The 48,476-nt window shown below is 37.9% G+C and carries 41 protein-coding genes and 1 pseudogene; 8 read left to right on the forward strand and 34 right to left on the reverse strand.

The window, feature by feature from the left end:
- Nucleotides 1-116 precede the first annotated feature (116 nt).
- Both CHI06_RS15065 and CHI06_RS15070 read right to left on the reverse strand, forming a co-directional pair.
- Nucleotides 117-479, reverse strand: coding sequence for a hypothetical protein (locus CHI06_RS15065; RefSeq protein WP_095249430.1), 363 nt, complete (start codon nucleotides 477-479; stop codon nucleotides 117-119).
- A 268-nt stretch (nucleotides 480-747) separates the two neighbouring features.
- Nucleotides 748-1,191 (reverse strand): carboxymuconolactone decarboxylase family protein, encoded by a 444-nt coding sequence (locus tag CHI06_RS15070; RefSeq protein WP_095249431.1) that lies wholly within the window; start codon nucleotides 1,189-1,191, stop codon nucleotides 748-750.
- Between the two features lie 216 nt (nucleotides 1,192-1,407).
- On the opposite strand from CHI06_RS15070, the gene CHI06_RS15075 reads away from it, so the two are divergent.
- Both CHI06_RS15075 and CHI06_RS15080 read left to right on the forward strand, forming a co-directional pair.
- A complete protein-coding gene (locus tag CHI06_RS15075; RefSeq protein ID WP_095249433.1) occupies nucleotides 1,408-1,899 on the forward strand; it encodes an RrF2 family transcriptional regulator in 492 nt (163 codons plus the stop codon).
- Between the two features lie 204 nt (nucleotides 1,900-2,103).
- Nucleotides 2,104-2,358 (forward strand): hypothetical protein, encoded by a 255-nt coding sequence (locus CHI06_RS15080; protein ID WP_095249434.1) that lies wholly within the window; start codon nucleotides 2,104-2,106, stop codon nucleotides 2,356-2,358.
- Nucleotides 2,359-2,708: 350 nt separating this feature from the next.
- Here the strand turns inward: CHI06_RS15080 and CHI06_RS15090 are convergent, their stop codons facing one another.
- Both CHI06_RS15090 and CHI06_RS31095 read right to left on the reverse strand, forming a co-directional pair.
- The gene (locus CHI06_RS15090; protein WP_179292631.1) at nucleotides 2,709-4,013 is read right to left on the reverse strand and encodes a polysaccharide deacetylase family protein; all 1,305 of its coding nucleotides are present in this window, start codon (nucleotides 4,011-4,013) and stop codon (nucleotides 2,709-2,711) included.
- A 94-nt stretch (nucleotides 4,014-4,107) separates the two neighbouring features.
- Nucleotides 4,108-4,455 (reverse strand): MarR family winged helix-turn-helix transcriptional regulator, encoded by a 348-nt coding sequence (locus tag CHI06_RS31095; RefSeq protein ID WP_095249439.1) that lies wholly within the window; start codon nucleotides 4,453-4,455, stop codon nucleotides 4,108-4,110.
- Nucleotides 4,456-5,090: 635 nt separating this feature from the next.
- Here CHI06_RS31095 and CHI06_RS15100 point away from each other — a divergent pair.
- Nucleotides 5,091-5,711, forward strand: a complete 621-nt coding sequence (locus CHI06_RS15100; protein WP_095249490.1) for an NAD(P)-dependent oxidoreductase — start codon at nucleotides 5,091-5,093, stop codon at nucleotides 5,709-5,711.
- Between the two features lie 538 nt (nucleotides 5,712-6,249).
- On the opposite strand, the gene CHI06_RS15105 is transcribed toward CHI06_RS15100, so the two are convergent.
- From CHI06_RS15105 to CHI06_RS15120, 4 genes are all read right to left on the reverse strand, one after another.
- Complete coding sequence (locus CHI06_RS15105; protein WP_095249441.1) at nucleotides 6,250-9,717, reverse strand: S8 family serine peptidase; 3,468 nt, start codon at nucleotides 9,715-9,717, stop codon at nucleotides 6,250-6,252.
- Nucleotides 9,718-10,211: 494 nt separating this feature from the next.
- A complete protein-coding gene (locus tag CHI06_RS15110) occupies nucleotides 10,212-10,871 on the reverse strand; it encodes a LysR family transcriptional regulator substrate-binding protein (protein WP_142300964.1) in 660 nt (219 codons plus the stop codon).
- 95 nt (nucleotides 10,872-10,966) lie between these two features.
- Entirely contained in the window at nucleotides 10,967-11,131 is a 165-nt protein-coding gene (locus CHI06_RS15115) for a LysR family transcriptional regulator (protein WP_179292633.1), read from the reverse strand.
- Between the two features lie 243 nt (nucleotides 11,132-11,374).
- Nucleotides 11,375-14,830 (reverse strand): S8 family serine peptidase, encoded by a 3,456-nt coding sequence (locus CHI06_RS15120; protein WP_095249448.1) that lies wholly within the window; start codon nucleotides 14,828-14,830, stop codon nucleotides 11,375-11,377.
- 350 nt (nucleotides 14,831-15,180) lie between these two features.
- Here CHI06_RS15120 and CHI06_RS15125 point away from each other — a divergent pair, with 350 nt between their 5' ends.
- Complete coding sequence (locus CHI06_RS15125; protein ID WP_257009317.1) at nucleotides 15,181-15,960, forward strand: spore germination protein; 780 nt, start codon at nucleotides 15,181-15,183, stop codon at nucleotides 15,958-15,960.
- Between the two features lie 129 nt (nucleotides 15,961-16,089).
- On the opposite strand, the gene CHI06_RS15130 is transcribed toward CHI06_RS15125, so the two are convergent.
- The 5 genes from CHI06_RS15130 to CHI06_RS15150 form a co-directional block, all read right to left on the reverse strand.
- The gene (locus tag CHI06_RS15130; protein ID WP_095249451.1) at nucleotides 16,090-16,995 is read right to left on the reverse strand and encodes a LysR family transcriptional regulator; all 906 of its coding nucleotides are present in this window, start codon (nucleotides 16,993-16,995) and stop codon (nucleotides 16,090-16,092) included.
- A gap of 61 nt (nucleotides 16,996-17,056) precedes the next feature.
- Entirely contained in the window at nucleotides 17,057-18,259 is a 1,203-nt protein-coding gene (locus tag CHI06_RS15135) for an MFS transporter (RefSeq protein WP_095249453.1), read from the reverse strand.
- A gap of 233 nt (nucleotides 18,260-18,492) precedes the next feature.
- Nucleotides 18,493-19,593, reverse strand: a complete 1,101-nt coding sequence (locus tag CHI06_RS15140; RefSeq protein WP_095249455.1) for a Ger(x)C family spore germination protein — start codon at nucleotides 19,591-19,593, stop codon at nucleotides 18,493-18,495.
- Complete coding sequence (locus CHI06_RS15145) at nucleotides 19,583-20,710, reverse strand: GerAB/ArcD/ProY family transporter (protein ID WP_095249457.1); 1,128 nt, start codon at nucleotides 20,708-20,710, stop codon at nucleotides 19,583-19,585. Before CHI06_RS15145 ends, CHI06_RS15140 begins: the two co-directional genes overlap by 11 nt.
- Nucleotides 20,688-22,211 (reverse strand): spore germination protein, encoded by a 1,524-nt coding sequence (locus CHI06_RS15150; RefSeq protein WP_257009314.1) that lies wholly within the window; start codon nucleotides 22,209-22,211, stop codon nucleotides 20,688-20,690. The genes CHI06_RS15145 and CHI06_RS15150 overlap by 23 nt, the downstream gene beginning before the upstream one ends.
- A 269-nt stretch (nucleotides 22,212-22,480) precedes the next feature.
- Between CHI06_RS15150 and CHI06_RS15155 the strand changes: the two genes are divergently transcribed.
- Entirely contained in the window at nucleotides 22,481-22,759 is a 279-nt protein-coding gene (locus CHI06_RS15155) for a hypothetical protein (RefSeq protein ID WP_095249458.1), read from the forward strand.
- Between the two features lie 351 nt (nucleotides 22,760-23,110).
- Here the strand turns inward: CHI06_RS15155 and CHI06_RS15160 are convergent, their stop codons facing one another.
- Nucleotides 23,111-24,334, reverse strand: a complete 1,224-nt coding sequence (locus CHI06_RS15160) for an epoxide hydrolase family protein (RefSeq protein ID WP_095249460.1) — start codon at nucleotides 24,332-24,334, stop codon at nucleotides 23,111-23,113.
- 305 nt (nucleotides 24,335-24,639) lie between these two features.
- On the reverse strand, nucleotides 24,640-25,215 hold the full coding sequence (locus CHI06_RS15165) for a TetR/AcrR family transcriptional regulator (RefSeq protein ID WP_095249462.1): 576 nt from the start codon (nucleotides 25,213-25,215) through the stop codon (nucleotides 24,640-24,642).
- A gap of 332 nt (nucleotides 25,216-25,547) precedes the next feature.
- Here CHI06_RS15165 and CHI06_RS15170 point away from each other — a divergent pair, with 332 nt between their 5' ends.
- The gene (locus tag CHI06_RS15170; protein WP_179292634.1) at nucleotides 25,548-26,570 is read left to right on the forward strand and encodes a phosphotransferase; all 1,023 of its coding nucleotides are present in this window, start codon (nucleotides 25,548-25,550) and stop codon (nucleotides 26,568-26,570) included.
- Nucleotides 26,571-26,649: 79 nt separating this feature from the next.
- Here CHI06_RS15170 and CHI06_RS15175 read toward each other — a convergent pair whose 3' ends face one another.
- From CHI06_RS15175 to CHI06_RS15205, 7 genes are all read right to left on the reverse strand, one after another.
- Nucleotides 26,650-27,609 carry an SGNH/GDSL hydrolase family protein gene (locus CHI06_RS15175; protein ID WP_257009315.1) on the reverse strand — a complete coding sequence of 320 codons (960 nt, stop codon included), beginning with the start codon at nucleotides 27,607-27,609 and terminating at the stop codon, nucleotides 26,650-26,652.
- A gap of 275 nt (nucleotides 27,610-27,884) precedes the next feature.
- Nucleotides 27,885-28,061, reverse strand: a complete 177-nt coding sequence (locus tag CHI06_RS29780; RefSeq protein ID WP_179292635.1) for a hypothetical protein — start codon at nucleotides 28,059-28,061, stop codon at nucleotides 27,885-27,887.
- 216 nt (nucleotides 28,062-28,277) lie between these two features.
- Nucleotides 28,278-29,327, reverse strand: coding sequence for an ABC transporter ATP-binding protein (locus CHI06_RS15185; RefSeq protein WP_095249468.1), 1,050 nt, complete (start codon nucleotides 29,325-29,327; stop codon nucleotides 28,278-28,280).
- On the reverse strand, nucleotides 29,305-31,065 hold the full coding sequence (locus tag CHI06_RS15190; RefSeq protein ID WP_095249469.1) for an ABC transporter permease: 1,761 nt from the start codon (nucleotides 31,063-31,065) through the stop codon (nucleotides 29,305-29,307). Before CHI06_RS15190 ends, CHI06_RS15185 begins: the two co-directional genes overlap by 23 nt.
- Nucleotides 31,066-31,106: 41 nt before the next feature.
- The gene (locus CHI06_RS15195) at nucleotides 31,107-32,168 is read right to left on the reverse strand and encodes an ABC transporter substrate-binding protein (protein ID WP_095249470.1); all 1,062 of its coding nucleotides are present in this window, start codon (nucleotides 32,166-32,168) and stop codon (nucleotides 31,107-31,109) included.
- Nucleotides 32,169-32,472: 304 nt separating this feature from the next.
- Complete coding sequence (locus CHI06_RS15200) at nucleotides 32,473-33,231, reverse strand: ABC transporter ATP-binding protein (RefSeq protein ID WP_095249471.1); 759 nt, start codon at nucleotides 33,229-33,231, stop codon at nucleotides 32,473-32,475.
- Between the two features lie 4 nt (nucleotides 33,232-33,235).
- Nucleotides 33,236-35,542, reverse strand: coding sequence for an ABC transporter permease (locus tag CHI06_RS15205; protein WP_095249473.1), 2,307 nt, complete (start codon nucleotides 35,540-35,542; stop codon nucleotides 33,236-33,238).
- A 377-nt stretch (nucleotides 35,543-35,919) separates the two neighbouring features.
- On the opposite strand from CHI06_RS15205, the gene CHI06_RS15210 reads away from it, so the two are divergent.
- A complete protein-coding gene (locus CHI06_RS15210; protein WP_179292636.1) occupies nucleotides 35,920-36,855 on the forward strand; it encodes an FkbM family methyltransferase in 936 nt (311 codons plus the stop codon).
- A gap of 252 nt (nucleotides 36,856-37,107) precedes the next feature.
- Here CHI06_RS15210 and CHI06_RS15215 read toward each other — a convergent pair whose 3' ends face one another.
- The 10 genes and pseudogenes from CHI06_RS15215 to CHI06_RS15260 all read right to left on the reverse strand — a co-directional run bounded on the left by CHI06_RS15215 (nucleotide 37,108) and on the right by CHI06_RS15260 (nucleotide 44,953).
- Nucleotides 37,108-37,449 (reverse strand): IDEAL domain-containing protein, encoded by a 342-nt coding sequence (locus tag CHI06_RS15215; protein ID WP_095249477.1) that lies wholly within the window; start codon nucleotides 37,447-37,449, stop codon nucleotides 37,108-37,110.
- A 136-nt stretch (nucleotides 37,450-37,585) separates the two neighbouring features.
- Nucleotides 37,586-37,999, reverse strand: coding sequence for an RrF2 family transcriptional regulator (locus CHI06_RS15220; RefSeq protein WP_095249479.1), 414 nt, complete (start codon nucleotides 37,997-37,999; stop codon nucleotides 37,586-37,588).
- Between the two features lie 256 nt (nucleotides 38,000-38,255).
- The gene (gene spxA / locus CHI06_RS15225; protein ID WP_095249480.1) at nucleotides 38,256-38,651 is read right to left on the reverse strand and encodes a transcriptional regulator SpxA; all 396 of its coding nucleotides are present in this window, start codon (nucleotides 38,649-38,651) and stop codon (nucleotides 38,256-38,258) included.
- A 293-nt stretch (nucleotides 38,652-38,944) separates the two neighbouring features.
- Complete coding sequence (locus CHI06_RS15230; RefSeq protein WP_095249481.1) at nucleotides 38,945-39,607, reverse strand: HAD family hydrolase; 663 nt, start codon at nucleotides 39,605-39,607, stop codon at nucleotides 38,945-38,947.
- Nucleotides 39,608-39,889: 282 nt separating this feature from the next.
- Complete coding sequence (locus CHI06_RS15235) at nucleotides 39,890-39,973, reverse strand: YjcZ family sporulation protein (protein ID WP_095249482.1); 84 nt, start codon at nucleotides 39,971-39,973, stop codon at nucleotides 39,890-39,892.
- Nucleotides 39,974-40,269: 296 nt separating this feature from the next.
- A pseudogene (locus CHI06_RS15240) lies at nucleotides 40,270-40,932 on the reverse strand (nitroreductase family protein).
- A 343-nt stretch (nucleotides 40,933-41,275) separates the two neighbouring features.
- A complete protein-coding gene (locus CHI06_RS15245) occupies nucleotides 41,276-42,250 on the reverse strand; it encodes an NAD(P)H-dependent flavin oxidoreductase (protein ID WP_095249483.1) in 975 nt (324 codons plus the stop codon).
- Between the two features lie 193 nt (nucleotides 42,251-42,443).
- The gene (nadR, locus tag CHI06_RS15250) at nucleotides 42,444-43,463 is read right to left on the reverse strand and encodes a multifunctional transcriptional regulator/nicotinamide-nucleotide adenylyltransferase/ribosylnicotinamide kinase NadR (protein ID WP_095249484.1); all 1,020 of its coding nucleotides are present in this window, start codon (nucleotides 43,461-43,463) and stop codon (nucleotides 42,444-42,446) included.
- Nucleotides 43,464-44,159 carry a nicotinamide riboside transporter PnuC gene (gene pnuC, locus CHI06_RS15255; protein WP_095249485.1) on the reverse strand — a complete coding sequence of 232 codons (696 nt, stop codon included), beginning with the start codon at nucleotides 44,157-44,159 and terminating at the stop codon, nucleotides 43,464-43,466.
- A gap of 29 nt (nucleotides 44,160-44,188) precedes the next feature.
- On the reverse strand, nucleotides 44,189-44,953 hold the full coding sequence (locus tag CHI06_RS15260) for an NUDIX domain-containing protein (protein WP_095249486.1): 765 nt from the start codon (nucleotides 44,951-44,953) through the stop codon (nucleotides 44,189-44,191).
- A 181-nt stretch (nucleotides 44,954-45,134) separates the two neighbouring features.
- Here CHI06_RS15260 and CHI06_RS15265 point away from each other — a divergent pair, with 181 nt between their 5' ends.
- Entirely contained in the window at nucleotides 45,135-45,266 is a 132-nt protein-coding gene (locus tag CHI06_RS15265) for a YjcZ family sporulation protein (RefSeq protein ID WP_095249487.1), read from the forward strand.
- 140 nt (nucleotides 45,267-45,406) lie between these two features.
- Here the strand turns inward: CHI06_RS15265 and CHI06_RS15270 are convergent, their stop codons facing one another.
- Together CHI06_RS15270 and CHI06_RS15275 are read right to left on the reverse strand one after the other, a co-directional pair.
- Nucleotides 45,407-47,407, reverse strand: coding sequence for an acetoacetate--CoA ligase (locus CHI06_RS15270; RefSeq protein WP_257009316.1), 2,001 nt, complete (start codon nucleotides 47,405-47,407; stop codon nucleotides 45,407-45,409).
- Nucleotides 47,408-47,506: 99 nt separating this feature from the next.
- Complete coding sequence (locus CHI06_RS15275) at nucleotides 47,507-48,310, reverse strand: enoyl-CoA hydratase/isomerase family protein (protein ID WP_095249489.1); 804 nt, start codon at nucleotides 48,308-48,310, stop codon at nucleotides 47,507-47,509.
- Between the last annotated feature and the right edge of the window lie 166 nt (nucleotides 48,311-48,476).

Consider the following 48,476-nt stretch of genomic DNA (forward strand, 5'->3'; position numbering starts at 1 on the left):
TACCCATATCCCATACTTGAGGGGCTCCGACTTTTTCAACTCCCCATTCAACCGTTGATGAATTTAGATTGGCCGTTTTTACTTTAGGTTGGGTTGGTGAGATTAGTTGCCGCGTTTCATTTTTCCACCGCAGTATTTCGTAATGTCGAAACAACAGCCGAACGAACCTGTAGTTTTGCACTAACTTCTGTGAGTTTCTGTTTTTTTGCTTTTTCTGCTGCTTCCAATGCTACTTTCGTTGTATCAACCTGATCTTCAAACTTTAATAGGAATGTGATCTGATCCTGATCCTTAAATTGTTTAATAAGCTTAGAATCTATCTTATCTTCAACCGAAGTATTCTTACTAGCTGAGATGGGCTTACTCTCTACTGAATTACCTTGTGCGATAGTAGTATTGGGAAGGACAATACTGATTAAGAGAATAAAAGATACTAGTAAACTTAATGAAAGACGGAACATACTTATACTATTTCTCAAAATGGTGGTACTCCTCTCAAATTTTATTAAATATCCCATATCCTCTAAGTTGCATGGTAATCAACAACTTACATCTAGACCTCCTTTTCTATTAATAAAAGACTAGATAATAGTATAAGTATTCTGAAATATTAACAATACAACTTTTTAGATTGTACCCATCAAGAAATTAGATGGATAAAATTATATATATATCAAAGTAAATACAAAAAAGTGAGTGGTCCTAAAGACCACCCACTTGTACATCGGACTATTCGTTGAGAGTAAATTATTTTTCAGTAGCTGTATTCCCCATTGCAATAGAAATTCTATTCCAACTGTTGATTTGATTAATGATTAGAACAAGATCAACATACTGTTTCTCGTCATAGTGTTTACGTACTCGTTGATAAAGTTCTTCTGGAACACGTTTTGTTGGAATTAATGTAACGTACTCTGTTAACTCTAAAGCTACTTTTTCTGCATCGGAATAGAATTCACACTCTTCCCAAGCACTAACACAATATATTCTTTGTTCAGTTTCACCCATTTTTCGAGCATCTGCTGTGTGTATATTCAAACAATAAGCACAGCCGTTAATTTGAGAGGCCCGAATTTTTATAAGTTCACGAAGTTTGCGGTCTATACCTGTAGTTTTCGTATATTTCTCCATTTCCATCATTATTTTAAGTGCTGCTGGTGCTACATTATAGTACTCGATTCGTTGTTTCAATTTAATTACCTCCTTAAAATAGTTCACTCAATAAATATATAAAATTAAATAACAATTACAGACAGTGTTAATCGTCGATTAACTATATCTATAATAGATTGTTTATTATATTATGTCAATCCTCCATTAAATCAAATTTGTATGTTTGACAAAGAATTAAATCATTTCTAAGATTAAGTAAAATAATTACTTTTTTTTATGAGAAAGGTGTTTTTTATGCAATATAGTATTGGAGTTGAGTATGCACTTCACTGTCTTGTTTATTTAATTGATATCCCTGAGGGTTCTCCCACTGGAATAAAGGAACTTTCCTTTTATCAAGGTATTTCAGATACTTATCTCTCAAAAATTTTTACTAAATTATCCAAGGCTGGTATAGTAAGTTCAGTTCCTGGGGTTAAGGGAGGTTATAAACTCGCAAAATCTCCAGAAGAAATTTCTTTTTGGGATGTAATCGAAGCCGTTGAAGGGCCTAAGCCGATTTTCCAGTGTAAAAATATTAAAGATAATGGTTATTTGTATAGAGAAAAAATCTGCTCCCCAAGTGCCTCTTGTACTATCAATTTAGTTATGCTCTCTGCAGAGGAAAAAATGCGTGATTTTTTGCGAAGTAGAACACTTGCGTGGTTAAATGATGAGCTTGATGGTGTCTTACCTAAACAAATACGTGAAGATACTCGGAAATATTTTTCGAAGAGCAACATATAAAAAAACCTCTGTGAAATTCCTAAATTAAGGGAATTTATAGAGGTTTTTTCTTTGCCGGATTCTATTGTCTTACTTTAGATAACTGTCTTTCTTTATAGCTCTCCTCTAATGCCTTAATCTCATTTATAAAGTTCATTAATATTTTGATAAAACCTTTTGCAGCTGTTCCAATATATTTTTGTTAATGGTGGACAATGAACTTCCTTGATGAAAGCTGGATTTGTTAATTTGATAGTCTTTAAACCCCCACTAAATGAGAGTCCACTTTACTTGATGAATTTAATCGAAATCATTAAAAACGAAGGTATTCCTGAATCTAACATTCATACCAATTATGATCAATATTTTGGAAATGGGATCGATATGTCTTTTCCACTTCTAAAAGTAGACGCCAGCGGAAAAGTTATAGTTGATGGAATGGGAAATTTTAAAGTGGATAAATTCATCAACTCTTTATAATGCAGTAGATACACAGCAGTCCGATTTCGTACGTTCCACCTGAGCGGGATGCCACTGTAAGTTATTCCCTAACGTATTTGCTTGAATTAAAATAGGTTGGTTGTATTTATTTTTAAAAACAAAATCAGGTCCATTCCAGATGTAATTTCCTTTAACCCTAAAAATGTTCCATACCTGCCTTATCAGCATATTCTCCTACCCAAGTGAGTTTATTACTTGTGTCTTCCCTCGTTTTTTGTCTATTATCTATATCGGTTCTATCCTCTGACTACAAAGGGACCGGAGGTTTTTCCACCGGTCTATCCTATTACTAGTTTCAAACAAAAATACGCGGTTTTAATCAGTCTTTTTTATCTATAAGCCGCTTCATTAATTAAAATGTCTAGAGTAACAATTTGAAAACCCTTATTTATAAGTCCTTCTATGATTAAAGGCAATGCCTTTTCAGTTTCAGTCTTATCTCCATCAGAGTGCATTAAAATAATATCTCCATTACGGACATTATTAAGAACATTTTCTTTAATATGAACACTTTCCTTTTGAGACCAATCAAGAGTGTCAATCGACCATAAAACGATTTTTAAATTATTTTCTTGTGCAGAAGAAAGGACAAAGTTATTTGTTGCACCATATGGCGGTCTAAATAATGCTGGTCTTTTCCCAATAACATCTTGAATAGCATCGTTTGTCATTACAAGATCTCTTGTTATATTATCCTTACCACGCTTACTAAGGTCATTATGATAATAACTGTGGCTTAATATTAAATTGCCATCGTCGAATGCCGTTTTAACGATTTCTGGATAAAGACGAACTTTCTCACCAACAAAAAAGAAATTACCCTTTACGTTATATCGAGCTAATATATCTATTATTTCAGGTGTTATCGTTTTATCTGGTCCATCATCAAATGTAAGGGCAACTTTTTTTTGGTTAGATCCATTTAAAAATATATTCTTAGGGAAGCTTTTAGCCAAAGCAAGCATTTCTGCACGTGACTTCAACATATTCGTCCATGCTTTTTCTGACAAATTATTGGATGTTCCTTTGATTTCTAAAATATTGTCCTTATTAATGTTTGATGTATCGTCAGTTTTTTTAGTAAGGAATACCGATGTATGATCTACTGTGCCTGATTTATTAGGAATAATAAATTTTAGCTCAATTTCTTCATTCAGTTTATACACATAAATAGATTCGTCATTTACTCTCCTTGTATCAGTCGGTTCCCCAAGTGCTGACATAATTTCATCATAGGTTAATGATTGTAGTTTGTCATCGTATGATCGAATATCAAAGATTTCCCCGTTTTCATAAAAACCAAATGTAATTCCCCTTTGTTCATACCTTACATAAAAACACTCGTTATACTTATCTGTATAATCAGGATCGCCCCAATTTTCATAAACATTTTGGATGTTAGTTTTCAATGTAAATTCAGAATTTAAACCTTTTCCATTTAAAGCTAAATCTCTTATTTGTTTTGGAAAAGTTTCTGATGGTTTACTTTCTTCCTTTATTGGAGGGTCAGATTTTTTATTTTCTTGAAGGTCGGATTCTTTATTATTTTTCGAGAAACTAGTATCAGGACTTGGGCTACAAGAGGCCAGAATGAAAATAGAAAAAAATACAAGAATCGGTAAAAATCTACCCATATTAACCATCCTTTCCTGAAAAACAAAGATGTTCTCAAAATTACATATCTTTTTAAGTTAGTAGACTCAATTTTTTTATCAGATCAATAGCAACCTACTTTTCTTCGTTTGTAAGTCCATGCATAGCTCTATCGATTGCTTTGCAGTGTTTAGGGAAAATATTATCAAACAGCTCTGTACCTTTTTTCGTAATATGTGCAAAATTTACACCCTTTGATGGAACACGTTTAATGTATCCTTTTTTTTCTAATTGATTAATGTAAATCGTTATGGCTCTACTAGTTATCAGAATTTCCCTTTCAATTTCCTCAAATAGCACCTTTCTCTTATAATAAAACAATTCCAATATGGAAAACTCGGTACCAGATAAATAATAGCAACTTATTTCTTTTGCAGAACATTCCAAAAGAGCTTTATAGTCTTTGGATATAAACTCATACAATTGTAGAGATAAAGAAGTTTCTCAGCTTTCATTTATTCCCCTCATAATTTCAAAGTTTTAAGTTTTTCGATTTAACTAACCTTTTCAGTGTAGATGACCAATCGTGAATAACTATCATATACAAAGCAGGGTTTAACCCTCTAACACCAGTTCCTTCTTTTCATTTATCGCTTCACTCATAAAAATTCCTATTAAAATTAATAAAACCATGTAATTTCTTCTTTTACTGTCTATTCAAGTCTTTTATTATGTTTGACAGAGCTGGATGCACTTAAACATTTAATGAGTCGATAATTTTTTATTGATAAGATTTGATTTAAATAAACCGCCATCAAGATGTGTATGTAGAAGCAGGGGCAAATGGCATTGAGAATCGCAAACTTCCGAGCAATTATGAAAAGCCGATGCGGTTATTTTTGCAGTTGACGTTGCCGTTTAAATGAGGATTGATATACTCCTCTCCTAAAAGTAATAACATCAGTTTCAGCACCGCTAAATTTCGTAATTTAACTCAATGACAAAAACAGGATACCGCACTATCCCTCCATAAACTCTTATACCTATTTGTTGAAGAAGACGATATAATTACTTTTAAGTGTAGGGTAATATTGTATCGTAAAAGGAGGTTCCTACTCATCAATATTTTAATTTTAGGTGCAACAGGACGAGTTGGATGTCAAATAGTTACTTTTGCCCTTCGTGACAGACATCATGTTACTGCATTAGTCCGCACTCCAGAGAAGATTCAAATAAACAATGAAAATTTAACTATTCTTCAAGGTAATGTTTTAAATAAAGATGATATCGTACGTGCCATGCGTGAGATCGATGTAGTTATTAGTGCATTAAATACTGATGGGACAACCACTTTATCAGATAGTATGCCACTAATAATCGAAGCAATGGAAAACGCAGGTATAAAACGAATTATAACTATAGGCACTGCAGGTATCCTGCAAAGTAGAACCAGCCCAAATACACTTCGTTATCAGTCAAGTGAATCAAAGCGCAAGTCAGTCCGCGCAGCGAAAGAACATCATAAAGTTTACGATATGCTTAAACAATCAACACTCAAATGGACTATTGTCTGCCCTACCTATTTGCCGGATGGTAAGAGTGTAGGTAATTATCGTGTAGATCGTAATTTTTTGCCGGAGGGTGGCGTTGAAATATCCGTACCTGATACAGCAGAATTTACATATAACCTGATAAAAAGTAATGGTTATATACAATCACGTGTAGGTATCGCCTACTAATTATACTACTTTTCTATTGGCGTAAGAAATGTAACCATTAAAGATATTGTTGATAGAGAAAAATTCAGAAAAAAGGAATCATCGGCCGCACAGCAGCAGATGATCCCTTTTTTAAGTAATGTTTGTTGAGAACAGCTTTACTATAAATTGCTTACTGTAACATGTTTTTTTACGTATGGCACCAATGATTCACAAAAATATAGGAATGCTTATGATTTTTACAAGAAATACCACATCAGGTTAAAACTCCGCGTAATTTTAAATAAGTCTATCCAAAATATTTTACGTAAATGCATTTATTAATTCCATAATAAGGATTTTTATAACCTTGTGAGCTTCATTTGATAGTAAAGTAGATAATCGCATAGTTTAAACAGTCTAACAATCTAATGATAAAGAGATAGTCAACCATTCTTATTGGGCGAACTGTCCCTCATCAAACTTTTATTTTGCATTTAAATTAATAAATACTAACTGTACAACAACCCTATTTTACTTGCAATCGTTTTTCTCTCTTTGTTTGCAGCTTTATAGATTTTTATTTGGTTTCATATGAAACGACGGAGCGAATCATCGGATTGCCTGCACCTCCTGCTCCTGCAGGAGCAACTCCATCCAGGGGACCAACACCACCAGATTCTTTACGCCACGGCTGTTTGTAAGTTTTCCACCATAGGCGGTCTGAGAATGTGCTGCTGCTATCCATACCAAGGGTCGGCACAAATGGATATGGACCTTGGGTGCTGAATACAAGGAAATATTCCTTCGGTACGTAAATGGAGTAAGGACTAAGATCTACTCTTACCCAGCCTGGAACGACATCCGATTTAGCAGGAATAGATTCCGTTAATTTTTTTCCAGGCCCTCCTTCAGGTCCAGTAGCATCATACACATCAACTTGAAAATTTTCCCCGCCAGGACTGAACCAGCGTGGGTCAATATAAAACAGGCCGGCAGTCAGTAATGCTTGTTCCTGGCCATCCTTCAATGACATTTTTAATGCTGCCTCGTCTATTCCACTGACCGGAAAGACACTTTCAGCCGAGCCATCATCATAGCTGATTTCACCTTCTGTACCGATATAAGGCTTTAAATGTATATCGATTGAAAGGCTGGAATTGCCCTTAATTTCAATCCGTTCCCGGTAGGTATGAAAATAGGGGGCACTCACTTCAAGCGTATATGTTCCTTCAAAAGGGGTAAGCGAGTATTTACCGCTTGCATCTGTTCTTAACGGGGCGACAGCGGCGTCTTCAATGAGTTTCACTGTGGCTCCCTTGATCGTTTTTTTGGATTCGCTGCTCTTGACGGTTCCCTTGACGATCCCTTTATCTAATGGGGACAACTGTATAGCAACATTGGTCGATGCATCTTTCCTTACTCTCGCCGTTTGAATCTTTTGCTTAAAGCCATACGCCTCGGCTAGTAGGTGGTATTCATCTGCTGGCAGCTTTATACCGAAGCTGCCTTCTGTTGGATCGGTCGCTAAAAGCCTTCCATTTTCAACAATCTGTATGTGGGCGCTAAGTGGGACGAGAACTTGTTTTTCATCGGTGCCTTGCAGCCTTTCAGCCCCCAAAAATGGTTCTAATGCAGTCGTTGCTGCGGAGGGTTGATAGACGTCGCCGGAAGGCTTGGCTTCTATGGCAACATCATCTAAGTACCACCCTAAATTTGTTTTGTCACTGTCGGAATGGAAACGGTAAGCTACATATACTGTTTTCCCTGAGAAGGAAGACAAGTCGACAGAAATGGGTTCCCATTTTGTGTATAAATGCCCTTGGTTTGTTTTCGCCACATGCCAGTTCTTCATGTCTTCAGAAACGAGCACTTGACCGTAATCATTCGCCCCTACCAAAAACGGAAATCCAAAGGTCTGTTTAAAGTTAAGGAACACCGCTTCTCCTTTCTTGACTTGGATCGGAGGCATAGTTAACATGGATTCCTCGTTATTGTTATAACTCCAGTTATGTTCGATGCTATCTCTCCAGTCAGGGATCGAGGTCGCGTACGCATTTGTCCCAGAAGCCGCCTTCACCACATGCGTCGGCATGACCTTCCCCCAATTCCACGAACTGTTTCTACCGGTACTGTACCACCCGATAGGTGTTGTTTCAAAATCTGTTGCATATCCGACCGACAGCCCTTTCTTTAGGGGCAGGCGAACAGGGGCGGTTTTCGTACTGTTTCCCGCATAGTCCGTAATTTTCCAGTAATACGTAATTTCTTTCCCTCTTACTTGTTCTAAAGGAAGTTCACTTGAATAGGAACCGCTATTAAAGTTGCCTTTGAAGAGTGTGCCAGTTGATGTTTGCTCTGCTTCTCTGCCGACTTGATAATGAAGTTCCACCGTGGAAACGGCAAAATCGTCAGAGGCTTGTACAGAGAGTTTTAAAGGCGCATTCGCATAAGCATAAGGAAGAGGCTCATGGCTGGCTACCGGTTTCTTTTTATCGACAGCTTTATAACCTACTTTACCTGATAGACTGCCGACCCCGTTAGAAGCGCTCTTAACCATACCTGTTAGGTCAAGCAGCCCTCTCCCATAAGCGTCATTCGGGGAAGATGGATAATCTGAATCGGATAACGGAATCAATCCGGCATACAACGTTTCTTTCAGCTTGTCGATCGGCATGTTTGGCTGCATTTGCTTTAAGATGGCAATGGCGCCAGACACATGTGGTGCAGCCATGGAGGTCCCATATGACAACCCGTATTCGTTATTTGGGAGGGTTGAAAGAATCGCTTCCCCTGGTGCGACCAAATCCGGCTTTATCTCACTGCCGCCATAAGGAGATGGCCCCCTTAAGGAAAACGATGAGATTCGGTTGGCTGAATCCGTTGAGCCTACTGCAACGGTTTCCGGGTAATTCGCTGGATTGACTATTGAACCTGGCCCGACGGGCGTCGTCATACCGTCGTGGTTTCCCGCGGCAAAAACCGGTGTAATGTCGGCTGCCACCCATGCCTTCACAACCGATCTGAACCATTCATTCAAGGTAGAACTGCCACCCCATGAGTTATTAATAATGTCCGGTGCCATCTCTGGATGAAGAGTTCCCTTTTCATCCCATGGAGCGAGAAGCCATTCTCCTGCTTTTAGCAAGTCCGTATCCAGCGCGCCGTCCTCTGAAAATGCCCGAACTGCAATCCAGCGTGCCCCTGGAGCCACTCCGGTACGCATGCCTGTTTCCGGATCATAGCCCACCATGGTCCCTGTCACATGTGTACCGTGTCCAAATGAATCCATTGGAGCAGGACTATCTCCCGCCAAGTCCAGCCAATTGAAGGTGTGTGTCAAAGTGCCATCCGCATTGAGTCCTCGATATTGGTTCTTAAGCGAAGGATGGTTGACGTCCACCCCCGTATCAAAAGTTGCGATCACGACACCTGATCCATCCAACCCTTTTTCCCATGCTTTTTTTGCCTGAATTTTTTCCAGGTTCCAAGGCAGCTCATTTGTTAATTTTTGGACTCCAGATGTCTTCGGTTTCGGCAAAGCGTGCCGTTCGTTTAGGTAAATATGGTTAACTTCCGGAAAGGCTGCGACTTCCTGCAAGACTTCTTTCGTGGATGTAAAGGAAACCGCATTTACGATGTAGTATGATTGATCATCCTTAAGTTTGCCTTCCGCTTTTTTTTGACGGATAAAATCCTGGATAGTATACTGTGTTTGTTCAGCATTCGTTTGTAGTCCTGACACGACAGCTGAACGGACTCGGAGTTTCTCTTGATAGCTGGTAGCCTTCAATTTCTTAGCTTCTTCCCGAGCTTGATTAGCGATTTGTCCAACATCCGCTTGACTTTTTAACTCTAGAATCACATTCGTGAACTTGTTTTTTTCAAAGGCATGTATTACCTTTGGGTCCACCTTTCCTTCCATTTGGTTTGGATTTGATACTCCGTTTTGAACCGCACCTCCTTTTACAGGAAAGATAGTTCCTAGTAAAAGAAAAATCATCAAAAAAGCTACTAAATTCGGTTTTCTTCTATTTAACCCTTTCATTTGAATCCTCCTTTTATAAACTGGCTGTTAAAGAGAATGATAGACACTAGGAAACTTACCAATACCCCTATAAGTTTCATGGGTATCATACAACTTACAACTAGACCTCCTTTGAATTTATTAAAGACTTCATAATAGTATAAGTATTCTGAAATATTAACAATACAAGATTTTTGATTGAACTGATTAACAAATTAGATGAAAAAAACTAACGAATTAATCTTAGAAAAAATACACGTGTTTAGTCATTTTATGTTGTATTAATATAGGAAAAATTACTGAATATGTCGAGGGAAGGCTTAATTTATGGTCCAATCCAGTCTGTCGGAAATTGTTAATCACAAGTAAAGCAAACCCAATTATGGCCATCACTTTGGAGTAAGGATATAAAAAAAGAATATCAGCCCCTTTATTTTGGGTGTCCGATATTCAACATCATAGTTCATTTTCTGTTTTTAGGTATTAAACGATTTTGCAGGTTCCTATTATCAAGTTTAGGTTAACTGTGTTTCTTTATGGCTCTCCGTTGATGCCTTATGATTATTAATAAAGTTCATTAATATTTCAATAAAACCTTTTGCAGCTGTTCCAATATATTTTTGTTTATGGTGGACTATTGACACTTCCTTGATGATTGATGGATTTGTTATTTTGATAGCCCTTAAATTCCCTTTATTTTCTAATAAAAAGAGTGTTTCTGAAAGTATGGTAGCCCCTATCCCTTCCTCGACTAGTTCCAATATTGCTTTTGAATCAGTTGATTCAATGATAGGCTGGAGGACAATCCCAGCAGATAGACACGCTTCCTCAAGTAATTTCCTAAAACAATGACCGATTGGATTTAATATAAGTGGAATATCCTGAATTTCATGAAACTCAATTGCCTCTCTTTCAGACAAATCATGATCCATTCTCAGTACTAAAAAGAATTCATCAACATATAAAGGAATATGGACAAAACTCTCATCTGGTTTTGGCATGAAGGTTAGAGCCAAGTCAATTTCGTATTGTTTTACCTTTTCTACCGCGTCATCTATCGAAAATAACTGGATCTGAACCTGAGGGTACTCAGCATGAAATTCTAGCAAAACCTTGGAGGCTATAAGACTTAAGTCACCAGACAGTGCCCCTATCACTATTTTCCCTCTTTTCATTTTTTGCAGCTCTTCTATTTGTTCAGTGGCAAAATTTAAATTTTCGAACACCTTTATGCATTGTTTAAGGAGAATTTCGCCCGCTTCTGTGATCGCTATTTTTTTCCTAAACGATCAAATAAACGAACACCCAATTCATCCTCTAACGCTTTCATCTGATAGCTTAAGGTAGGCTGCCCAATTCTTAATTTTTCTGCCGTCTTTGTAAAATGAAGCTCGTTACATAGGGCCATAAAGTATTCTAATTGTCTCAGCTCCAAGATTTCCCACACCTTGAACATTCATTTTTATATAAAACGGTAATAGGTTGCTATCCATTCTGAGAACAGCTTGAGGAGAGCAGTGACAGCTCACGCAGCTGGCTGGATGGTGAACTGTCACTCCTACTATCTGATAACCTTTCAATCTATCTTACTATTATTCTGTGGTATTTCAATGACTGGTTCTAATCCTGTTTCATACGCATTCATATAGAAGCTGATAGTTTCCAGCTTTGTAGACTATTATTTGGTTTCATATGAAACGACGGAGCGAATCATCGGATTGGCTGCATCTAAACCTTCTGCAAATGGTCCAATCAGCGACCCTTTCTCTACTTTATTCCACTGGTCATTGTAAAGCTTCCAAAATCGTTCTGAGAACGGGCTGCTGAGATCAAAACCAAGGGTAGGCACATAAGGATCTGGACCTTGGGTGCTAAATACAAGGAAATATTCCTTAGGTACGTAAATGGAGTAAGGGGTAAGATCTACTTTGACCCATCCGGGAACTGCATCCGATTTTGCAGTAATGGATGCCGTTAATTTCTTTCCCGGCCCTCCATCAGGTCCAGTGGCATCATATACATCAACTTGAAAATTTTCTCCACCCGGATTCCACCAGCTTGGGTCGATATAAAACAGGCCGGCGGTCAGCAATGCTTGTTCCTGTCCATCCTTCAATGTCATTTTTACTGCGGCCTCGTCATCACCGGAGACCAACAAGACATTTTCAGCCGAGCCATCATCATAGCCGATTTCACCTTCTGTACCGATAAAAGGCTTTAAGTGAATCTGAATTGTACTGCTTGAATTCCCCTTAATTTCAATCCGTTCCCGGTAGGTATGAAAATAGGGCGCACTCACTTCAAGCGTATAGGTTCCTTCAAAAGGTGTAAGCGAGTATTTACCGTTAGCTTTTGTTCTTACCGGGGCGACAGCGGCGTCTTCAATAAGTTTCACCGTGGCTCCCTTGATTGTTTTTTGGGATTCACTGTTCTTGACAATTCCCTTGACGACGCCTTTATCTAATGGGGATAACTGTATATCTACATTAGTTGATGCATCTTTCGTTACTTTCGCCGTTTGAATCTTTTGATTAAAGCCATAGGCCTCGGTTAGCAAGTGGTATTCATCTGCCGGCAGTTTCAGACTGAAGCTTCCATCCGGTGGGTCCGTCGCTATAAGCCTTCCATTTTCAACAATCTGTATTTGCGCGCTAAGTGGGATGGAAACTTGTTTTTCATTAGGGCTTGGTAGTTTTTTTGCCTCTCCAATGGGTTCAAATACAGTCGTTGATGGTAAGGGTTGATAGACGTCGCCGGAAGGCTTGGCTTCTATGGCAACATCATCTAAATACCACCCTAAATTTTTTCCACTACTGTCGGAATGGAAACGGTAAGCAACATAAACAGTTTTTCCTGAAAAGGAAGACAAGTCGACAGAAATAGATTCCCATTTTGTCTCTAAATGCCCTTCGTTTGTTTTCACCACATGCCAGTTCTTCATGTCTTCAGAAACGAGTACTTGGCCCCAATCATCCGTCCCTCGGACAGGCCAGGAAGGAAAACCAAAGGTCTGTTTAAAGTTAAGGAATACCGCTTCTCCTTTTTTCACTTGGATCGGAGGCATCGTCAGCATGGATTCCTCGTTATTGTTATAACTCCAGTAAAAATCCATACTATCTCTCCAGTCAGGAATCGAAGTCGCGTACACATTGGTCCCGGAAGGCACCTTCAGAACGGGCGTCATGACCTTCCCCCAATTCCAGGAACTGTTTCTTCCGGTACTGTACCACCCTACAGGAGTTGTTTCAAAGTCTGTTTTATACCCGACCGACACCCCTTCCTTCAGGAGCAGGTGGACAGGAACGGTTTTCGTCCTGTTTCCGGCATAGTCCGTAATTTCCCAGTAGTACGTAATTTTTTTCCCCTTTACTTGTTCTAAAGGGAGTTCACTTGAATAGGAACCGTTATTAAAGGTGCCTTTAAAGAGTGTGCCAGTGGTTGTTTGCTCTGTTGCTCCGTCGACTTGATAATGAAGTTCCACCCTAGAAACGGCCAAATCGTCCGATGCTTGTACAGAGAGATTTAAAGGCGCATTCGCATAAGCATAAGGAAGAGGCTCATGGATTGCGGAAGGCTTCTTTTTATCAACAGCTTTATAACCTACTTTTCCTACCAGGCTGCCGACCCCGTTAGAAACGCTCTTAACCATACCTGTCAGGTCAAGAATCCCTCTCCCATAGGCATCATTCGGAGAAGATGGATACGTCGAATCGGATAATGGAATCAATCCGGTATACAAGGATTCTTTAAGCTTTTCGATGGACATGTTTGGCTGCATTTGTTTTATAATGGCTATGGCCCCTGAAACAAGTGGTGCTGCCATGGAGGTTCCCGATAGCAACCCGTATTCGTTATTGGGGAGGGTTGAAAGAATCGCTTCCCCCGGTGCAACCAAATCCGGCTTTATTTCACTTCCGCCATAGGGAGAAGGTCCTCTTAATGAAAACCATGAGATTCGGTTGTCTGGATTCGTTGAGCCAACTGCAATAACTTCAGGATAATTAGCTGGATTGGTTATAGAACCCGGCCCGACCGGCGTCCATTCGCTGTCGTTTCCTGCTGCAAAAACCGGTGTAATGTCGGCAGCTACCCATGCTTTCACAACCGATCTAAACCAGTCATTCAAGGTAGAACTTCCTGCCCATGAGTTATTAATGATGTCCGGTGCCATCTCCGGATGCGGTGTTCCCTCTTCATCCTGCGGGGCAAGAAGCCATTCTCCTGCTTTTATCAAGTCTGTATCCAGCGCGCCATTCTCTGAAAATGCGTTAACTGCAATCCAGCGTGCCCCCGGAGCCACTCCGGTACGCATGCCTGTTTCCGGGTCATAGCCAACCATCGTTCCTGTCACATGTGTACCATGCCCATGTGCATCAATTGGAACAGGACTATCTCCCACCAAGTCGAGCCAATTATAGGTGTGTGTAAAAGTGCCATCTGCATTAAGTCCTCGGTATTGGTTCTTTAGCGACGGGTGGTTGACGTCCACCCCCGTATCAAACGTTGCAATCACAACACCTGATCCATCCAAACCATTTTCCCATGCTTTTTTTGCATGGATTTTTTCCAGGTTCCAAGGCAGTTCACTTGTTAAGGTTTGTCCTCCTGATGTCTCAGGTTTCGGCATTACGTGACGTTCGTTTAAGTAAATACGGTTTACTTCCGGAAAGGCTGCGATTTCCTCCACAACTTTTTTCGTCGAATTAAAGGAAACTGCATTTACGATGTAGTAAGATTGATCATCCTTCAGTTTACCTTCCGATTTCTTTTGTTGAATAAAATTCCGGATCGTATACTGTGTTTGTTCAGCATTCGTTCGTAGTCCGGAAACGACAGAAGAACGGACGCGGAGTTTCTCTTGATAGCTGGTAGCCTTCGCTTTCCTTGCCTCTTCCCGAGCTTGATTTGAAATTTTTCCTACATCCGCTTGGCTTTTTAACTCAACTATCACATTCGTGTACTCGTTTTTTTCGAAGGCTTGTATGACCTTCGGATCCACTTTTTCCCCCATTGGGCTTGTATTTGATATTCCGTTTTGAAATGCAACGCTTTTTACCGGGAAGATTGTACCTAGTAAAAGAAAGATCATCAAAAAAGCTGCAAAATTCGGTCTTATCCATTTTTTTCCTTTCATTTGAATTCTCCTTTTATAAACTTTATGAACACATAAATCGGTTGAACCACCCAACCCATCCGGGCTAAAGTCATAACATTGCTCTTACTGTTTTTCAAATGGGGGAAGCTCCTCTCACCTTTTATTTGAATAACCGATAACCCTCTAGGTTGGAGGGTTGTAGAATAATTTTCAACTAAACCTCCTTTGAATCTAGTAAAGACTACATAATAGTATAAGTATTCTGAAATATTAACAATACAAGATTTTTGATTGATATGATTAACAAATTAGATGATAAATCGAACGAGATAGACATTTGATAAAATTGTTTTTTAATACTACAAAAAGAGACCAATTGGTCTCTTTTTATCTGGGTTATACAAACATGTGTTTATCCAACCATTAAAACCTGGCAACTTAGTATCATATTCGGTGTTCTATTATTTTATATCGTATCCAGTGGATTCCGTATTTTAACAGGTTTCAGCTTTTGGGGAGTTATTTTACCATCTTTATTATTTATTCTAGTATACTTCCCTATCAAGCATATGAACTACATTTATTTACTGCCCGTTTTCAGTCATCCTATAGGTGATTTACTCTTATCAGCAAAGGCATCAACTTTTCTTTTTCTCGGTTTTGAGTGGGTTTTAATGTACTACCCTTTTATAAAGGACTCAGCGAAAATACCAAAATGGGCCTACCTTGGGAATTTATATACCATCATCGTTTACCTGATCGTAACCTTTATTTCAATTCTCTATTTTAATCAAGATGTTATAGAACAACTACCCTGGGCTACCCTAATGATGGTGAAAATCGTCCACTTTAGTTTTTTAGAGAGGTTTGAATATATATTTATTTTTATTTTGTTATTGGACATCATTCCTCCGATGGGTATCTCCATGTGGGCATGTACCAGAATCACCAAGAGAACGTTTTCAGTTCAGCCGAAGGTATCATTAGTACTGTTTATCCTTTTAATCATAATAGCTTCGATAATGTTGAAAGATCTTGAAAGCGTAGACATGATAAGTAATATTGCCTCTAACGTCGGATTTGTATTTATCTATTTATACATTCCTTTCCTTTTTCTTACAAAACTAATTAAAGATCGATTACTAAAGAATAAGAGAACCAGTGCTTAGTGCCTAACAAAACCCTTATACCATTTTTCGCCTGCCGGTAAGGAGTTAGATAAAGGAAATCATTTTCCCCTGAAAAAAAAATATCAGACACATCATTTATTGTGTCTGATATTCACCCATCTATATTAACTATTTATAGCTCTCTTCTAATCCCCTATGTTCTTTTAAAAAGTTCATTAATATTTCGATAAAACCCTTTGCAGCTGTTCCAATGTATTTTTGTTTATGGTAAACAATGGACACTTGCTTGTGGAAAGCTGGATTTGTTATTTTAATAGCCTTTAAACTCCCTTTATTCTCCAGTAAAAAGAGTGTACTAGAAATAATGGTAGCCCCGATCCCCTCCTCAACCAGATCCAATATTGTCTTTGAATCGGTAGATTCAATGATAGGTTGAAGGTTAATCTCATCAGACAGACACGCCTCATCAAGTAATTTCCTAAAACAATGACCTATCGGATTTAATATAAGCGGAATATATTGTATCTCACTAAACTCAATGTTCTCCATGTCAGACCAAGCATGATCAGCTCGTACCACTAAATAGAACTCATCCTGGTATAAAGGAATATGGATAAAACTATCATCTGGTTTTGACATGAAGGTTAGAGCCAAATCAATTTCATTTTGTTTTACCTTTTCTACCGCATCATCAACCGCATATAACTGAATCTGAACATAAGGGTACGTAGCATAGAACTCATTCAAAACCTTGGAGGCTATTAGACTTAAGTCCCCAGAAAGTGCCCCTATTACTAATTTCCCTCTTTTTACTTTTTGCAGCTCGTCTATTTGTTCAATAGCAAATTTTATATTGGTGAAAACTTTTATGCCATGTTCTAAGAGGATTTCTCCTGCCTCCGTCATCGCTATTTTTTTACCTAAACGATCAAATAAACGAACACCCAGTTCATCCTCCAGCGTTTTCATTTGATAGCTTAATGTAGGTTGGCCAATATTTAGTTTTTCAGCTGTTTTTGTAAAATGCAGATCTTCACAAAGGGCTATGAAGTATTCTAATTGTCTCAGTTCCAAGATTCTTCACCTCATTTACCGATTCATTTTATCGATACGAACCAGCCAAAGAAATTTCGTATTAATTCGTTGATTGAACGAGATTGGAACTGGCGGTCTCTTTAGAATAGGAAGTATTAAACTTCACAGAGTAACATAAAACATAGATTGCAATAAGCCCAGCAAGCAGATTTAACACAATCAACGATAGGTTTAAAGTAAAAAATTGAGTCAATACTCCTACACCAACAACCGGACCAATAAATCCTGTGTATGCACATAAATAAAATGCAGTTATCACTCGGGCGCGGTCTGCTGGTTTTGGTAATTCACCAGCTAATCTTAATGCAACTTGAAACGTCCATCCTGCACCAATGGCTAGAATAAAGATTCCCGTCCAAAGCAAGAATAAAATTGCTGTGTGACCGGAAAAAACGATAACCCATGAACCAATCGTAAGTAACAGGATTCCCATACGCATTCGTGAAATATGGTTACGCGGCCAAGGAAAGAGCTGCACCAAGGCTCCCCCACCTAAAAGCAATAATATTAACATCCCGGAAATAGAGAGATTATCGGTGTGTACGACATTCTTGGTGAAAGATGGAATAAGAGAAAGCACAATCCCGCATAACGTAAAAGCAGTAAAGATCGGAAGACCAATCATTGACCAAAAATGGGACCGAATATCGTTCGGAACACCAAGCGAAATCTTAATTTTAGATTGTTTTTTCCCTTGGTCTTCCTCCTGTTTCGGTAACAGTTCAAGAAATACTAAGGAAATCAATAACATAATGAGCAGAAACCAATATGGCAAATGAAGCGGCTGAAAATGCACATACTGTACGATTAAACCGGAGATAGCCGGACCAAGGCCAAAACCAATGTTTACTGTTATCCCTGACAGTTTAAGTGTCGTACTTACTTTATCGTGAGGTGTTTGTTTTAATAAGAAAACACTGGCCGTACCTGTAAAAGCGCCATAAGCGATGCCTTCTAATATTCTAGCCACATAGAGCATCCAGACAGCATGACTCATAATAAAAATCAATGTTGATAAGATTGAGATCAATATACTAAAACGGACGACTCTTTTTAATCCCCAGTCACTCCCCCTAGCACCTACTATCAGCAAGGTAGGAATTAAGAAAGCGGCATAGATGGCAAATAGGATAGTAATTTGGAGATTACTAAGTTGATAATACTCACTATATAAAGGGAATAACGATGAAATAAACGTGGCACAACATGACATCATTAAAATGACCCAAAGCATCCTTTTCATTCTGTTTCCTTCTTTCAAATTTAATAGTGTACATTTATGGCTCTTCCTTGCAAAGCAAATTTAACACATTTAAGAACAATCGGTCAATAATCATTTTGAATGAACGTTCTTAAATTTGTGTAGAACATATTCAAATCCTCAAATCATAAAAATAAGAGCTGCAAAACAGCTCTTTGATAAACCTTCCTATTCTATTTGGATGCAAAATATTCTTAAATTAACCAATTGTTCCTTCATGTTGATTTTCCTGTATTTATCAAATCTACTTTTACTTTTACTTTATAATTCAAATTTGAGTAAACCTTATCCCACTCCATCTTGTTCCATCTTTCATAGGATAGATTATTTCGTACTAATTTTCCTATTCCTATTGGATCTGTCTTATCTTTTTGTAATCTGAATAACAGCTTTTTTGAATGGGAAATTAAATATTTTTCAACCTGTTTTTCCATTTTTCTTTGATTCTTTTCTTCACTTAAATCCATTGGACCTGTGTATGCAAGGACGCTTCCTTTTATATCTAACATAATTTCAACCGTCATATTCTCGTTTGTGTTTACTTTTTTATCATTAACAGAATGGATACTACTTAAGTAAAGCTGTTCATTTTTTCCTGACACATCATCATGAATATTAATCAATAAACTGCCATGTTTGATGTCTCCACTTAAAAAATTTAGGATCTGTGTTTCACTTAAAGTTAGGCGTGAAACATACTGATCTCCTTTAAAAGTACCCAATCCTATTAATTCAATTTTCTTGCCTTCATAGGATAAAACCGGTAAAACCGGGTCAATACCATCGTCGTAATAATCTCTTAAAAAACGATATTTATTAGTATTTAAAACGTTATTTTGTTTACCTAATTTCTCGATGAACGTATAAAGGTATTCAGCATTATCTGTAATAGAGGGCATCTTTTTTTTTAGCAGCTCTTCTCCTTTTCCCTCCACGATAGCAAATTTAACTCGAGTTCCGACTTGTGGATCCCTTGTAAATGTCTCAACAACATTCATAAGTCCTTTTTTTGAGAGTTCCTCTCCAAAGAGAATGGTACTCTGCCCTCCAACAAGGTTTAAATTTGTTGAATTTTGAAGTTTAAGGTAGGTGTCATGAGTTGATTTTCCATTAACAGTTAAAGTCTGAGTATTAAACGTTCCTTCTTTAGAAACTGCGGGAAATAAGACAGTTGTTTTAAGTGGATTTTCTTTACTTTCAGACATATCGAAAGCAACAGATTGAATAATTCCTAAATCTTCAATAATATTACTTGTTCCGCAACCTGTTAATAACAAAGCACATATTGTAATTAATATAGTATTTTTATTTTGCATGATCCGTCTCCCTATTAAGGCGGTTTTTCAGATTTTGAAAAAAAAGGAGGCATAGCACAAAGACAGGTAATGCCCAAGCTATACCTATTGCATAATTACTCAGCCACCTTAACCACTTTTCGACATCTACAATGGTTTCTGGGACCAATGCAAGGGAAGAACCACTTGATAGTATTAGGAAAATCCAAACATTAGGCTTAATACTTTTCAACATATTCCCAAAAATTTGCTGTGCTCCCCAGTAATAGATGACAATTGTTGTTAATACCTTGAAAGCAAAAACGGAAAAGCAGAGATTTTCGGCTCGTGAAAGGAAAGGAACTTCTGTATATTCAAACAATGTCATAACTGGGTATTTATCATGTAAAATTTGATTGAAGCTAAAAAAGCCAAAGCTTAAAAAGAGGACAGTTAAATAGAGCAACGTGGAGATAATATTTCCAATAAAAAGAGCCTTTGTCCATTTTTTTTCAACCATTGGAAAAAAAAGAATGGATACTTCACTACCTAAAAAAGCTGTATATACATGAAGGGCTCCCTTGAAATAATCCGTTTCACCCTTAAAAAAGAAAGTAGTAAAACGTGCAAATTCAAATTCTGGAAAAAGATAAAAAATTAATAAAATCATCAGCTCCACGAAGAAGAATAAAACCACACTTGCTTTAGCTATGTGGTAGATTCCACCTCTTAGCAATTGAAAACTTATAATAGTAAATAAAATGATAAATAGTATGTCAGGTAAAAAGGGAAAAAACATCAATTTGTAAATCAAGATATATTCCCTCATAATCATGCTTGCTATTCCAATCCAAATTCCAATGATAAACAAATAGATGGGCACCATTACCCATTTGGGAACGATCGCTTCAATAATTTCAAAGATTGACCTGCCTTTACCCAGCTTATAAATGATTGCAATCATCATAAGATTAATATTAACGAGTACGAAAATGAAAATAATACTTAACCAGCCATTTGTTCCGAAATATTCGGCAGTTAGTCGAGGTAAACTATACGCGACGAGACCATTTTGCATCATCATGATTAGAATAGATAGTTGAAGTGGATGGAGTCGTTCCTTCATATTATCACCTTTAATTCCTCTCTTTTTCACCATCGTTTTGCATCAAAGATTGCAGTGGTTGTCCTTTTTTTATTTTATTAAAAGGCCCTCTCACGATACTATCCATCCAATCTTTGAAGTAGGTAGGAGAAATCGGCATAAAATAAGGTGAAGATAAATTTGTTAACCCAGTTAAGTGGACGATTACTATTCCAAAAGTGAAAAAAATCCCAATATTCCCCAAAAAACCTGCCGCTAGAATAAATAGGAACCGAACGGTTCTAATGGAAGCACTCATTATATAACTCGGGACAATGAATGAAGCAATCGCCGATACAGCTACAACAATGATTAAGATATTACTTGTAATTCCAGCTTCAACAGCTGCTTGGCCAATTACAATACCACCTACAATTCCAATCGTTTGACCAATTTTGGTAGGCAGTCTCGCACCCGCCTCCCTTAGCAGTTCAATGACGATTTCTAAAAATATAGCTTCAACGATGGGCGGAAAAGGTACTCTACTCCTGGACTGCATAATGCTTTGAAGCAGGGATTGAGGAATCATTTCGTAATGATAGGTACATATAGAGACATAAAAAGCCGTGAGTATTAATGTAATAAATAAGGCTAAATATCGAAGAATCCTAACCCCTGTTCCTATAATCCAACGCTGATTATAGTCATCTGGTGACTCAAAAAAATCAAAGAAACTTGAAGGAGTACAAAAAATGTTTGGACTATCATCGACAAGTCCGATTATCTTTCCAGAATATAGTTTTGTCACAGCTATATCTGGTCTTTCAGTGGTATAAAATTGTGGGAATGGCGAATGTTGATGATCATCAATTATTTGAATCAAAACATTGGAATCAGATATGGAATCAACTTTAACAGATTGAATCCTCTCATTAAGCTGATTCACATTATCCATATTTGCAATACCCTCAATATAAATTAAAAGAACTTTTGTTTTTGAGATTTCCCCAACAGATAACTTAACCATTTTTAAGCGAGGACTTCTCACTCTTCTTCTAATCAAGGAAACGTTTGTTTTTAATGCCTCATTAAATGAATCATGGGGTCCATTTATTACAGCCTCTGTTTCAGATTCTGAAATGGAGCGTTCCTCGAATCCAGATACATTTATTAAATATGTATTCTCCCCAGCAAACAAAGACACATTACCATCTAGGATTCCATTAATTACTTTTTCTTGATTATTTTCTCGTTTAAACAATGATTGTTGAAAAGATTGTTCTAAATGATTCAAGGGCATTTCTCGTAGGGGTGAGAGTATTTCCCACTCTAATGTTTTGGAATCTACTAATGAGTTTAAATATACGATGTGAATTTCATCATCATTAAATGACCGATGAACAAGATCAAAACTATCACCAAAGTCTGATAGTGTCGTTTCGTAGTTGGCTTTAGTAATTGATTTTTCATTAGAAGCTTGTTGATTACTATTCAAATGATGCGTTTTATTTAAATTATTTAAATCCGTCTCTTCTTGAAAGACCATCTTTTTAACTAGTGCTCGAAAGCGACCCATTCAAGTTCCTTCCTTTTAACCGATATATTTTCTATTATTTACTATTAATTTTTCAAATATGTATATATACACCATTCCAAAATCTAGACTAACTAATAGCCTCATTCGTGAAAATGGAAAAGTAAGTCACTTTTTTGTGTCATTTCAAGTGCCAAGTTAATTATCAATTGGAATTCAGCTTGGATAGGAATTATAACCTGCGTTTTCTTTACATAAAATAATAAACGTGAATGATATACAAGATAACCTATTTTCTGCGGAGGTATTTCGTGAAATTTTTACCGTATTTTGTTAGATATTTGTTGATACTATCCCTAGGATTTTCATTATTTTTAATGGGAGTAGGCTTCCTATTTAATGATAGCGGAGCCACTGCATTTGCTATATTAAAAGTATTTTGGTGGATCATACCGATTATTTTTTTCTTTGGAATAAATGAGTATTTGATAAAAAGAGGGGGATTGCGTTCATTAAATAGTTTATTTATTTACGTTATATGTGTATTAGGGATTGGAATTTTGATTATTACGCGCTTTCTAGATCAATGATATTTGGTCTAGCCTCGAGGCTTTATAAAATCTCAATGAAGTTTGAAAATGATATAAAGTTCACCTAACTCTTGAAACAAGATAAAAATGCAGCTCCAACTTTATTAGAGCTGCATCGCTTTCACTTGTTATTTTGTAAATTAGATTAATTTTTCACTATCGTTAACGTTAACAAAACCATGACCCGACGATCCAGCAATCCCAATTCGTCAGGAGCGTTTGGGACCAACATCCATTTGCAAGCCCCTGGCGGACCGCCAAGACAGTGATTTGGGTGGTACTTTTGCATGGTTATGACAAAAGCTGTTCACGTAAAGCATTACCATGTGAGCTGATTCCACCTAACTCGAATCAGCGTAAAGATTTGAATGCAGTGCGGAGTTCTGAAGTGATAAACTCCGGCTGCTCCCAAGCTGCGAAGTGTCCGCCCTTAGGAAGCTTGTTGTAGTGGATGAGATTCGGGTACGCTTTTTCTGTCCAGCTCTTCGGTGCTTCATACATTTCGTCCGGAAATACGCTAACGGCAACTGGGAGCTTGACCCCTTTAACAGCGAAGAAGGAGATTCCGGCAACGGTGTTCTCCCAGTAGAGACGGGCTGCTGAAATCGCTGTGTTCGTAAACCAGAAAAGCGTTATGTTGTCTAGAACGTCGTCGCGCGTTAGCCCTTCTTTGACTCCGGCAAAAGATCTCGCAATCAGGGCATGGCTCTTCCAGTCGTGGTCAATCATAAAGGATGCCAAACCGACAGGCGAATCCACCAGGCCGGTCAGCGTCTGCGGACGCGTTCCCATTTGGAAGGCGTAGGCGGATTTATTTTCGCGAACTTGCTCGCACACTTTTTTCTCTTCGTCTGAAAGACCGGACGGCAGCGGGTTGCCGGACCAGATCGCTGCATCAACATCGGACGGAATGACTTCAGGCATGTTGGTGTGAATGCCGATCAATCCTTTAGATTCCTGAACGCCCATAAAGTTAACGACGATCGAACCCCAATCTCCGCCCTGCGCCACAAACTGCGTGTATCCAAGGCGAGTCATCAGTTCACCATATGCGCGTGCGATGCGTTTAGGGTTCCATCCGGTCGTGGTCGGCTTGCCAAAGAACCCATAGCCAGGCATCGATGGAATGACCACGTGGAATGCATCTGATTCGTTTCCGCCGTACTCCGTAGGATTGGTAAGCGGTTCGATCAGTTTCATTTGCTCGATGATCGAGCCCGGCCATCCGTGCGCAATGAGGATCGGCATCGCGTTCTCATGCTTCGAACGAACGTGAAGGAAGTGGAAGTCGAGTCCGTCGATCTCGGTAATGAAATGCGGGAAGGAGTTGATTCTCGACTCGATTTTGCGCCAGTCGTATTCGTCCGCCCAGTAACGAGCAAGTTCTTGAATCGTTCCGAGCTGAGTGCCTTGCGATTGATCCGATACCGTTTCCCTCTCTGGCCATCTTGTTGCGTTAATTCGTCTTTTCAGTTCAGAAATTTCTTCTTCCGGTACATTCACTTGAAAGGGACGAATGGCAGTCTTGTCTGTGGGTTTCACATTACTTTGTTGTTTGGTAATCGTTTCTGTCATTGGTGTATCTCCCTTTGTTTAATTTTGGATTTTATGGGGGTGCTTGGCTAAAAAACGCTTTAAAGAAATTTGTGAGCAAACAGTTTGTCCAAGATAGCTCAATGATTACTCCTTTCGAAAATAATTCATCACATTTAAGAACGTTTGGTCAAGAATTATTTTTGAATGTTCATTCTTAAATGTAAGCAACTCCCAAGTTAATGAAATGCAAAGACGATTTTTACATTTTTGAAAAAAAACCGTAAGGCATGGTCGCCTTACGGTTCTTTTGATGTCTAATAGGCACTATAGAGTAATTGTTGCATCTATTCCAATACCGTCAGATTCATTTCAATAATTTGGTGTAATTTTTCCCTGTCCGTTATCGTCTTAACCATCACGCGCAGTCCTATTAATGCATTAAGAAAATAATAAGACATCCCTTCCGCATTAAGTGTCTTGGAAAATTCTCCCGATTGTTGGCCTTCCACAATAAGATTACGTATTAACTGTTCTAAAGAGGTCCATCTCAGATGAACCAAATCTATTGCCTCAGAATCATGTTTTGCCAACTCAACAGCCGTATTCACTAGGAAGCAACCCTTGGGAAACTCTTTTTGTTGTTGGATTGCCATTTCAAACAATAATTGGATTGCTTCCCTAGCCGAACGGGTATCAGACATACGTTCGTTAACCAATTCCTCCAACATTTCACTATAACGTTTCAATGTTTTGACATACAAGGATTGTTTATCACCAAAAGTATCATACATACTCCCTTTATGAACCCCCATATGCGACACCAGTTCCTGCATGGATGTCTTTTCATAACCTTGTTCCCAAAATAACTGCATGGCTTTAAGCAGAGCAGCATCTTCATCGAATTCCTTTTTCCGTGCCATGTCAATCCTACCTCCTTAATATGTGGTACCAGCGATACTGTAACATTAAAATATTTTCGAGGGCCTCTAAGTCCTCTAACCTGCGTCTACGAAAGATACTTATCAAATAAAAATACTGATTTTTGTCATTCTATTACAATTAGCTGTGATAAATATAATAACATAGTATTATTCTACTATCCTGACCATTAGGATAACAAGAAAAGGAGTTCATGGGGACGGTTCTATTGGTCCACTTTTTATGTAACTTGAGCCAAGAGAAGCGTCCCTATTGTGTGTTGCTCATGATATACTTACATCAAATACATACAAAAAAGCAAAGGACTACTATTATGAACTTACAAAAGAATTTATACATAGATGAAGTACTTGTCCAATACTTCCCCGCAGGCAGCTGGGAGACATGGGTTGGGCAAAGTGGTGCAAATAATACGACTCGATTTGTCCGTGTTGATGATAATCAATATGTCCTCCGAGTTTACGAAACCCATCAGGATGAAGATAAGGTAAAGTATGAGCATGCGATCCTAGTTACTTTAACGGAAATGCCTTTAACTATTTCTATTCCTGAGCCTGTCCGATCACGTGATGGAAAAACGATTGTACGAACCATGGATGGTAAGATTGCCAGTTTATTTCGATACTTGGATGGAGTAAACCCTGCTCTGGGTGAAATAGCAGAAATTCATTCTTACGGGAGAACTGCTACTGAATTGTCAGCTTCTCTAGCAAATGTTCAAATCAATCAACGACCTGCCTACAACCCTTATTATGAGATTGATAGCACTCATCCTAGTTGTTCATTACAGGAAGTTTTGAACTTCTGCAAAAACCCTCCGAGAGAATTTTCGGAACAGAATACTGATTTACAAGTTATTTATGATCAGCTCACCTCTTTTACGGAGCAGATTTCTAGATTAAGGCAATTGCCACATCAACTTGTTCATGGCGATTTAAACGCGTCCAACATTCTGGTCAATGAAGATGGGATTGTATCAGCTGCTCTCGATTTTGAATTTGTTACGAACGATTTACGGGTGATGGAACTGGCTGTTTGCTTATCAGACTTCATCGAACCTAGCGAAGAAGAAGCCAAGACTTGGGCAAAAATCAATGCGTTTCTGTCCGGTTATGGACAATCTCGAAAAATGACAGAAGATGAAATCGAAGCCATTCCTATCCTTATCCAACTTAGAAGTCTCGATGTATTCATTCATTTTCTAGGTCGTTATTTGGATCAGGTTAGCTCCATTGATATCGTAAAAGAATATATTAAAAAATCCGCGATACGCTGCAAATGGATTTTGGATAATAAAAACAAATTGATTACCTTATGCTATGCTAATTTGCAATAAAGACAAAATACACAGGGACGGTTCTCTTGGTCAAGGTAGACCAAGAGAACCGTCCCTGTGGCAATGGAATCGGTCAGGATTATGATGCTACTTCGACTTTGTCAATCTCGGATTCTTCATTAGATTCTTTCAAAAATTCTAAAACTCGTTTGGCCATTAGTTTATAGCCACTTGAATTTGGATGGAATTCATCTTCTGCCAATAAGTCTACGTTTGAATTACTGAATAAGTCTTTTGTTGGAATATACCTTATATTTTCGTATTCTTCTGCAAGAGATTTTCCAGCATCATTCCAATTATCAATAATCATTCCAAGTTCTTTGATTTCACCAAAATGCCGTTCAAACGGATTATAAAATCCAATTAGATAAATTTGGGTATCTGGATTCAGATCATTAATTTTATTAAAAATAGCTCTTAAACGCTCGATATATTTCAACCTTTCCTCTTGGAAGGGTTCCATCGTAACATTCATAAAATTGGATTTTAGTACATTCATAATGTCATTCGCACCAATTGTGATTAGTACCATATCTGCCTCTTTAATGGCAGAGGCAATCTCTTCTTTTTCCAGCCGTTTAAGTAATTGATCTGACCGGTTTCCTTTTTTACCGAAGTTTTCTACCGTGATATTAAGGTTATTGTCTTCAAACGTGTGATTAAGAATGCCGACATAGCCGTCATTCTTTGTTTCATCTCCAATACCTTCCGTTAAAGAGTCACCAATCGCCACAATCTTTTGATCCTTTTTGAAAAAATCTAATGCAATTTCCACTACTTCCCTGACCTTAGCCTTTATATCTTCCGTTATGGGTTTATCATTCTCTTCTACTAGATCTGTTTGTCCCACTTCTTCAGCTGGAGCATTTTCAGCTGCAGTATCTCCTGTATTTTCTGTATGTTCTTGATTAACAGAAGCTATCGCCTTAACACTTTCCACTTTTGTTTGATTTCGATCTGGCAGAAGGAGATATAGGAAAAAACTCACAAATAACAAACTACCCATAATAATTAACATCGTTGTTTTTTTTCTCTGCAAAATCCCATCACACCTACTATTGTAAAATCACAATCTAAGAAAATAAAATCTTAGTAATATATAGTTTATTCATTTTATCATGCATGGCAACATTCCGAAAGACAACAAATTTTAGAATTAAATATAAAAATACTCCGGTTACGATGTGGTAACCGGAGTTTTTACCTTATCTTTAAAAAATTGGCTAAATTAATGAAAGCCATTCTATCCAAGCTAAAAACAGAAAAAACTATTTACCGACTAGATAAATCGTTTCTGTTTTGTTGTCTAAATTTTTATATCATATTAATGTATTTGAAATCATAAACAGAGCCACCCGTCATAAGAATCGACCAAATGACTAAACTGATCCCCATCCAAGTATTTACACTGATTTTAGATGAACCAAGCAATAGAGCTGTTAAGGCAGCTAAATCTGTTCCAAGTAACGAGGGTGAAAGCAATGCAAACACTGGAAGACCATATTTCCCCCAAATATCTCAGGCTCTATTTTCTCTTTTTGAAGGTTTTGATTTCCCTTTTTTTTAAAATACCATTTATTTTCTTGTATTTTTCAAAAGCTACAAAATTCGCGAAAAGAACCTTAACTTAAATTAAAACTGTTTTTTAGTTATGTTAATCGATTGCTTTATGGATTATTGCTGCATATTCCTACTTTCCAGACCCAATTAATTTATCGCTGTTAATAGTTTTAAACTACCACGTTCTCCTGGTTTATATCGTTTCTGCATGGCAGGTGCTGTAACTGAAATTGTATTTTCATTTACTAACACACTATATTGAATTTCATTTCCTTGAAATTGAGAAAAAAGCACTTTACCTGTGATTTCATTTGGTTCGGGATCCCCTATTACCCATTGTTCTGGTCTGACAGGAAAAACCTGCTGATTTTTAAGTTCTGCAGGAATTCCGATATCCTTCCAAGTGACTGATAGAAATTGGCCTGGAATAAATGTATCGTCTGACACCCATTTTCCCGTAATCACATTACTTTTTCCCACAAAAGTCGATACAAATATCGATTTCGGTCTTGTATAAAGATTTTCCGGTGCATCCACTTGTTCAATTTCACCATTATTCATGACTATGATTCTATCCGCCATGGCAAGTGCCTCTCCTTGATCATGAGTGACGAAAACAATGGTAGTGCCAAGTTGACGATGGATACGTTGAATCTCTTTTCGCATGTCTATCCTTAGTTCTGCGTCTAATGCACTAAGAGGTTCATCCATTAAAAGTAAGCTAGGTTTTGGAGCGATAGCTCTTGCAAGTGAAACCCGCTGCCTTTGACCTCCTGAAAGTTCGGATGGAAAGCGGTGCCTTAATTTTTCCAGTCCTACCAATTCTAAAATTTCTGTTACTGCTGCGTCTTGTTCATATATATCTTGTATTTTACCAAAATGATGGTGTTTAAGTGGAAAATAGATATGCTCTTCTACATTCATATGTGGCCAGAGAGCATGAGATTGAAATACCATACTAATATTCCTTTTTTCGGGAGGAATTAGTGTTTTTTTCGATGCAATTAATTGACCGTCCAACTTTATTTGACCCGTAGATGGTTTCATAAACCCTGCTAATAATTTTAACAAGGTTGTTTTTCCACAACCAGAAGGGCCGAGTACAGCTACAAATTCTTTTTCATTTAATTCTAGGTTAATATTTTTTAAGGCTTTAAATTCTCCATACTGTTTACTAATTCCTTGAAGTTGTATCATCTAATTTGATCACCCGTTTTTCCCACATTTTATTTACGATTATATATACAATCCCAGCCAATAGGATGGCAAGTACAATCATGCTCGAAAAAGCAGTTGAATAGGTACTAAAACCACCCTGTTCATAACTAAAAATAACAACACCAATCGTTTCGGATCCGCTTGACCACAATAAGCTTGAAACGGTTAATTCTGTTAAAGCCGTAAGAAACACAAGCAAGGAACCACCTAACACGCCAGGTAAAAGTAAAGGCAAAAGAATTTTTCTCCATTTCACCCATATTCCTGCCCCAGACATTTGAGCTGCTTCTTCCATAGAAGGATCTAACTGTGAAAATGCTGCTACACTACCACGCACTTGAAGAATGGTAAATCTCGTAATATAAGCGATTAATAAAATCCAGATAGTACCATAGATGCCTGGTTGCCACCCTGGGATGGGTTGTATCCACATTAATATAATGGACAGAGCAAAAACAGTTCCAGGAAGTGCATAAGGGCTTGTAACAATTACTTCTGTTACCTGAATAAAAAGAGTCGGTCTTTTAAATCGTATATAAGCAATGGCTGTTCCTAACAGCAGACAGCATAGCACTGTTACATTACCTAGCAACAAACTATTCCCTACGGCATTCAATACTTTTTCATCTTCAAACAGTAAGAATTGATAATTTTTTAGAGAAAGGTTTTCCCACTTTAATGATAGACCATAGGCCTTTATAAAAGATGTTGCGCCCATTGTCAGAAAAGGAATGAAGCTTGTTACAAGGATAAATCCCCATAGTAAAAGTTCTACGATTAGACGTTTACCGCTTGATAGAAAAAAACGTGGTTCCATGTCGATTTTGATCGTTTCATTCACTTTACTTTTTCGTACAATCACCCACTGTACAATTGTCCCGATTATAGCGATTGCACCAAGCAAAACAGACAGCACAGATGCCCTGGCGAATGCACTAGGTCCATACCCAATTACCTGTTCATAAATATTAGTGCTCAACACTCGAATATTGGCAGGTATTCCTAAAAAAGCTGGAATACCAAAATTATCTAAATTGGATAAAAACGCAAGTAATCCCCCACCCGCTATACCTGGTAAAGCCATCGGTAAAACAATTTTTCGAAAAATTGTCCCATTGGAGGCTCCCCCAACCTTTGCAGCATTCTGCAGATCTCTTGGTATTTTTCTGAAAATATTGACACTCAATAAATAGACAAGCGGAAAATGAGTGATTCCTAACATAAAAATAATTCCTTCCATACTATACAAATTTAAATCCGGAGCTTCGAAGGATAAAAGCTCAAAAACATATTGAATAGGTCCATTTGATCCAAGGAATTGAACCCAAGCAAGCGTTGTAATATAGGACGGGATAATAAATGGTAAAAAGATAAATAGTTGAATCCACTTTTTACCCCTAATATTGACATAAGCCATGATCCATGCAAATATGACACCAAATAAAATAGCCATTATCGTGCTAATAATTGTTATAATCAAAGTGTTTTGTACCGTCTTCCATGTTGAGCTGTCTGATAATACTTCTTTATACATGGTCAAACTAATTCCATCCTCTGTGGAAATACTTAACCATACCAACCGCAAAATCGGTAATAAAAACAGAAAAATAATGAGAATAAAACCAGTTAATCCATACCAGCTTCTAAATAATGAAGAAAAGGAAAACGAGAAAGACCTACTCGTTTTCCTTTCCGATTGTAGATGCTGTGGAATCATACGTCCACTTCCTTTGTTGTAAATCTAAATTCGTTTACTCTTTATTGTGCTGTAATTTCTTCAAATTTCTTTTTATCATCTTCTCTTGCTTTATAAAGTTCGTTCATATCAGCAGAAATAACCTTTAATTCTTCTATTGTTTTTAATCCTTCAGGAGCTTCTACTCCTTCACGAATCGGTGAATAGCCAAGTTCCGCAGCTAACTGTTGTCCTTCTTCTGACAAAACAAAATCAACAAAAGCTTGTGCGGCTGCTTCATTATCTGTGCCATTCATAATACCAATTGGTTCTGTAATAACTGGAACTCCTCCTGTTGGATAGACAAATGCAACAGGAGAACCTTCTTGTGCTGCACGTGCAGCAAGATAATCAACAATCATGCCATAATCTTTTTCGCCGCTTGCTACACCTTTTAATACATCACCGTTTCCTTTTGTTACTTGTAAATCATTCGCTTGAATATTTTCATAGAATTCCCAGCCAAAGCTATCCTGACGGGTTAGTACCCCAAGATTATAAGCTGCAGCGCCGGAATATAATGGACTTGGCATAATAATTTTGCCTTTTGACTCTTCAGATGTTAGGACTTCCCAGCTTGTTGGTAGTTCTTTAACTTTTTCTGTATTTACAACTATTCCTGTCGTCATTACTTTTGTTCCATAATACATTCCATCCGCATCAATAAATTCTGCAGGAATTTTCCCAGCTTCTTCAGAGTCATATGCTAAAAGCATGTCCTCTTCCTTAAGACTTTCAAATGTAACGGCATCAGCTACTAGCAGTACGTCTGCTTGTACATCACCCGCCAATTTTTCAGCTTGGATTTTGGAAATAACTTCTTCTGTACCTGAACGGAATATTTCAACTTCAACATCCGGATACTTCACATTAAAAACTTCTACTAATTTAGCAGCATCTGCATCAGGCTGTGATGTGTAGAAATTCAACGTCCCTTCTACCTTTGCCTCGACATCTTTTGTTTCTTCATTATTAATGGATTCAGTAGAATTCTCTTCTGAAGATGTGGAACTATTTCCACAAGCGGCCATAAACATCATCAATAAACCGATTAATAATGTCATCGTCCGGTTTCTTTTCACCATATTTCCCCCTCTATTAAAACTGATTTTCCCAAGTATGTATGATGCATTTAATATGGTACCACTCTATTAAATGAAAGGTAGAGAAGATGTATAGTAAATAACATCACTCGTTAACTATATAAAACAAATGTAAAGATTGTTTAATAATCAAGTAAAATTTTTGAAAATATTCGGTAAACTCTAAATATAATTTTAATTTCCATTTACTTTTCTGGAAAAAAAAGAAAATCTATTGAATCCGATTACGAGATCGTAACCGGAAACCTTTACTATCTAAACTAAATTTTCTTAACTGCAATCTTAATCATATTCCTATTTCCCGCATTTTCACCGTTACAACTTTAACTCTGCCATCAATATCCGTCCCATCAAACTTTGGAAGCTTTAGCTCACTCACAATTTTTCCGTCACGCATAAACATAATACGCTCCGTCCGCGCCGCAATCTTTGCGTCGTGAGTTACTAGCATAACCGCAGTACCGTTCTTGTTGATTTCGGAGAATATATCCATAATCTCCTGCGCTGATTTTGAGTTGAGCGCGCCTGTAGGCTCGTCGCCGAAGATGATTCTCGGGTTGTTCATAAGTGCGCGGCATATTCCCGCACGCTGAAGCTGACCTCCTGAAACCTGAATAATGTCACGCTTCTCAAGCTCCGCAATGCCTACCCTTTTCATAAGTGCTCTTGCTTTCTGGGTTATTTTTGCGGCGTTCTTTCTGTTGTCGTGCATTGACGGAAGAATGATGTTGTCGAGGATATTCAGATTTTTCAGCATAGTAGGCTGCTGAAAAACAAATCCCATTTTAGTTCTACGAATATCTGAAAGTTCATTCTCCCCGACCGCCGATAAATCCCTGCTGTCAAAAACGACCTTCCCTCTGTCAATTCCGTCCATTCCGCTCAGCGAAAACATCAGCGTCGATTTTCCCGAGCCCGAAGGTCCCATAACCGCAACGAACTCTCCTTCGTTTATTTCAACGGATACTCCATCGAGAACATTGCGCTGTTCATCACCCTCACCGAACCCTTTTACTATTTGATCACCGATAATAATCTTCTTCATATGCCTACTCCTTTATATTTTCGGAAATTTTTATTTGTCCCGCGCTCGATGTGCCAATCATCATTGCGATAAGTACCGTGAATATCATCATCAGCGGACTAAGCATATATGCCGTAAGTGGACTGACTGTAAAATTAAACGTTGACGCTCCAAACGAAGAGATAAGTGCGCCCGCAAGGACTTCACCGAGAGTGTTCGCGAGAAGCGTACCGAGAATAATTCCGACAATCAGTACGAAAATCGAACGAGAAACATACTGCGCCTTAATATCCGAGTTTGTAAAACCGAGCGCCTTCATTACGGCAATGGAATATCTGTCCTTTGCAACAAGCATTTTCATGAACAACAGTGTAATCATTAGCGTAATAACTAGCGCAACCGCAACTGCGGCGTAGGAAGCCATTTCGACGGAACTTATGGTCGAGCCGAGGGTCTGAGAAACAAATTCATCAATGTCTGAAGTCTTTGCAAAATCAAAGTTGTTCGAATATCCTGAAACCTTACTGTCGACAAGAGATTTATCCGAAAGTTCAACACAGACGATGGTCCACATGACATTCGCCGAATTGTCGGTGAATACAGCCTTTGCGGTTTTGCCGCCGTTTGTAACGTCGGAGTATATTCCGGTTACCGTGAGATCTTTCTCCTTCCCTTCAATCACCAGCGTAATGACATCGCCGACCTTTTTGCTCATCTCACCAGCGTTTATTGTCGAAAGCGCGATTTCGTCATCACGAGCAGGTGCTCTGCCCTCAGAATACTCTATAGGAAATGCCAAATGGTCACCGAGTTCAACTTTTATATTTTCCTCTGACCCGTTTCTCGTTTTTACTTTGAAAGTCTTTGTTGTCAGAACAGTATACTTTGAAACGTCACTGTCGCTGTCTATCGTCTTCACAATTTCATTGGTTTTTTCAGATACATTGGTCTGAATGCGCAGATCGTAGTTTCCAATCCCCATATATTGAATGAAGCTTTTTGAGGAAATCGTGTTGTAGAGGTTCTGGGGAACTATCATTATAAATGCCGAAATCACCAAGACCACAAGCATTGTGGCGTATAATTTTTTTCTAGCGAGAACATCCTTAATTCCGAGAAAAATATTCGTGCTAAACAGTTTGTTGCTACTTAAGGAAAAACGCTTAGTGCCAGCTTTCTTTTCCTGAGAAGTACCAAAGCGTATAGCTTCCGCAGCAGATATTTTCCGAAAGCGTTTCAAAACAAAGTTTACAAAAGCAACAATTGCAAGAAATACAAGCAGTATGCCAATGATTCCTAAAACTAGGGCAAAAGAAGAATTTTCGCTTTCGCCCATATAAAGACGTATATTTTCAAGTAGCATGCCTTGGAACCTAAGCGAAAGAATAAATCCAAGAATACTCCCTGCCGCCGCTAAGCTAGCGTATTTCGCAAGATAAATCTTCTTTATGTCGGAAAGACGAAGCCCTATTGCTTTCATAACACCAATTTCACGGTAGTCGTCTTCGATTTTCGCAAGGAGCGTAAAACGTATACACATAAAAGTGATGGCAACGACAAGTATGCTTACAAGAAGGATAACCGCAATCATCATCCCGTCTGAAATGGCGTTCATCGTTTTGAAAAGCGTATATGTAACCGTTGGTCCGTTCGCTTCAAGCCCTGCCGAAGCATAAGCTGTTTCAAATTCGCCAATCACCGAGAAATCCTTCAATCTAAACTCAATCAGATACTCGATACTTCCAAGGTCTTTAATTTCCGCGAAATCATTGTTGCTTACCAGAAATCGCTTTGACGCGGAGAGCGAGGAATTCATGGTCGAATCACGGAGAAATCCCGCAACGGTAAATTCCTTCCCGCTTATTACGGCATTGTCACCGACCTTTGTCGTGTTGTCCTTCATATAGGTTACTGGAACATAAAGCTCGCCGTCGGATACGTTGATGATGTTGCCGTTAAGATCAAGAAGATAATCGAATTTTTCGTTCTGTATGCTAAAGCCGTTATCTTGTACACTATCGCTGAGCGAATGATCGCCTAAAATAATCTGCGCGCCGTCCATGCCTAGAAACTCAACTACCTGATATTCTTCGACGTTGTTATTTTGCTCTGCAAAGGATTTAAGTCGCTCGGCATCAATATCACCGGAATGCATTTGCATAAAATGCGGAGTTTTCGCCTGTGTCATAAGCGTATCTAGCGCACCAGAAAGATTTACAACGAGTATCGCCGCAAGCGAAACAAGCATAGAGGCAGCAGCTACAAATATCATTGTTGTTAGCGTTATCGCTTTGCTCTTTAAAATGTCATTACGGATTATTCTGAAAAACATAACTCACCTCTGTTTTAAAGCTTTTTTATCCTTATTTAGAAATACAAAATTATTGGAGTCACACATACAAGCACTTCCGCGACCATGGATTTGAGCACACGAGCATTACCATCAACTATTGCCCTAAAATTTATACTTTTTCATTAATGTCCTCCTCGCTTTCATTTAGTAAGTCTCATTCATGTAACTATACAATTGAACTGAATTTCGCTTAACAGTCCTTCGCTCTATTTTCATCTAAGTCTTCAGGTTGAGTAAATATAAGGTTTGTATTTTATTTGTAAATTTATTGTTAATCTTTCTGAACTGTGAAGGAGTTTTTAATATAAACAGAAAATTCTATGAATGTAGTTATTTACATTTACAGGGGGAAAAAAATGAACACGATAGCATCAGCTGGAAAGACTTTCTTATTAAAAATGTGGGAAAATTATCCGAGGACGTGGAAGTTTTTAATTGATTTAGGGATTTTTCTAAAATACAAGACTTTGAATAATAGTAAAATTCCAAATGAAATTGTGCTGCCTTCCTTCAATACTATCTTTGTTGATTCAGAAGAAAATCGAGGCAGAGCATTGTTAATCAGCAATGGGATGACAAGTAAGCGTTTGACCAATTTTTGGATTAACGCTGTGAATGAATATTCACCAGATTTGGTTATCGATGTAGGTGTAAACTATGGAGAATGTATTTTCTCGACAAACTATCCTACCCACTCACAAATTTATGGAATCGAAGCAAATCGAGATTTGTTAAAGTATATTCATCAATCAAGAGAGGTTCATCGAAATAAAGTGCAAATTAAGATCTTTAATGTCTTTGCGGCAGATAAAGAAGAAGAAAAAACGTTCTATGTAGATAAACATTGGTCTGGTACATCTTCTGCTGCCTATCGTCCTACCCATGATATGATTGAACAAACAACCGTTAGATCTGTAACGATTGATTCGATAGTTGAAGAGGATGTTACGAACAAAAATATGTTGTTTAAAGTGGATGTTGAGGGGTATGAAGCATTTGTTTTAAGAGGAATGACAGAACTAATTCAGAAAAGTGCTTCTGCTTTAGGTTTTATCGAGTTTAATAGTGAGTATATGGAAAAATCAGGTGTAAATTTAAATGACTTTTTGCGGTTTTTACAACAACATTTTTCAGTATACATCTATATCAAAAATGAGCTAGTTAATGGAAGTCAATTAACTCTCTCCGATTTACATAAACTATTCGGGTCAAATTATATTCATACAGATATGATTTTAGTGAAGAATGTAATGAATCAAATAGATTTATTACAGCTTTCTTCAGCTTCATAGGGTTTAGAACGGGCATTGGGGTTTACGGATGGGTTAATTCGGCTATTTGTTCCCATCATAATAACAAAGTGCCTGGCACCAACCAATAATTGGACGGTTCCTGGCACTGTTTGTCAGTTAATTCTTTTCATGTTTTATTTACCTCAAAAATAAAGAAGTGGCGGGTCACCTGCCACTTCTAGTTCATAGATAATACTCTTTTATTTCAAACGGCACTAAGACTTGCTATCGTTCCTCAAATGGATTATCTTCTTATGCCTTAACTTCCTTTAAAAGCTGAGTCAATGAGTGCAATTTCGATGATAGTTCGTTAAACCATTCTTCATCCCCGGTTGATAACGCCAAGTCAATTAGGAAGAGGATTTGTTCCTTATTGGATACATTTGCAGCAGGTAGACGTTTAAGCTGGTTGGTTAATAATGCTATTGTTCTGCCAATTATGTCTTTGTTGTCACTTTTCACAATCGTGACCTTTGCTACTCCATCTAAATTGCTCAGCGATTCAATATAACCTATTATTAATTCCCCACTCAACAAACTTCCCTTTACCCAATCACCTATTTCTAACATGGGACAATGATTATTAGTCAACATTATTTTTCACCTGCTTGGAAAAGTATAGTATTACTCAAAAGTTGCTCTTTTCACGAATGACTTTTTTAAACTGTAATTTATTTTATTACATTTAAATTAAGAAGAAACGATTCACAAAAGTCCATCAAAATCTTCTTTATTGATTTTGATTGACAAGATCAACAATTTCTTTAATGGTATAGTCCTTTAAATATCCACCCAGATGATCTTCAGCACCTAAAAAAATGGTAAACAACACTCTTTGCATATTTGCTCCCACTATGCACTGTTCATTTGATTCAGGACATTTAGGCTGTAATGCACCTTCAGAGGTAATCTTATATATGTCCCAGAGGTTAACCTCACTAGGATCTAAAGCAAATATAAATCCGCCGCCTGTTCCTTCTTTTGATTTAATAAAACCATGTTTTTTTAATAAACTTAATACTTTCCGAATGCGAACTGGGTGGACACCGGCACTTTCTGAGATATATTCACTGGTTGACATCCGGTCTGGCTGTAGTGCAAGAAGAGTTAAACTGTGAATGGCAAGTGTAAAATCACTGTTCATGACCTGCCTCCTATACATTCATCATTTTTCTATTACCGCTAATATTAACTATTATATCATTTATTATACTGTAATGATAAACGTTACAGATTGGACGCACCGTAACTTCAATTTACCTGTTACTTACTTTTTGAAGTTAGTTTACCAGACACCTGACTAAGAGGCAATTTTTTAGATTATTAACACCTTTAGCTTGTTGCATAGTCCTTGGAAAATAAACGATCATTTTTTGTTTAGTCACCCCATTGTTTTCATATTAATTGGCCTCTTTTTGCGATTCGATGTTTACAAATGTACGAAGCCTACGTGGTAAAAACCTAGTTATTTCGTCCTCGTTATATCCAACCTGTAATCGTTTTTCATCTTGGATTATTGGACGGCGCAACATTTTGGGGTTGTTCATTATTAATTTATATAATTCATTAAGTGGAAGAGATTCAATATCTACATTCAATTCCTGAAAAACTTTTGAGTTAGTCGAAATAATCTCGTCCGTCCCTTCTTCTGTCAGGCGAAGAATCGATTTAATCTCATCGATCGTAAGGGGATCAGCTATTATGTTTCTTTCAATATAATCAATCTGATGTTCCTCAAACCACGCCTTTGCTTTTCGACAAGAACCACAGCTTGGTGTTGTAAATAGAGTTACCATGCCTTTACACACTCCCTTTTTATCATTTATCTCATTATCCTATGCTCAACACCATTTAAATGTAACAAAAAAAGTTACAGTTAAGGCAATAAAAACATGTTATTTTCAAATTGAACTTTTTATCTAGAAAGAACTAAACCAAACATCTATACTGTAATATTAATTTTTACAGTTAAATAAGTCAAATGTAATTTTATGGGTACAATAAATTAATTTTATCAGTGCACGTTGTTTTCAAACGAATATAGGGTCTAGCCAGCTTTCTAATAGGCTAGACCGCTTTTTCATTACCATTATTTTATTATTTCCCATTTCTTATGATTAGCTAATTCTAAAAGACGAGGTTCTGGGTTAACAGCAACTGGATTTCCTACTAATTCGAGTACATTTAAATCAGTGTAACTGTCCCCATATGCAAAGCTATTTTGCCAGTCAACTTTCTTGTTAGACAGATGGGCATTAATAAATTCCTTTTTCCGTTCTCCGTAAATATAGTTTATTGATGTCATCTTACTTAGTTTTTCATCGTGATACGGAATACTGCTCCCAATAATACAATCAAAGTTAACATTTTTTGTGACTGAGTTAAGGAGTGGCTCATAAGCTCCTGAGACAAGCATCGTGTAATACCCGTCCATTCTATGTTGTTCAAGTCTATGTAACATATGACCACTCAGGTTTTGACTCATGTTTCCTCCGAGTTGGAAAAAAAACTGCTCAATTTCTGCTTTTGGAGCAGAACCAAAAGCTGCTAGATAGGACCGCATCGAATACTCTTTCATTTTTTGTTCGGGGTAAAGTTTACATTTGTATGCTACGTAAATTGGTAAAATCCTATGGAAGAATTTCCGATACATCTGAAAATGAATAGGATGATTCTTCAAATGACCCATCAAAAGTGGAAAAGTCTCTTCAGGAAATAAAGTTCCATCAAAATCAAAAATTGCAACCTTCATATTATCAGCCTTTCCTTGTATTCTTTTTCAAAAATTCTAGGACTGTGTAATATCTTCTCACTTCCTAAACTTCCAAGCCTGCTATTCCGAAGCCCCCAAAATGCCATTACGATTCAATCTGCCTTTTTAAGCACTACTCTACTATACATGAAAAAGGTAGATAGGTTACATATATCCAGAAAAGAATAATCCCAATCAGTGAGTGCACTGTCTGGGTTTAAAAAGCCTTTTTTTATTAAGCTTTCCACCTCATAAATGCACCATGGTCAATACCCCATCAAATCAAAAAAAGATTCCCCCAATAATAACTAAAAGAATGAACAATATGACAATTATTACAAAAATTGATTTATATTCAGTACTCATTTCATAAGCTCCTCCTCTTTCCTTGAAGAATAATTCATCCTATGCAATAGCCCAATTATTGGTCACTAATCATTGCAAGATTTATATATTGAAAATTCCTCAATAATATTAGGTAGAATTGAAAATATCATTTAGCTAACAAAGATCATACTAGCAATATCACATGAAGAAGGTGCTTATTACTTGAATTCACGAAAACATAAACACAAATAACCCCGTTCTAAGAAAGAACGGGGTTAAAATAAAGTTTTTATTTTTTATATTCAATTCTTCTTTTCTTTTGCATTATGTCATGCTTATTCCGATGGCAATTCGTTAAAGAACGCTACATCCTCAATAGGAAGACGTGTAGTAGGATGTCCTTGTTTCATTGCTTTTCCGATAGCAATGAGCATGACCGGCACAAACTGCTCGGAAATTCCGAAAGCTTCAACGAACTTCGCTTTATCGTATCCTCCCATTGGAACAGTGTCGTACCCTTTGGATCGTGCGACAAGCATGAGTTGCATCGAGATTAGGCCACCATCCGTATATACAATTTGGCGAGCGACTTCAGGCTGCAAGTTTGAGTACATGCCGACTGTTCGTTCGATGAATGATTTAGCCGTATCAGCCGGCATATAGCCTGCTTCAACAGCCTGTCCATAAATTTTTTCGGCTTTCTTGTAGCTTTCCACATCGCCAATCACCGCAATAACAGCAGATGCTTCGACTACTTGTTGTTAGTTAAACGCGATTGGCAAAAGCTTTTTCTTCAACTCCGGTTTATCAATGACTAGAAAACGCCATGGCTGCAGGTTCGAAGACGAAGGAGCCAAAGTTGCCTGCTCCAGTATTTCAGTCATTTCTTCACGTGAGATCTGCACTGTTGGATCGTATGCACGAACAGAACGACGTTCACGAATAACATCTATAAACATTTTCTGTTCTAGCTTTTCTATAGTTTGAGAGTTTGACATAATAATTCCTCCTAGTAATGACATGATAGTTTAGTTCAACTCTACTATGAACATTTTAAGAATATCTAAAGGGTTATTACCCATCATAAAAAAAATAAAAAATGATACTTCTACCACTAATGTTTGTATCTTACTATGTTACCTTACTGAGATTGAATCCAAATGTCAAAAGTAATGCACTAGTAACTTATCCTCTATAAATAGACACGATGCCGTTTGTATATAAAGATCATTCTAAACTGAATGGATATTGAGTTGGTTTAATTGTTGGTTTACCCAGTTTTTATAAGCACAATAAAAAGTGCCAGGCACCAACCAAATTTGGTGGTACCTGGCACTTTTTTCAAGCAAAAACTTGGCTCGTTTTCATTACTCTCTCTCTTGCAGCAATATACTCTTGATGAAGCTTATCGACGTATTCCGCTGTACTCGTGACCTCATTTATTGCTCCAATTCCCTGACCGCTTCCCCAAATATCTTTCCATGCCTTTGCCTGCCCACTACCGCCAAAATTCATTTTCGATGGATCGCTTTCTGGAAGTGCATGAGGATCCAAACCTGCAGACCGGATGGATGGCGCAAGATAATTGCCATGTACACCAGTGAAAAGACTGCTATTTACAATATCATCTGAGGTACATTCCACAATCGCTTGCTTATATTCATTCGCTGCCCTCGCTTCGTGGGTTGCAATGAATGGCGAGCCAATATAGGCAAAATCTGCCCCAATCGCTTGCGCTGCAAGAATGGCATTTCCGTTTGCAATCGAACCCGACAAAGCTAACGGTCCACTAAACCATTGGCGAATTTCCTGAATCAATGCGAAAGGACTCTTATCACCCGCATGACCGCCAGCACCTGCAGCAACTGCAATCAAACCATCTGCTCCTTTATCAATAGCCTTGTGTGCGAACTTATTATTGATTATATCGTGGAACACAATACCTCCATAGCTGTGTGCAGCGACATTGATTTCTTCACGGGCACCAAGTGAGGTGATGATAATTGGAACTTTATACTTCACACATAGATCCATATCATGTTCAAGCCGGTCATTGGTCTTGTGGACAATTTGATTAATCGCAAATGGCGCAGCTGGACGCTCTGGATTTTGTGCATTATATGTTGCTAGCTCTTCTGTGATTTCCGCCAGCCATTCGTCAAGCTGCGATGCTGGCCTTGCATTTAATGCTGGCATCGAACCAACGATTCCAGCCTTACATTGCTCAATAACGAGCTTTGGATTACTAATTATAAAAAGTGGTGAACCAATAACAGGAATCCTCAAATTATTAAGGATTGACGGAAAGTTTGACATAGAATCTATTCCTCCATTCAAATTAAGATTATTTAGAAGATAGTTTACTAGTAGAATTATTTCTATTATACAGAAAAACTGTAATAATATGGTTATATTATTTCAAAAAAATCATTGCTGTTTGTTCTCAATAAAATAAGGGACTTCCAAGGAGTCCCTTTTTCAAAAGATAGATTTCAATACTTATTCCCTATTAAGTTATTAACTCGTTTATCAGTTTGATGGCACCATTAAGCCGATCGAGATAATCTCCATTCAAGATTTTATAATCGATGTTATGACTTTTTAATAAAGTCTTTAGCTGCTGATTATTTTTCACCCTTACCTCATCCTCTCCATGAACCCGGAGCCCGTCATTCACCCACTCCACATCGGGTTCAAGGTATAGCCAAAGATCGTAAACTTGACGTTTAGCGATTTCATCTAGTACGGTCTGATACTCATTATTGTAGAGGTTTGAGTAAAATTGGGTTACGATGGCTTCTGTATCAATAAATACTAGCTTATTAGCTTTTTCGATTGCCCTTATTTCTTCCATCTTATGGCCATAAGCAATTTTCTGGTAATCTTCTACTGAGATAATACCATCACACCCGCCTAATTCTTCACATACAATCCGACCGTATTCTTCTACATAGGTGGTATTATAGATTTTGGCGAGGTTTTTCGTTAGAGTTGATTTTCCACAGCTTTCTGTACCAACCACCACGACCTTCTTTACAAAATAGGGTTTCACCATGTCAGGAATGAACGACCAATGTCGAAAAACACCTTCTTTTCGTATCACCGTTGCGGAGATGTTCACATGTGTGCGGATAGGATCAATTAGAAAATGCTTTGCAGTTGGATACAGTTCCTCAAAGATGTGGTTATATTCAGTCTCAGAACTAAAAACATAATCTATCGGTTTTCCAATTGCCTTTTTGATTAATTGAGCTCCTTCATTCCAGTCGTAATCATCATTTCCTTGATAGTCTTCAATCGATACTACTTTTACATTTGGCATATCCTTTGTTAGCCTGGACAGCCAGCGTAAACGTATTTGAGCTGGAATGTACTCCATTTTAGTATCTCGACACAATTCTTTATCACGCTTTTCACTATGAGACAAAATTACGTAAAATTCATCCACGGTGGATGAAGCCTGAACAATGGCATACACATGGCCAAGATGCAGCGGTAGAAACTTGCCTCCAAAGAATCCAACACTCATTTAGACCACCTCCTGATTTTGTTTTACATAAAGTTTTCGCCAGTTGATGTAGCCATATAGGCTGTTTACGAGAAAGGCCGACCACATAACCAACATGGAAAAATCATTCCCGCCTTGAGTGAGTAAAGCACTTAGCCACAGGAAAATCGATAAAACATTTACTGAAATCCATAGGATCCATTGCTCCGCAAATCGTTTTAACATCAGAATTTGTGCCGCTATCGACAATACATTTGTTGCTGAATCCGTCCATACATTGTTGCCGCCTAGGTATTTCAAGAAGAACCCATAGCTGATTGTAAGGATTAAAATGGATACCACTGTATAGATCCAGCCTGTTTTTGTGAGTCTATTAACTTTGACATCTTCTCCTTTAACACCATGTTCTGTTTTGTTCTGTTTCCATAAATAGATCCCGATAAATTGTACCGGAAAGTAAAACAGCGTATTGAGCATGACTTCCCCATAAAGGCCATACCCATAGGCAATATACGCATAGGTTAACGTTTGAACAATCCCAAAATAATAATTGGAGATTTTCCCCTTTGCCACTAACACCACGCAGAGCATGCCGGTTATAGATGAAATCAGGCCGATAAGTGAGTCTGACCAAGCAAAATATAGATAAATGTTAACCAGTGTAAAGGTGAACAACCACCCTATTTCAAAACGTGTCCAATTCCTAAATATCCCCATTCGTTCTCTCCCCTTCACCCTTTTGTTTTTTACCCTTGTAGTTTGTTTCTGTACACAGAAACAATTGGTTGAAAGTCATTAAAACGGTAGAGCTGTGCGGGTGTTTTGGAATAGCTATTTGATTTCTTAGGTTTTCCATTTTCTGTTACTGCTTCTATAAAAGGCAGTGTTGGTGCTTTTCTGAAAAAGGCTGCATCTGTCGATATCGATGGATCATCCAAAACGGTCAATAAAACTCCTTGAAGCTCTGAAAGGACAAACTGTTCTGGAAGAAAATGCTTCGCAAGTGTTGTTAGCGCCATATCCTTTTTAATGAACCATATTGCATCCTCAATAATGATTCGGTGGTCAAAGGCAAGGTTAAGGACTAGAGCCTCTTCCATAGTAAACAGTTGTATATCTTGTGCGTCATAAGTTGTTTTACGATTCTTTAGGGCAGTTTCATTCGCTATCACATAATGAGCATTTGAAATAATCCATCCTCTTTTGTCTCGGCTGGGGGAATCATAGACGCCAAAATGCTTAATCCGCAGTCCTTCTACTCCTGTTTCTTCAACAAGTTTGCGTTCGGCCGCTTGAAAAGCTGTCTCGCTAGGACGAACAAATCCTCCCGGTAACGCCCACTTGCCTGCTTCTATATTTGGATTCCCTTCATGATCCTGTTCACTACGTTTGATCAGCATAATTTTCAATTTTTTTATCGGAGGTTTATACTCGCCATTACTCTCAGATGTGATGGTAAAGACAGCAATATCGCTGGTATAACCATCTGGTGTTGTAAAGTTTAGTTTCATTTTATTCACTCCTTTAATTAACAATTTGTTAATTGTTAATTAAAATATATTCTAAAATTTGTTTTTAGTCAAGAAATTTCTGGAAAAACCTAAAGCTACTCCCCTGTACAAAACTTTTGTATCAAAATATAGGCGAATGTCATAGTATGTATCCTTCCCAGAAAAAAGGAGGTTCTCGCAAATGAGTTCAGAATATGGAGTAGGTTTAAGTTTTCCTTTAATCGTTATATTGTTTATCCTGCTGGTCATTATTGGTGCAGCATTTTGGAATGGTGATGACGAGTGTTGCTACGGTGGGACTTATAGCGGCTGAAGACCGTAGGACAGCTGACTAAGATAGAACACACATGAAAAAACTGTGATTTCTTTTTTGTTTCATAAAAAATAGCCTAGAGGCAGGTCCCCTAGGCTATTGATATTCTTTTACTAAGTATTTTACTTACTATATTGCTATTAATTCACAGAGACATCCCCTGATTCTATCAATTTCTGAAACTCAATAAAATATTGTAACGATTGTGGATTTAGCAATGAATCTGAGTTAACAGCCTGATTTACAGGAATTCCCATTAAAATTTTCTTAATGGGCACCTCAATTTTTTTACCGTTCAATGTTTTAGGGAGTTCATTAACACTAATAATTTCATTTGGTACATGTCTAGGAGAACAGTTTTGTCGAATGGTTTTGTTAATATGCGATTTCAATTCCTCTGAAAATGGAGTACCCTCTTTTACAACGAGAAATAATGGCATGTAGGATTGCTCACTATTAATTGGTATATCGACAATCAAACTATCGTGCACTTCTGGTATACTTTCTAAAGCACTGTATATTTCACTCGTCCCCATCCGAATTCCGCCCCGATTAATGGTTGCATCTGAACGACCAAACATAACACCAGATCCTCTAGAGGTTATCTTAATAAAATCACCATGCCTCCAAATATCAGGGAAAACATCAAAATAACTATTTTTGTAACGTTCCCCATTTTCATCATTCCAAAAATAAATTGGCATGGATGGCATCGGTTTTGTAACCACAAGTTCCCCAATTTCATCCACTACTTCTTCTCCTGCATCATTAAAGGACTTAACAGCTACTCCTAAAGATCGAGCTTGTAGTTCACCAGAGTATACTGGCATTAACAGGCTTCCCCCTAGAAAACCAGAACAAATATCTGTTCCTCCGGTAGTAGAATAAAGCCAAATATCCTTCTTCACTTCTTGATAAACCCACTCAAACCCGCTTTCAGGCAATGGTGAACCTGTTGAGCCTATGCTTCTTAAGTGTGAGAGATTAAATTCTCTTGGTTTCACATTTGATTTCATATTGGCCACTATAAAGCTTGCACTTGTGCCCATCATGGTCATTTTGGTAGATTCCGCAAACCTCCACAGTGTTTCATCATTCGGATAGCTCGGATTCCCATCATATAATAGGACTGTCGCACCAGTTAGCATACTACTAACAACTATGTTCCACATCATCCAGCCTGTTGTCGTGTACCAAAAAAATCGATCTTCTCTTGTTAATTCCATCTGAAGTCCGTGAAATTTTATATGTTCAAGCAGGATTCCACCTTGACTTTGAACAATTCCCTTTGGTTTTCCTGTAGTTCCAGATGAATATAAGATCCAAAGCGGATGGTTAAATGGAACAGCTTCAAAGGTTAATGGGACATTACTATTTTGACTTATAACCTGATCCCAAAGTACGGAATTCTTCAAACCTGATAATTCAGGTTGATCTTGGAGGTTAGGAATAATAATTGTTTCTTCCAAAGTAGGTAATTCCGTTTGAATTCTTCCAACTAATTCAAGTCGGTCGTATTTCTTTCCTCCGTATTGGTAGCCATCTGATGCAAACATTACTTTTGGTTCGATTTGTTTAAACCTATCAATAACACTCTGGATGCCAAACTCCGGTGCACAGCTTGACCACACTGCACCAATACTGGCACATGCCAGAAATGCTGTTACTGTTTCATGAATATTAGGGGCATATGACACAACCCGGTCACCTGGCTTAACCCCTTTAGACTTTAAATAGCCTGTAATAGCAGCTGTATTCTTTTTAAGTTCAGCCCATGAAAGCTCCTGTTGTGGTCGTATTTCCGATTGATAAATGATAGCAGCTTTTTCTGGTGTTTCTTTCCTAAATATATGTTCTGCATAGTTTACTGTTGCACCAGAAAACCAATCGACATTTGGCATTTTGCCTTCAGATAATACTTCATGATAATCACTTTTGGCAATAATTTTATAATAATCCCAAATGGCAGACCAAAATCCCTCAAGGTCTGTAACGGACCATTCCCATAATTGATTGTACTGTTCAAACTTTAGCCCACGCGTTTCATCCAGCCATGTCATAAACTTCTTTATGTTTGATTTTTCTTGAATTTCACGTGAGGGTTCCCAGAGTAAATTTCCACTAACATTTGCGGTCTTCAATCTTATCCCCCCTATCAAAATCAATCCAAGCTTGTGTCTAGAATCGTGCATCTAACCTTGGATTTTCAAATCCTCCGTTTATCGATACTTGAAAATTAATTATTTTGAAGAAATGGTTTCTTTTAAAAAATCAGCTTCACGTTTTTCTAGAAAAGCGGAAATCCCTTCTTTTCCCTCCATGCTGCTTGCCCTCTCAGCAAGGACTAACGACTCCTTACTCATTTGGGACTCAAGTGTTTCTTGCAGCGAATGATAAAAAAGCTTTTTCGTTTCTCCATATGCTTTCATTGGTCCATTTGCAAGGTTCTCTGCTAACTCTAGGACAACTTCTAATAATTGCTCATCGGCAACAACATGGTTGATAATCCCCCACTCACTTGCCTCTTTTGCATCCAATGGACGATTTGTATACATTAACTCAAGTGCCCGTTTCATCCCAACAAGACGCGGTAAGAAATAACTTCCTGAACCATCCGGGGTTAATCCAATCTTGTTATACGCCATGACAAATTTGGAATGGTCAGAAGCATAAGCCAAATCACAGGCACATACGAGACTCATCCCGGCACCCGCTGCGACTCCATTCACCGCACCAATAAATGGTTTATTCATTCTAGTAAAATAGGAAATCGCTTGATGCAGATAGGCGGTAACACTTTTTAGATGAGAACTGATTTGTTCCCCTTTCTCAGCAAAGCTTCTTAAATCTCCACCGACTGAAAACTTATTTCCAGCACCTGTAATAACCACCGCTCTAATTTCTTCGCTCTCTGAACAAAATATTGCAAGGTCCATAAGTTCCTTTGCCATTTCTAAATGAATGGCATTTCCAGCTTCCGGACGGTTTAATTTAACAATTCCCACATGATTTTGGATTGTTAACTGAACAAATTTATTTTCCATATTTATACCTTCTTTCTTTTTTATTAGCTATGTTAATGGTAACTGTTGATTTTAGAACTCTGTTGATTTGTGCGGAAGGCGCGAGACTCCTGCAGGAAGACTGGGCAGGGGAGACCCCGCAGGCGCTTTAGCGCCGAGGAGGCTTCCCGAACCGCCTGCGGAAAGC

The organism is Bacillus sp. 7884-1 (genome assembly GCF_002272245.1).
Classification (GTDB): Bacteria; Bacillota; Bacilli; order Bacillales; family Cytobacillaceae; genus Neobacillus.

Coding starts and splice junctions, on each gene's coding strand:
- CHI06_RS15075 (WP_095249433.1), top strand. CDS start 1,408: ATGCAATATAGTATTGGAGTTGAGTATGCACTTCACTGTCTTGTTTAT.
- CHI06_RS15090 (WP_179292631.1), bottom strand. CDS start 4,013: ATGGGTAGATTTTTACCGATTCTTGTATTTTTTTCTATTTTCATTCTG.
- CHI06_RS15105 (WP_095249441.1), bottom strand. CDS start 9,717: ATGAAAGGGTTAAATAGAAGAAAACCGAATTTAGTAGCTTTTTTGATG.
- CHI06_RS15110 (WP_142300964.1), bottom strand. CDS start 10,871: ATGAAAAGAGGGAAAATAGTGATAGGGGCACTGTCTGGTGACTTAAGT.
- CHI06_RS15120 (WP_095249448.1), bottom strand. CDS start 14,830: ATGAAAGGAAAAAAATGGATAAGACCGAATTTTGCAGCTTTTTTGATG.
- CHI06_RS15135 (WP_095249453.1), bottom strand. CDS start 18,259: ATGAAAAGGATGCTTTGGGTCATTTTAATGATGTCATGTTGTGCCACG.
- CHI06_RS15140 (WP_095249455.1), bottom strand. CDS start 19,593: ATGCAAAATAAAAATACTATATTAATTACAATATGTGCTTTGTTATTA.
- CHI06_RS15145 (WP_095249457.1), bottom strand. CDS start 20,710: ATGGTGAAAAAGAGAGGAATTAAAGGTGATAATATGAAGGAACGACTC.
- CHI06_RS15150 (WP_257009314.1), bottom strand. CDS start 22,211: ATGGGTCGCTTTCGAGCACTAGTTAAAAAGATGGTCTTTCAAGAAGAG.
- CHI06_RS15160 (WP_095249460.1), bottom strand. CDS start 24,334: ATGACAGAAACGATTACCAAACAACAAAGTAATGTGAAACCCACAGAC.
- CHI06_RS15165 (WP_095249462.1), bottom strand. CDS start 25,215: ATGGCACGGAAAAAGGAATTCGATGAAGATGCTGCTCTGCTTAAAGCC.
- CHI06_RS15170 (WP_179292634.1), top strand. CDS start 25,548: ATGAACTTACAAAAGAATTTATACATAGATGAAGTACTTGTCCAATAC.
- CHI06_RS15185 (WP_095249468.1), bottom strand. CDS start 29,327: ATGATACAACTTCAAGGAATTAGTAAACAGTATGGAGAATTTAAAGCC.
- CHI06_RS15190 (WP_095249469.1), bottom strand. CDS start 31,065: ATGATTCCACAGCATCTACAATCGGAAAGGAAAACGAGTAGGTCTTTC.
- CHI06_RS15195 (WP_095249470.1), bottom strand. CDS start 32,168: ATGGTGAAAAGAAACCGGACGATGACATTATTAATCGGTTTATTGATG.
- CHI06_RS15200 (WP_095249471.1), bottom strand. CDS start 33,231: ATGAAGAAGATTATTATCGGTGATCAAATAGTAAAAGGGTTCGGTGAG.
- CHI06_RS15205 (WP_095249473.1), bottom strand. CDS start 35,542: ATGTTTTTCAGAATAATCCGTAATGACATTTTAAAGAGCAAAGCGATA.
- CHI06_RS15210 (WP_179292636.1), top strand. CDS start 35,920: ATGAACACGATAGCATCAGCTGGAAAGACTTTCTTATTAAAAATGTGG.
- CHI06_RS15215 (WP_095249477.1), bottom strand. CDS start 37,449: ATGTTGACTAATAATCATTGTCCCATGTTAGAAATAGGTGATTGGGTA.
- CHI06_RS15220 (WP_095249479.1), bottom strand. CDS start 37,999: ATGAACAGTGATTTTACACTTGCCATTCACAGTTTAACTCTTCTTGCA.
- spxA (WP_095249480.1), bottom strand. CDS start 38,651: ATGGTAACTCTATTTACAACACCAAGCTGTGGTTCTTGTCGAAAAGCA.
- CHI06_RS15230 (WP_095249481.1), bottom strand. CDS start 39,607: ATGAAGGTTGCAATTTTTGATTTTGATGGAACTTTATTTCCTGAAGAG.
- CHI06_RS15235 (WP_095249482.1), bottom strand. CDS start 39,973: ATGAGTACTGAATATAAATCAATTTTTGTAATAATTGTCATATTGTTC.
- CHI06_RS15245 (WP_095249483.1), bottom strand. CDS start 42,250: ATGTCAAACTTTCCGTCAATCCTTAATAATTTGAGGATTCCTGTTATT.
- nadR (WP_095249484.1), bottom strand. CDS start 43,463: ATGAGTGTTGGATTCTTTGGAGGCAAGTTTCTACCGCTGCATCTTGGC.
- pnuC (WP_095249485.1), bottom strand. CDS start 44,159: ATGGGGATATTTAGGAATTGGACACGTTTTGAAATAGGGTGGTTGTTC.
- CHI06_RS15260 (WP_095249486.1), bottom strand. CDS start 44,953: ATGAAACTAAACTTTACAACACCAGATGGTTATACCAGCGATATTGCT.
- CHI06_RS15265 (WP_095249487.1), top strand. CDS start 45,135: ATGAGTTCAGAATATGGAGTAGGTTTAAGTTTTCCTTTAATCGTTATA.
- CHI06_RS15275 (WP_095249489.1), bottom strand. CDS start 48,310: ATGGAAAATAAATTTGTTCAGTTAACAATCCAAAATCATGTGGGAATT.